Raw genomic sequence first — 41,278 nt, forward strand, 5'->3', positions numbered from 1 at the left:
CGGGTGGTGTCGAGGGTGAGCTCGCGCAGGATCTCGCCGGTGGTGGCGTCGCTGATGGTGATGTGCAGGCCGTGGATGAGGGCGGTGACGGGGCGGCTGTTGTGGTGTCGGCCGAGGCCGATGGAGTTGAACCGCCCTGGGTTTCCCGGAGGGTGCTGATCTAGCAAGGGAGACTGACTCTCATGGCAGCACCGAGGAAGTACGAGCGGGAGTTCCGGGACCGGGCGGTGCGGATGTACCGCGACCGCCTCTCCGAGGGACATGACTCCAAGCTCGGAGCACGCCGGCATGTCGGGTCGATGTTGGACCTGAACCCGGCGACGTTGCGGAACTGGGTCGAGGACGCCGAACGTGCTGAGGGTGTGCGGGCACCGTCGGCGGCCTCGAGGTCGGTGGACTCCGAGGAGGTGCGGGCGCTGAAGAAGCGGGTGGCCGAGCTGGAGCGGGCCAACGACATCCTCACGACCGCGTCAGCGTTTTTCGCCCGGGCGGAGCTCGACCGCCGACTGAAGTGATCGTGGACTATGTCGACTCCGTGAAGGAGCGACACGGCGTCGAGCCGGTCTGTGTCGTGCTGTCTCAGCAGGGCATCACGATCGCGCCGTCCACGTACTACGCCCACAGGGCAGCCCCGGTCTCGGCCGCGGTGCTGCAGGACGCGTACCTGGCCAACGCGCTGTTCACCCTCTGGGCCGAGAACTGGGGCGTGTACGGGGCCCGGAAGCTGTGGCACGCCGCCCACCGCGCCGGGATCGACGTCGGCCGCGACCAGGTCGCCCGGCTCATGCGGGTATGGAGACCTCGAGCGCCCTCGACACCCCTGAGCCGTCCACGACCGACACCCTCCTCCTCACACTGGACGAGGCGGCCAAACAGCTGCGCTGCCCCCGGCGCAGCGTGGAGCGCTACGTCGCGGGCCACCGGCTGCGGGCGGTGCGTCTGGGCCGGTCGGTGCGGCGCAGCGCGGTCTTGGACAGGGCGCGGCGCTTGTACCGTTAGTAGCCCTGCCGGGAGACTCCGAGGACGGCGCAGCTGTTGTCGACGGGGACCCCGGCGTCGGCCAGTCGGTCGATCACCGGGTGAATCCTTTTGGGTGGGGCTTGTCCTCCGCCAGGAATGTCGCTGCTTGTCGGATGATCGCCAGCTCGCGCTCCAGCTCACGGATCCGCTTCCGGGCGGCCCGCAGGTCGGCGGACTCGCTTGCGGGAACGCCCGTGATCTCGCCGCGGTCGACCCGGTCCTGCTTGAGCCACTCGTGCAGGCAGCCGGCGCTGATGCCGAGCTCGTAGGCGGTCTGCTTGACGTGTGTGCCGGATCGGACCAGCGCGACTGCTCGCGCGCGGAACTCCGGAGGGTAGGGACGAGGCACTGTCAGAGCCTTCCAGTCAGGCGCTCGACTCACCACCACCACTGGAACCAAACCGGGGGGCAGGTCAGTGTCGGCCGAACCGTCAGCAGTCGCGAGTGCAGGCGACGGTCCTGAACGGGCCGTCGAGGGGGACGCAGTCGGTCTCGTACAAGCGGAACGGTGGGATCGCACCGCAAGGTGGCCCGGTACGGGCCGTGTTTCGAGGTGACCTTGCGTCAGGTACGGGAGGAGCACTACGTTCGCCTGACTGGACATCAGATGTCTGGAAGTGGGAGGCAGCGTTGCCGCGCACCAGCCTGGTCGAGGACGTCGCAGGACGTCTGTTGGACCGGATCGTCTCCGGCGAGTTCGTCGGGGGATCCCTGCTGCCCTCCGAGTCAGAGCTGGCCGGCCAGTTCGGGGTCTCCCGGCTCACTATGCGCGAAGCCGTGAAGATGCTGGCCGCAGGTCAAGTCGTGCGGTCCGTGCAGGGAGTCGGGACATTCGTGGCCCCCGTCGGCCGGTGGACCTCCGTCGGGGCGGTCATCCGGGTGAGCGAAGGGGATGCTTCGCAAGTCATCGGTCGCCTCGTGGAGGTTCGCGGGATGCTCGAGGTCGGCGCGGCCGAGTTGTTCGCGCCCTTGGCGGCCCCCGCGGATCTCGAGACGCTTGCCGACAACGTTGCCGCGATGCGGTTCGCTCATCGTGAGGACGACGTCGAGTCGTTCGTGGCCGCCGACCTCGCATTCCACACCCGCATCATCGAGGGCTGTGGGAACCCGTTCGTCCGGGTGGCCTTTGCTCCGGTCGCCGAGTCCCTTGTGTACTCCCAACGCCTCACGGCCGCGGTTCACGATATCCGCGAGCATGCGATCGTCCATCACGCCGCGATCCTCGCGGCTTTGCACACCGGCCGTGCCTCGACGACGGCCACGGCGATGCGCGAACACCTGATCCAGACCCGCGACGACGCCCGCAGGTACCTGTCCGGTGTCGGCAAGTCGGCGGTTTCGGCCGCTGGTCTCACCTCTGATGTGTCCTCATCCCTCAATCACCCAGATGGAGACGACGTGACCGACCACGATGCTGCCCGGACCAAGGACGAACTGCTCCGCGACATGCCTCCTCCGCGGAGTGTGACGGCCGAGGAGATCCGCGCATCTCGGGCCCAGCGACCCCGGCGCACGCTGGTCGTCCTCGACGACGATCCGACGGGCACCCAGTCGGTGGCGGACCTCCCGGTACTCACGCGCTGGGACACCGAGGACCTCGCATGGGCCCTGCGCACTGGTGCCGACGCGGTCTACGTGCTCACCAACTCGCGAAGCCTCGACGCGGCAGACGCCGAGCGGGTCAACCGCGAAGTGGCCCGCAACGCCTTGGACGCCGCCGCGCTGCTGGACGTGGAGATCGACTTCGTCTCTCGCTCGGACTCCACGCTGCGCGGCCACTACCCGCTCGAGCCCGACACACTGGTCGCCGCGCTCGAGGAGGCTCGGGCGCAGGTGGACGCCGTCGTGCTGGTGCCTGCCTTCGGTGACGCCGGACGCGTGACCGTTCGATCGGTCCACTACGCCGGGTCAGAAGCGGATGGCTACGTGCCGGCCAGCGAGACCGAGTTCGCTCGCGACGCCACCTTCGGGTACGCGGCGTCGGACCTTCGCGAATGGGTCCAGGAGAAGACCGCGGGTCGGATCGCGGCCTCGGACGTGGCGACAGTTCCGTTAGACATCCTGCGATCCGGCCATGAGGCCGTAACCGATATCTTGCTCGGTCTCCACGACGCTCGACCTGTCGTGGTCGACATCGTCGAGGAGACCGACCTGCGCGTGCTGTCGCTGGCCCTGTTGGCCGCAGAGGACGCCGGGAAGCGCTTCCTGTTCCGGGTGGGACCGCCGTTCGTCAGAGGCTTCATCGGGCAGGACGTGCTGGAACCTCTCAGCAACTCCGATGTCGACCAGATCATCGCAGGCGGAGAGGGCGACGGGTCGAGCTACGGGCTCGTGGTCGTCGGCTCTCACGTGGGGCTCACCACACGGCAGCTGAAACGGCTTCTGGAGGAGCAGGATCCCACTGTCATGACGATCGCGGTCGAGAAGGTGCTGGGCCCGGACCGTGAGGCGCATCTGGACCGGATCGTTCGCGAGACCGTGGAGGGCCTGAGCTCCGGCAACGTCGTCGTCACGACCTCGCGCGAGCTCGTGGTCGGTGAGAACGCCGATGACTCGTTGGACATCGCGCGGCAGGTCTCGAGCGCGGTCGTCGAGGTCGTACGCCAAGTACTCGAGGCCGCGCCGCCGCGGTTCGTCGTGGCCAAGGGAGGAATCACCTCGGCCGAGGTCGCGAGCCGCGGCCTCTCCATCGCGCGTGCGATGGTTCGCGGCCCGATGCTCCCGGGCATCGTCTCACTCTGGGAGCCGACGGACGGTCCGGCCCAGGGCATCCCCTACGTCGTCTTCGCCGGAAACGTCGGGGACGACTCGAGCCTGGCCGAGGTCGTCGCCACCTTGACGGCCTGATCGTTCATCCACTCGTACCACGTCTCATCCCGCCGCTCGAGCGCACGCCCTACGGCGTCACCGACTGTTCAAGGAGGAACAGCATGTCGTCCGAACCCACCATCGCCGTCATCGGACTCGGTGCCATGGGGTTGCCCATGGCGACCCGCCTGGCCGAGAGGTTCACCGTCCGAGGCTACGACCTCGACCCCGAGCGCATCCGAGCGGCGTCCGAGAAGAACGTCGACCCGGCGGACTCAGCGCGGGCCGCCGCCCAGGACGCAGACTGCGTCCTGCTCGCCGTCCGCAATGGTGCCCAGCTGGAAGACGCGCTCTACGGGGACAACGGCGTCGCCGAGGTATTGCGCACCGGCAGCGTCGTCGTCCTCACATCCACCATCGGCATCGGTCCGGTGCGCGAGGTCGCCCAGAAGCTGCAGGCCGACGGTATCCACCTGGTCGACGCACCGATCTCGGGTGGGCCCAAAAGAGCTGGCGTCGGCGACTTGCTCATCGTGGTCGGCGCGAGCGACGAGGCATACTCAGTCGCCGAACCCGTCCTGGAGCACCTGTCCTCCACGCTTCGGCGGATGGGCTCATCTCCTGGTGATGGCCAAGCGATGAAGACGGTGAACCAGCTCCTCTGCGGGGTCCACATCGCGGCCGGGGCGGAGGCGCTCGCTCTCGCCGGTGCTCTGGGTCTGGACCAGCGCCTGGTCCTGGAGACCCTGGGCGCCGGCGCAGCAGCGTCCTTCATGCTCGGCGACCGCGGCCCGAGGATGCTGCAGGCATTCGACGACGGGGGCGCCGAGGTCAACAGCCGCCTCGACATCTTCGTCAAGGACATGGGCATCGTCAGTTCGGCCGCCCGGGCAGCGGGGCTGGCCACCCCGGTTGCCGGAGCGGCCGAACAGATCTTCCTGCTGGGGCAGGCCGCTGGTCTGGCCGCGGCCGACGACTCCTCCGTCATCACCGTCCTGGGCGCGAGGGAGGACTGACATGGGCTCGACGATGTTGTTCGTGACCGCAGCGGTAGCCGTCGCCGTGCTGCTCCTGCTGGTGGTCCGGTTCAAACTTCCGGCTTTCGTCTCCCTGCTGTTGGTGTCCATGGGCGCGGCTCTCCTGGCCGGCATTCCGGTGGAGGAGGTTGTCCCCACCATGATCGCCGGGATGGGCAAGGTGCTCGGCTCGGTCGCGATCGTCGTCGGCCTCGGTTCGGTCCTCGGGCGTCTGATCGAGGTTTCCGGAGGCGCCGATCACCTGGCGCGCCGGTTCACCGAGCGTCTCGGCCCGGCCCGAGTCACCGTGGCGCTCACAGCGGCGGCATTCGTCCTCGGGATTCCTGTCTTCTTCGACGTCGCCTTCATCATCCTGGCCCCGATCGTCTTCGCCTTCGCCAAGATCGCCGGCCTGAACCCCCTCAAGGTCGGACTTCCTGTCGGCGTCGTCCTGCTCGCCCTGCACGTCACCGTCCCACCCCACCCCGGGCCGGTCGCCGCAGCCGCTGTGACTGGCGCCTCCGTGGGGTTGCTCACCCTCCTCGCCTTGGTGGTCGGCGCAGCAGCTGGAGCCGTGGGCTTCTTCGCCGCCAGGATCATCAAGGTCGACGGCATCACCCTCGGCCCGTCGCCCGCCACCGCAAGCACCGAGGACGCGGACGGGGGGACGTCCTTCGCGGACGGGCCCGACACGACCGGGTCCGGAGGGACCGCGACCAAGACCGAGGCGAGGACCGACACCGACAACGCGTCCTCACACAACGGCAGCGCCGGCGTGCCGGGCACCGGTACGGTCGTCGGCCTCATCCTGCTGCCGATCGTCATGATCATGGTGGGGTCGGTCCTCACCACGGTCCTCGGGGAGGACAACGCGCTGGTTCCGTACGCCTCGTTCATCGGCTCGCCGACCACCGCGCTTCTCGTCGGTGTCCTGGTGGCCTACCTGGTCATCGGCTCTCGGGCCGGATGGGATCGCACCCAGCGCAGCATCGTCGCCGACTCCGCCCTGCCGCTGGTCGCCATCATCATCTTCGTCACCGGAGCCGGCGGGGTGTTCGCCAACGTCCTCGTCGAGTCGGGGATCGGCAAAGCCCTCACCGACAGCCTCACCGGACTCGGCCTTCCGCTCATCGTCTCGGGGTTCTTGCTCTCGTCTGCTCTTCGCGCGGCCCAGGGTTCGGCCACCGTCGCCATCCTGACGACGGGAGGCCTCCTTGCCGACGCGATCACCAATGGCGGGTACAGCTCGTTGCAGGTGGCCCTCATCACCCTGGCCATCGGATTCGGCGGCCTCGGTCTGTCGCACATCAACGACTCCGGGTTCTGGATCGTCACCAAGTACTTGGGTCTGTCCGTCGCGGACGGCCTACGGACGTGGACGGTCCTGACGACCGTCACTGGCGTGTCAGGCTTCCTCCTCACCGCCCTGATCTTCGCGCTCGCATGAGCGTGGGGTGGCTTACGCCCTGACGAAATCGACAAGGAGAAGGCTTGTGCAGATGCCGCGTACACCCACGGATTACCCGCTCGACAACGACGGGGGCAACCCCGACGTACCCCCGAAGATGCCGTTCTTGCATCTCTGGACCGACTCGGAGGGGAGCAGTCGAATCACGGACTCCCTGATGGGCGGCTTCGCGATGAAGAGCATCGGAGGTGGCGCCGACCCGCAATGGCTCCGACCGTTCCCGGGTGAGGTTTCGTCGGTCTCCTTCGCGGTACTCCCGGTCGGCTGGGTAGGGCAATGGCACGAGAGCCCCCACCCGCAGTGGGTGGTCCCCGTGCGCGGCCGGTGGTTCATCGAGACCCAAGACGGGGGACGGGTCGAGATGGGTCCTGGTGACATCCACTTCGGCCAAGACCAGGACACCGTCGAGAAGGAGGAGCGGCGGGGCCACCTGTCCGGCTGTGTAGGCAACGAGCCCTGTTTCCAGATGCTTGTGCAGTTCGCGCAGTCTCCGGTGCCTCCGACGCGGCACCCCTTCTGATGGTCACCGGGCCGGTCGTCGTGTCCGGCGCCGGCTCCGCGTCTCCGCTCCGACTGCGAGACCCGGGTGAGCCGGAGATGCTCGAGCTCCCTGGAGTGCGGGTCGATGACGCACGGCTGGCGGAGGTGCTGGACCCGAGCGCTCGGCTCGTGCGCCTCTATGAGCATGCAATCTGGTCCGAGGGGCCAGTGTGGTGGCAGCATGAGCGGACCCTGGTCTTCTCCGACGTCCGAGGGCGTCAGGTCCTTGGTCGGCGGGAGAACGGTGCCGTCGACGTGCTGCTCGACGCCACGCCGTACTGCAACGGCAACGCGGTCACCGCAGACGGCGACCTCGTCCACTGTGAGCACGGCCGGCGCGGAATCAGCCGGACTCGGCGCGACAGCAACGAGCTGCTCGTGGAGCGATCCGCCGACGGACGGCTGAACTCGCCGAACGACATCGTCGTCGCCCGTGACGGCGCCATCTGGTTCACCGACCCCGTCTTCGGTCTCACCCAGCCGGAGGAGGGCTTCATGGGGCGGCAAGAGGTCGATCATGAAGGCGTTTACCGGTTCGTCGAGGGTGCGGCGACCTTGATGGCCACGCTGGACGGACCGAACGGCCTCGGGTTCTCGCCGGATGAGAGAGTGCTCTACGTCTCCCGGACCCCACCGGACGCGGCAGCGGACATCGTCGCGTTCGACTGGGACGGGCGCCGACTGTCGGGGCGGCGCCACTTCGCTCACGTGGAGCAGGGCATTCCGGACGGGTTCGCCGTCGACGATAGGGGCTGGCTGTGGTCGAGCTCGCGCACCGGCATCCAGGTCTTCGACGACCGGGGGGCCACTCTGGGACTGGTCCCGGCACCGCACATCGTCAGCAACTGCACCTTCGACTCGGACCACTCGCGCTTGTTCGTCACCGGCGACGCGGACCTGCTGATGCTGACTCTGGGTCCTGCGTCGCAGCGCTGACGGTTCTGGGCGCAGCCCGAGAGGGTGGGGTGACCATGGTCGGCCGCCCCACCCTCTCGGTGTCGCAGGTTCAGATCTTGTCCAGCGAGACGTTGCGCGTCTCCGTGGCGAACAGGTAGGTGACGCCGCCGATGACGAGCAGCAGAGAGAAGAGCCAGAAGGCGGTCGGCACCGCGTTGAGTGTCACGTTGACGTCGATCATCGAGCCGCCGATGAGAGCCCCCATCAGCGCCGGGCCGAAGATCTTGGCCGTCGAACCGATGCCGTAGCCCAGGCCGAGCCCGGTGGAGCGCGCCTCGTTCGGGAACTGCTCGGCACCGAAAGCATTGAGGATGCCGAACGCCCCGTCACCGAAGGCCATCGCGACGAGGATACCGACGAAGAACATCGTCGCGTTGGCCTGCGTCGCCGCGACGGCGCAGATCCCGGCGCCGACGGCCCCGATGAGCCCGAAGGAGAACATGACCAGCCGTCGTCCGACGATGTCGGCGAGCCAGGCCGAGCCGAGACGACCGGCGACATCAGCCAGCGCCACCCAGGTGAACAGCACCCCGACATAGGCGGCGTCGTAGCCGAAACCGTCCTTGAGCAAGGTCTGCCCCCAGGACTGGATGGTGAAGGACCCGAGGATGAAGCAGAAGGAGCCGATGGTGATGATCGTCAGCTGCTTCTTGTACTTGTCGAAGATCAATCCGTACGAGGAGCGCGCCGGCTTCTCGTACGTCGGGAGCTCACCCACCTCGTCGGGTCGGATCATCATCGCCCAGGCCAGCGACTCGCGGGCCTCCTCCAACCGGCCCTTGGCCTGCAGGTACCGCGGGGACTCGGGCACGAGTCGGAGCCACAGCAGCAACAGGATCGGGATGATGCCGAGAGCGACCATCCCCCGCCAGCCGATCGTGGGCCCGATCCACTTCTGGGCCTGGGCTCCGAGCAGCAGACCGGCCGGGATGAAGACCGATGCAAGCCCGGCAAGGAGCCCTCGCTGCTTGGCCGGCACGAACTCCTGGACGTAGGGGATCGAGCTGATGTTCAGTCCGCCGACACCGATGCCCACGCCGATGCGGCACAAGGCCAGGAACCACCATCCGCGGTCGGGCGTCAGCAGCATCACCGCGGTGAAACCCACGAAGGAGACCACACACCACCAGAAGGTCCGCTTGCGACCGATGACGTCGGCGAGACGGCCCCACATGATCGCACCCAGCACAGTGCCGAGGCCGGAACAGGCCAGGATGACTCCGGCCTCGACGCCCGTCAGGTTCCACGGCTTCGTCAGCAGCGCGACGACGAAACCGATGAGGAACATGTCGAAGAACTCGCTGATGTTGCCGGTGACAACCAGGCCGATGAGGCTCTTCTGGTTGCGGGTCAACGGCCTTCCGTCGATCTGCTCGGTCGCCGTTGGCGTCCGGGGATCTGTCGCGGTCATGGGTGTCACTGCCTTTCGTGTCAGGTTGGGCCGGCGAGTGCTGGCGTTGTCGTGCCGGGCTTGTCGCGCGGTCGTGGGGTTCAGCGCAGGATGTCGGTGCTCTGCGGGTCGGCGCCGAGCTCCTCCGCGGTGACATGGGTGAGGTCACCGTGATGCGTGAGAGCGAACTTCGAGACGTGGAGGCCGTGGCCGATGCCGCCGACGATGTCGCCGCTCAGGAAGCCGTGCAGAGTGCCCGCGACGAAGGCGTCGCCGGCGCCCGGCCGGTCGACGATGGGCACAGTTCGGACCTCGAAGTCCTGCTCACCGTCCGGACCGGCGTAGTAGACGCCGTCCGTGGAGTCCGTGGAGACGACGTGGGTGGCTCCGAACATCTCCCGGAGGGCCAGCGAGGCCTCGGCGCCAGGCGCGTTGATATCGAAGACGACCCGTGCGTCGGTTCGTGAGCAGAAGATGATGCTCGAACGTTCTGCGATCCACCCGAGCCTTCGGCGTGCCTGAGTGGGCGACCACAACAGGCTGCGGTAGTTGACGTCGAGCGCGACGTCGATGCCGCTGTCGTGCGCGAGGCTCACGAAGTGCCGGAGCGTCTCGTAGGTCTGGTCCGTCAAGGCTGCGGTGATGCCGGTGACGAACACCAGACGGGTCGAGAGCAGGACGTCCCAGTCGACCATCTCTGGAGTGATCGTGCGGAACGGGGAGTGGGTGCGGTCGTAGCTGACTCGCGATGGCATCGGGGGCTGTCCCGGCTCCATGAAGTACAGCGCCATCCGACCCTCGTCGGTGCGAAGCATCGCCGACATGTCCACCCCGACGGAGCGGAACTCCGACAGACAGCGTTCGGCCAGATCACCTCGCGGCACTCGTGAGCACCAGGAGGTTCGGTGGCCCAGCTGGGCCAGCAGGCCGGAGACGTTGGCCTCGGAGCAGGCAGCCGAGACTCTCAGGGTGTTGCAGCGGGACAGCCGCTCGCCCTGGGCCACCGTCAGCCGGATCTGTCCTTCGCCGATGGTCGTCAGGTCGAACATTGAGCTTCTCCTTTGAAGACGCAACCCGAGTCGGCGGGTGGCTCTGAACCGTGGTGAGGCGGGACGGATGGTGTGTGAAGAGAATGTCTACCGAAGGTGCTGGCCATCGCCGGCCGGTCCCGGCACATTCGTGCTCCGCCGGAGGAGTGTCCGCGCTCGACGCCTTCCGCGACCTGCTAAATGCTGGCAAAATGCAGGAAGCCGCGCCGCGTCCGTCGGCGCGTCAGGACAGAATCGAGAACGGATGTGCGCCGCACGGGGACCGGTCTCGGACCGGTCACGACTCGATCTCCTGCATCGGGTGGCTCGGATGTACTACCTCGAGGATGCATCCCAGGACGACATCGCCCGGACGGTCGGCTACTCCCGGCCGACCGTCAGCCGAATGTTGACCGAGGCGCGACAGTCCGGCATGGTCCACATCAGCATCAGCGAGCCTGCCGCCGGCTCCATGGACGAGGAACGCCGCCTGCGCGAGGTTTACGGTCTCGAGGTCGCTCTCGTGGCGGCGGTCGAGCCGAGGACACAGCCTGCCGAGGCGGTAGCCCGGCTGGCCTCCCTCGCCGTGGCGGAGCGGGGCAACGAACGGTCGATGATCGCGCTGTCCAACGGCACCTCCCTGCGCGCCTTCGTCCACGCGATGCCGCGCCAGCGATGGAGCTACTCCGGAGTCATTCAGATGGTCGGGTCCATCGGCTCCGGCGACCCTCTGCTGGCTGACAGCCCCGAGCTGTGCCGATCCCTCGCCGCGCGGCTGGGCGGCACCTTCCGCCCACTGCCCGTGCCCCTGGTCCTGGGATCGACGGAGGTGGCGCGCTCGATGCGTCAGGAGGAGGTCGTTCTCACGTCTTTGGAGCTGGCAGCCCGCTCCGACATCGCGTTGCTCGGAGTCGGAGCCATCGATCACCGAGGACACCCTGGCCCGATCCTCGGGCCGTTCATGGGTTCAGCCCAGACCAACGAGCTCCGTAGAGTCGGCGCCGTCGCGCACTTGTGTGGACATTTCTTCGATGCCAAGGGCCGGCACCTGCGTACCTCGCTCTGCGAGCGGACCATGGCGATGGAGCCGGAACGGCTGGCGGGAATCGGACTGGTCATGGCGATGGCGTGGGGCACCGACAAAGTTCCGGCGATCGCCGCCATCCTCAAGGCGGGACTCATCACGGGACTGGCCACCGACCAGTCGACGGCCCGGCTACTTCTGGACTACGCCTGACCTCCATCGCGATGGGGTAGGAATGGGCCGTGAAGACCAACACGGGTCGCCAAGACCACGGGATTCGCGGCCGGTACGGCCCGGTAGTGCTGACCACGTTGCTGGCACTGGTGCCCTACCTGGTGGCCACCTCGGCCCTCCGCCTGTTGGGCGACGGGCTCGCGGCCGACCTGTCTGTCTCGTCGGGCTTCGTGGACGTCACCCAGTCGATGGCGACGGCGATGTACGCCTTCGGAGCGCTGCTGGCCGGAGACCTGGGTCGGCGGTTCCCCCAGCGCCCGACCTACCTTGTTCTCATCGCACTGGCGCTCGTCGGGTGGCTTCTGGCGCTCGGGTTGCTGGGTGCGTGGTCCTTCGCTGTGGGCTTCGTGCTTGTCGGCCTGACGACCGGCCTCCTGCTGATCGTCTCGCTGCCCCCGGCGATCCAGAGATTCCCGGCGGCGAAGGTGCCAATGACAGCGGTGTTTGTCAACGTGGGTCTCTTCGGTGGGGTTGCGGGGGGCCCGCTCGCCGCCGGTATTGTCGACCGGTTCGGCGGCTGGCGCGTCCTCTTCGCTGTCCTGGCGCTGACGACGGCGCTCGCTGTGGTGCTCGGCGCCTCGGTGCTGGAGCGGACACCGGCCATGGCGCCCGACCTGGTGGCCGATCCCCCGGTGGTGGTCCTGGCGCTGGTCGCGACGGTTCTCGCGTTCGGCGCGGTGGCGTTGCTGCCGTCAGTCGGCTTCGTCTCTCCGTGGTTTTTCGCGCCCTTGCTCGTCGGGCTCACTGCTTTTGCGGCGATCTTCATCGTTGAGGACCGCCGCCGCGAACCTCTTGTCGCCGTCGGTCTGCTGATCCGCACCGCTCCGGTGATCGGGACACTCGTGGCGTCCTTCGCCGGAGGCGTCTTTCTGTCGCTGGTGAGTCTCACCCAGCTGCGTATGGTCACTCTCTGGGGTCTTGATCCGGGTCGGGTCGGTCTCGACCTGTGGCCACTCGTACCCGGTGCGCTACTGGCTGCCGTCACCCTCGGGCTGGTGTTCAGGACGCGCTACCTGCCCGTCCTGATCCTCTTCGGGCTGGTGGCGATGATCCTCGCAGGTCTGGTCTTGATGAGCACTGGACTCCCCGAGGACCTCGGCCGAAGTCAGCTGGCTCTCGGTGCTCTGGGGTTCGGTGCGGGAGCCACGGTCAGCCCGGCCCTCTTCCTCGCAGGTCTGTCGACGCCCTCGGCCGCTCTCGGTCGGATCTTCGCGTTCGTCGAGCTCGTCCGGTCGATCGGTGACTTCCTCATCGGTCCCGTGCTGGTGCAGTTCGCCGCCCTGATCTCTGCCGACGGGGCCGCACAGGAGCGGCAGGTCGCCATCACCCTCGGCATCGCGGTCACGATCGGGGTCGGCACACTGTTCGTCTGCACTGTCGCATTCCTTGCCTCCTACCGCCGGCTCCCCGTGCCGGACCTGTCCCGCTGGCTCGACGGTGACGACCCGGCCATCGAGAGCCCGGGAGCGTTCCGGGGCGCTCAGGATCGGGACGACTCGGTGGTCGGGTAGGACGATTTGGCAAAGGCGGGGCGGGGCGAACGAGCCTCACCTCGCCCACCCCGCCCCTTCTCGGCGCGCGTCGGCGTCGAGCCTGACGACGGACGACGTCAGAGGAAGGCGTCGTACGGCAGCTCGTGCTCGCAGCTGAAGACGTCCGAGAAGCCGCGAGGGTAGTGGTACCGCAGGTCGTCCTTGTTCTCGGGGAAGACGAACTTTCCCCCGACCTGCCAGATGTAGGGCTGGAAAACGTACTTCAGCGCGTGTCGCTTCATCTCCCAGAGCGTCACGATCTCCTCAGGGTTGGCCATGAAGTTCGACCAGATGTCGTGGTGGAAGGGAATGACGACCTTGGTCTGCAGGCCCTCGGCCATCCGAAGCATGTCCGCTGCAGTGAGCTTGTCGGTGATCCCGCGGGGGTTCTCGCCGAAGGCACCCATGGCCACGTCGATGTCGTGTTCGTTGCCGTGCTTGGCGTACATGTTCGAGTAGTGCGAGTCGCCGCCGTGGTACAGCGAGCCTCCTGGGGTCTTGATGATCCAGTTGACTGCGAGGTCGTCCATGTCCGCCACCGGCCGGCCCTTGGTTTCGACGTCCTCCGGCTGGGTGATGAGCATGGTGCGGTCGAAGGACTCGACGACGTGGATCTCGGTGTCCTTGACGGGCACCACGTCACCGGGGCGGACGGTGATGCACCGGTCCGCGGGTACCCCCCACTTCTGCCACAGGTCGGTGGCGGACTTCGGCCCTACGAAAGGAACGGTGGGCTCACAGTTCTGCAGAACCGCTGCCGCGACGTTGGCGTCGATGTGGTCGGTGTGGGTGTGCGTGGCCAGGACGGCGTCCACCGTCCGGATCGCGAACGGGTCGATGACGAAGGGGGAGAGGCGAAGGTTCGGCTGCAGCTTGCGGACACCGGACATGCGCGCCATCTGGTGACGAGCGACCATGTCAGCGGTCTTCTGGGTGCGCTTGCCGGAGCCCGCCCAGAGATCGATGAGGATGTTGGCGTCGCCCTCGGACTTCACCCAGATGCCGGTGTTACCCAGCCACCACATGGCGAACGTCCCGGGGGAGACCTGCGCTTCCTCGATCTCCTCGTTCAGCCACGTCCCCCACTGGGGGAACGTCGACAGGATCCATGACTCACGGGTGATGTCGGATACGTTCGTCACTGCACTGTGTCCTCTCGTCGTCGCCGGCCCGCGAGTCGGGTCCTGCTCGGTCCGTACCGTGGCGGCTGCCGCAATCGTCGGGCAATCGGACGAACGCCCGCTCCTCGCTATACGGCGCCGCAGATGCGGCTCCGTGAATGGTGCCGGTCATCCGGGCACGCTCGCCGGATCTGGTGCACTTTCGTGCACGAGGTGTCCTCGCGTACCGGTACGGCGTGAGCAACGCAGAGCCTTTGACGATGTCATCGCACAGATGTGCTGACGGATCCGTCAGTTGGCGCGCCCCCGGGGATGCCGATCGCAAGCCGGTGCCGCCGACGTCGGCCGAGGACGCCCTGATTGAACAGGTGTGAACGTCACACCCCTGTCCGAGGCACCGTCGAGGCGTGCTTCTGGGCTCTGTGGTGCTCGAAGGGCCAGCTCGATCCGACTGTGGGCACACATGTTCATGAGCCGTTCCTGACTGCCGAGTCCTGCTCCTAGGTTCGTCGCCTCACGTCCATTCCTCCCGGTTGGCCCACCGTTCCACGGTTGTGCCACCCGTACCGATGGAGGCGGCAGACGCACCGACACGCAGGAGATTCCGATGACTCACCTCCCCCGGCCACGGCTGCAGCTGGCCCTCGACATGACCGACCTCTCGAGCGCGCTTCGGCCTCTCAACAAGGCGGTGAGCCAGGTGGATGTGATCGAGTGCGGCACCGTCCTGGTCCTCGGCGAAGGACTCCGGGCGGTTCGCGAGGTCCGGGCCCTCTATCCCGACAAGGTCGTTCTCGCCGACGTTCGCATCGTCGAGGCCGGCTCCATCATCGCCAAGCACTGCTTCGATGCGGGGGCCTCCTGGGTCAGCGTGGTCGCCGGCGCCTCCCTGACCACGGTGGAGCAGGTGGTCACCGTGGCCGAAGACCACGGGGGAGAGGTCCAGGTGGAGCTCGGCGAGAGCTACGACGTCGAGCAGGCTCGACGCTGGCGCGACCTTGGCGTGCAGCACGTCATCGTCAAGCGATCGAGGGACAAGGAGGCGGCCGGATCACTCACGTGGGGCGAGCAGGACGTCGATCGGGTCGGAGAGCTCGCCGGCCTGGGTCTGACCGTGACGATCACCGGCGGTGTCACCGTGAAGGACCTCGAGACCTTCCAGGGCGCACCGGTGGGGGTGGTCATCGCCGGTCGGTCGATCGTCGAAGCGGAGGACCCGCTTGCCGCTGCCACCGAGCTGCAGGACGAGCTGGCCCGGGTGTGGGCGTGAGCGTCATCGCTTCCGGTGGCACCGGGACTCCGTGCTGCGAGGTCGTCCTCGGGATCTACGAGAAGGCCTTGCGGTGGACGGGCGACTGGGACCGGCTGTTCCGTCAGGCCAAGGACGCCGGGTTCCGTTTCGTCGACCTGTCGGTGGACGAGTCGACCGAACGGAGGGCCCGCTTGCACTGGCCGCCCCACAAGAGGATCGAAGTCCGTGACGCTGCGGCTCGCAACGGCATCGCCATCGGCGGGGTGTGTCTGTCGGTGCACCGCGCGGTCGGCCCCGGATCGGCGGACCCGGCAGTGGCCGACGAGGCCGACCAGATTTTCGAGCAGGGCATTCGCCTCTGTGCTGACCTCGGGGCACCGGTTCTGCAGGTGGCGGGCTACTACGCCTTCTACGAGTCGCCGGATCCCGGTCAGCGGGACCGCTATGTCGCCTCTCTGCGACGAGCGGTTCCCAAGGCGGCTCGCGCCGGCGTCCTGCTCGGCATCGAGAACGTCGACGGCGCGGACGTCACCTCGCTGACCCGCGCCATGGAGCTGGTACGCGAGATTGACTCGCCCTGGCTGCAGCTGTATCCGGATGTGGGCAACATCGCCGAGCAGCGACTCGACGAGGAGGTTGAACTCCGGGCCGGGGCAGGCCACATGCTGGCCATCCACGTCAAGGACGTCAGGGTGGGTGAACCTCGCCGAGTGCCTATGGGCGACGGCGTGGCTGATTTCGACAAGGCCTTCGCCGAGCTGGCCCGACAGCGGTGGAGCGGCCGGATGATGGTCGAGATGTGGAACGACGACGCGGACGACTCTGTCGAGCGTTGTGTGGCGGCGCGGCTGGTGGTCGAGAAGCACCTCGATGCCGCGGGTATCCGCCACTGAGCTATGTCCCCTGATATCGCCGAGGTCGGTTCGGCCCCCGGCACCCGATCAAGAGAGGGAAGCACCATGTTGGATGACTTGAAGGAGCAGGTGTGCGCAGGGAACCTCGCCCTCGCAGAGGCCGGGTTGGTGGCCTGGACGGGCGGGAACCTGTCGGCGCGGGACGAGGATCGGGAGATGATCGTCATCAAGCCCTCGGGAGTTCTGTATTCCGCCATGACACCCAAGGACATGGTCGTCGTCTCCTACGACGGCCACGTCGTCGAGGGTGACCACGGCCCGTCGTCGGACACTCAGTCCCACCTGGGGATCTATGCCGGCCGAGCCGATGTCCAGTCGGTGGTGCACACCCACTCTCGCTACGCGACAGCGTTCGCTGCGGTCGGCCGGGAGATTCCTTGCTGCCTCACCGCGATCGCCGACGAGTTCGGTGGGCCGGTGCCGTGCGGCGGGTACGCCTCCATCGGAGGCGACCAGATCGGCAAGGAGGTCATTGCGAAGATCGGTCGCTCGCCTGCCATCCTCATGCAACAGCACGGGGTGTTCACTATCGGGCCCTCCATCTCGAAGGCCCTGCAGGCAGCGGTCATGGTCGAGGACGTCGCTCACACGGTGGCGGTGGCGATGGGCCTCGGAGAGGTCACCTCTTTGCCCCAGGAAGAGATCGAGGCGAACTTCGACCGCTACAGCAACCGCTACGGCACAATGTCGGCGAGCCACGGAGTCACCGCCTGACGAGCCCTGCGCGCGCCCTCCTGCAGCCCATCGCCAGAACTCTCTGCGCCGCCCAGCGCGGTGCTATCGAGGGTGCAGCTCTACGGCCACTGAGCATTCCACGGGGCTCGAACACACCAGACGATGGGCCCCGTCGCTCCTGGCGACGGGGCCCATCGTGCCGACGAGGGAGCGGCTATACGTCGAACCGGGAGCGTCAGCCCTTCGTCACGTCGTACCGGTCGGCCATCATGACCTTGTCCCACACGGCGACGAAGTCGCGGACGAAAAGCTCGCCACCGTCACAGCCGGCGTAGACCTCGGAGATCGCCCGCAACTGCGAGTTCGCTCCGAACAGCAGGTCGTTGCGCGAGGCTTCGAACTTCGACTCGCCCGTGGCGCGGTCATCGACCGTGAACGAGGTGCCGGCCTCGTCGACCTTCGTCCACTCGTAGTCCATGGAGGTGACGACGTCGAAGAAGTCGGTCGAGAGCGTGCCAACTCGGTCGGTGAAGATCCCAACCGTCGACCCATCGTGATTGCAGCCGAGCGCGCGTAGCCCACCGGTGAGCGCCACCCACTCGGGGGCGGAAAGATTGAGCAGTGCAGCCCGGTCGAGGAACATCTGCTCGGGAGAGACCTTCGAGACCGACGAGAACTCCGGCATCACGTAGTTACGGAAACCGTCGACGACCGGCTCGAGCCACGCGTGCTGCTCGGGGTCGGTCTGCTCCTGGAGCGCATCGACCCGGCCCGGGGTGAACGGCACCGTCACCGGGTGACCGGCGGATGCGGCGGCCTGCTCGACGGCCACGCAGCCACCAAGGACGATGAGGTCAGCCAGGCTGACGTTGAGCCCGGACGACGCCTTGACCTGCGTAAGCCGGTCCACGACCTCTCCGGTCCGGACGTTGACCTTCCAGTCCTTCTGCGGTTCCAGCGCCAGGCGCGCCCCGTTGGGTCCGCCGCGCTTGTCGGTGTCGCGGTAGGTGGCAGCCGAGGAGAACGCGGTGAACGCCAGGTCCGACACCGACAGCCCAGTGTCCAGGATCGCCTGCTTCAGCGTTCCGATCTCGGACTCACCGACGACCGGACCCTCGTGCGGCGGCAGCGGGTCCTGCCAGAGGAAGTCCTTCTCGGCGACCTCCGGTCCGAGGTAGCGCGACTTCGGCCCCATATCGCGGTGGGTGAGCTTGTACCAGGCTTCCGAGAACGCCTTGGTGAAGTAGTCGAAGTCGTCGAGGAAGCGCAAGCAGATCTCGCGGTAGACCGGATCCACCTTGAGGGCGATGTCCGAGGTCATCATCATCAGGTGGTTCATCTGGCCCTCGACGTGCGCGTCGGGGGTCTTCGGGGCGTCCGGGTCGACCGGCCGCCACTGGGTCGCGCCGGTGTGGGGGTTCTCGTGCTTCTCCCACTCGAACCTGAACAGATTCGTCAGGTAGTCGTTGTCCCACTGCGTGGGGTTCGGCGTCCAGGCACCCTCGATGCCGTTGGTCATCGTGTATTCGGCGAAGCCCTTGCCCTCCGGATTGCTCCAGCCGAGGCCTTGGTCTTCCATCGGCGCGATCTCCGGCGGTGGGCCGATCTTGCCCGCCGCGACCTTCCCGTGGCTCTTGCCGAAAGCGTGCCCGCCCGCGATGAGTGCCACGGTCTCTTCGTCGTTCATCGCCATCCGCGCGAAGGTGATGCGGATGTCGATGGCCGAGTCCCGCGGATTGCCGTTCTCGTTCGGGCCCTCGGGGTTGACGTAGATGAGTGCTTGGTGCGAGGCAGCGAGCGGCTGCTCCAGTTCGTAGTCACTGTCGCCAGGCTGCCCGTTCCAGCGCTGCGAGCGCATCACCATCGCATCGAAGGACTCCGGATGGGAGTTCTCGATCCACTCCGGGCCCCAGTACGTCGCATCGTCGGCCTCCCAGGAGTCGCGGCGGCCGCCGCCGAACCCAGTCGTCGGCAGACCCATGATCTCGAGCGCACAGTTGCCGGTCAGGACCATGAGATCGGCCCAGCTGATCGCGTTCCCGTACTTCTTCTTGATCGGCCACAGCAGGCGTCGTGACTTGTCGGTGTTGCCGTTGTCCCACCACGAGCTGATGGGGGCGAAGCGCTGCATGGCTTGCCCCGCCCCACCGCGACCGTCTGCGATGCGGTAGGTACCGGCGGCGTGCCACGCCATCCGGATCATCTGCGGGCCGTAGTTGCCGTAGTCGCTCGGCCACCAGTCGACCGAGGTCGTGAGGAAGTCCTTGATGTCGGTCTTGAGCTCATCGAGGTCGATCCCGGAGAACGCCGTCTCATAGTCGAAGTCGGCGAGCGGGTCGGCCACGACACCGTCGGAGTGCAGCTGCTCGACCCGCAGTCGGTCCGGGTACCAGTCCGAGAGCGTGGGCTTGGAGGTGAACGCCCCACCCACGGTGTCGCCACCGAACGGGCATTTGCCGCCCAGCACCTCGGAGTATTCAGAATACTCAGGCATGCCATGAAACCTTTCCAGCAGAGTTGGCGCGTGGGGCGTCCGTTGACACCGTACCGGCACCCCGGGCCGAGCACGACGAGCGGTCACAGATTCGTGCCGATGTGTCACTGGCGCTAGCGTCTTGCCGTGGCTCGTCTCCGAATGTGGCGAACCGTCCGCGGGCGGCTCGCGCTCACCGCGGCTGCTGTCAACGTCGTCTTGGTACCCCTGTGCGGCGGGCTCGCCATCGCGACCTTGGACCGGAGGATCGATGCGGACGTCGCAGCCGTCCTCGGCGAACGTCTGTCCAGTGTCGAGACGGTGGTTCGAGTCAGCGGTCCGCGTGGTGTCGAGCGAGTGGGCTCGACCGCTGGCGTGGTTCCGCGCACCTCGATCGTCACCGAGATCTACACCGCGGAAGGGGAGCGGATTCTCTCCCAGCCACGTGCCGGCGCACGCTTGCTCCCCGCCGCGTCGATCCGTGCGTTGTCGGGCCGTACGGTCCAGACGTCGGCGGTCATGTCCGTGGCCGGAGAGCCCACCAAGGTCCTCGCCGTCTCCGTCGTGGGGCCCGACGACGAGCGGTTCGTTGTCGCCGTTGGTGGTTCGCTGACGGGCAATCGTCACGTCATCAGGACAGTTGTCCTCTTCCTGGCCGGTGCCACAGTCCCGTCCGCGCTCGTGGCCGGCGCGGTCGGATGGATCCTCGCCGGAGTCGCGTTACGACCGGTCGAGGAACTGCGTCGGCGCGCCGACTCGGTCACGGTGACCGGTGCGGGCGAAGGCTTGCCGTTTCCCGACACGGGCGACGAGGTCGAGCAGCTTGGCAGGACCTTGGACGATCTGGTCCGGCGGCTGTATGCCGCGCTCGCAGATCGGCATGCCGAGTACGCCGAACTCGCTCACGACATGCGGACCCCGCTGACGGCGTTGAGGCTGGAGCTGGAACTCGTTGAGACAGCCGACCCGCAGGCCTCGAAGGACCTACACACCGCGCGGTGCTCCGTCGAACGCCTGGTCGATCTCGTCGAGCGACATCTTCTGTTGGCCGTCGGAGCCTCCGGGTCGTCGCTCTTAGAGCTGGTGGTGCTGGAGCCGGCCGATCTGCTGAGAGAGAGCAGGTCTGCTCACGAGCGGGCGGCCGAGAGGCAGGGAACACGGCTCATCGTCGTCCAGGGAGATCTCGATGCCTTGTCACCGTTCGTGGGTGATCGGCTGCGCCTGATGCAGGTGCTCGGCAACCTCGTGGACAACTCGCTCCGCGCTCTGGGCCAGGGAGGAAGCATCGAACTGGCGGCGACAGCGGTCGACGCCGAGCGCCTTGCTCTCACGGTGGCCGACGATGGCCCCGGGTTCACCGGGGGCTCGGAGTTTGATCGCGACGTCGTCTTCACACGCTTCGTCCGGGGCGAGCAGGGCGGGAAGGCCACATCGCGTCGGCAGAGTCATGGCCTCGGTCTGGCCATCGCGAAGGCGATCGTCGAGGCTCACGACGGTGAGATCACAGCCTCCAATCGAGACAACGGCGGCGCACTCGTTCGCGTCGTCCTCCCGGTGCGCGGTCCGAAGTCCGTGTCTCCGTTGCACGCGGCCGATCGAAGTCGTGCAGATGCTCGGGACCGAGAGGGCATGCCAGGTCTGGGTGGGGGGTGAGCCTGCGGCTCCCGGGAACAACGCCCCACGCGTGTCAGTCCGGGAGCCGCAGGAGTCATGGAGGAACCGACTGCGATCAGTCGGGCGCCGTGGCCTTGCCCACGAATCGGTCGTACGCGACAGCTGCGAGGACGGCGCCGACGATCGGACCGACGAGGTAGGCCCACCAGGCCGTCATCGTGCCGGCGGCAAGCATCGGGCCGAGCGCTCGCGCGGGGTTGACTCCGGCCCCGGTGAGGGGGGCGGCAATGAAGACAGCCGCCGCCAGCGCGAAGCCGACCGCGAGGGGTGCCGCCGCTCCCGGAGCCCGTTCGTCGGTGGTCGCCGCGATGACGACCATCATGAGCAGGAACGTCACGACCGTCTCGACCAGGAGCACCGTCAGCGACGACACTCCGTCCGCCGGCGCAGTCGCCCCCAGACCCGCATCCGACCGAGCGGCGGAGCCGAACATCGCCCACGTGAGGAGGGCCGCCAGGACTCCGCCGACCATCTGTGCGCCGATGTACGGCGCCACGCTCCCCCAAGGAAACCGCTTGGTCACCGCCAGCGCGACGGTCACCGCTGGGTTGAAATGGGCGCCGCTGACGTGACCGAACGCGACTGCGAGCGCGGCCAGGCTCAAACCGTTGACGAGCGGCATGGACAGCGAGTTGTACGCACCGCCGACCGCCGGGTCTCGCAAGGTGCCTGCGACGGCCGTGGAGGCGATGGCCAGGACGAGAAGGAAGGTCCCGATGAGCTCGGCGCCGGAGGCGGCCGCCATGTTGAGCCCGGGTGAGCTTCCGTACAACCCCGCCATCCGACTCGGCGTTTGTCCGGTGTCGTTGGAGTCGCCGTCCTGCGTGTCGGTGCTGTCAGGTGGGTTCGACGTCATGGCGACTGCCTCCAGGGATAGCCGTGGACGACGAGCCGGTCGGCGCGTCGGCGCCGTTCTATCGACCCTTTATGTCACGACGATGTCAGAGCCGTCGTTCGCCCCGATAGGCGGCCTGACCTGCCCTCGACAGGGGTGACGTCCCCGCGGCTTCGAGATCTGCGACTGCCACTGGCGTGCAGTCGATATCCGACGCCCCGTACCGTCTGGATTTCGTCCAGGCCGAAGGGCAGGTCGATCTTGCGACGGAGGTAGCGAACCGTCTGGTCGACGACGTTGGAGTCGACAGCGTCTGGATCCTCCCAGGCTCGGGTCAGGATGACGCCTCGGGTCAGAACCTGCCCGGGGTGTCGCATCAGGACCTGCAGCACGGCGAACTCCCGTCGGGTCAACTCGATCTCCACGCCACCGCGCCAGCACCGCATCGACGCCGGATCGAGCGTCAGGTCGCCCACGCCGAGAACGACGGGCCGGCTGTCAGGTGGGCGCCGAGTGTGCGCGCGGACGCGGGCGGCGAGCTCGATGAGGGTGAAGGGCTTGGCGATGTAGTCATCTGCTCCCGCGTCGAGACCGAGCACGCGGTCGTGGACGCCGGCTCGCGCCGTGACAATCAAGACAGCACCCCAGAAGCCCCGCTCACGTAACGTGCGGCAGACGTCGACTCCGTCTACCGCGTCCCCGAGGCTGAGGTCGATGATTGCGGCGTCGTAGTCGTCGTGATCGCGCAGTAGAGCATCCGACCCGCCGCTCGAGACATCGACGTGATAGCCCCGCATCTGCAGGCCCCGCGCGACAGCGGCTGCCGTTGCTGCGTCGTCCTCAACGAGCAGAAGTCGCACGTCGTCCCCTTCTCATCCAGGAGTCGGCGTCGCCGGCCACGACCCTAGAACGCGTCGTCGCCTCCAATTTGACGCGGGGGCAAGCGCCGAGGGTGAGGTGGTCGTTAAACTGCGAACCTTTCGCAAACATCGTCCACGTCTCCCCAGTCCGACGACATCTGTGGCTTTCATTCAGCCGCGGGGGAGGCCCGCCTTCTGCTCGGACCCGATGTAACCCGCCTTGCCGGGATCTTCCATGATCTCGAGAAAGTTGCCGTCAGGGTCGAAGAAGTAGGCGAACTTGACTCCATCGAGGTCAGGTTGGTCCTGTGTGAACCAGGTGGGTGTCGACTGGAACTCGATCCCGCGCGACACCAGATCGTCGTACGCGGCTTGGATGTCGTCGGTCTGGAAGCACAGGTGCTTGGCCCCGGCCTGGTGGACGGGTGGCTGGACGAGATCATCGCCTGGCTTGGTCACCTGGATCAGCTCGACCGAGGTGTTGTCGACGTGGTAGAAGGCGATCTTGGCCACTGCGTCGCCGGGCTCCTCACCGACGCCGAACTGCCGCGACAGTCCTGCCGAGTTGTCGACGGTGGTGAGGATGTCCGGTTCTTTGTCGAACAGATCGTTGTCGAAGGCCATCGACCTCTCCAGATCGGTGACGATGAGTCCGACGTGGTGGACTCGAGCCGCTATGAAGGACATCTCTGCTCCCATCATTCCCGTGCGTTTCTGGTTCAGCGTTGCCGGAGGCGTGCATCCGCCCGGCTGGCATCACGTTAGTCATCAGATAACTGCCGGATCAAGAGCCACGGTCCGTCTGTCCAACCTCCTACACCGCCCGTGCTGATCCTTGGTGTCGTAACGCCGGTCATCTGACGAGAGTTGACTTGCAGATGTGGCACAACTGCAAGTACGCCGGCCATCCGCCCGTACGACGACGGGGAGCTCGGAATCGAGCACCGCATACGGCGCCCCGGCCCCGGCGGGTGTGACTGGCCCAGCGGGTGCGGCCTTCACGGTGGCTCCGCAGCGGCCACGAGGACGCAGGGGGATACGGGTCGCCCCGTTCAGCGTCAGGGGGTGTGATCGACGGCCGCGGCGCGCGCCATGCCGGCGAGGAACAGGTCGAGGGCGAGGTCGAGCTCCTGTCCGAGTGAGGACGTGCCGGCGGCGGCGGTCTCGCGCAGCGCCGGGTACCGGTCCGGGTCGGCGGTCCGGAGCCGCTCTCGAGCCTCGGCCTCCGCACGCTCGGCGTCGGGCCCGGAGCGCAGCTGCATCGCGAAACCAATGACCAACCGCGCGAACGACGCCGTAAGGACCCTGGCCGGCTCGGGCTCGAATCCGTGGGCGAGCAGGACGGCGACGCCGCGCTCTCGTAGCGCCATGGCGTTCGGCCCGGTCGGTACCGTCTCGGCGAGCACCGGCGCCACGTGGGGATGGTGGCCGATGGCGTCGAAGAGGCCACGTCCGATGGCGCGGAACGCCACGGTCCAGTCCGCGTCCTCGAGCGCGATCTCCTCGACCTGCACCTCCCCGAGCACACGCTCGACGACGTGCTCCATCAGGTCGGCCCGGTTCTGCACGTGACGGTAGATCGTGGCGGTGCTCGACCCGAGCCGCTGCGCAAGAGCCCGCAATGTGAGGGCGTCCGCACCGTTCTCGTCGATGATCTGCAGCGCTATGGCGACCATGTGTTCGAAGGGCAGCTTTGGTCGCCCCACCCCTCGACGAACGGGGCGAACGGGTTCCTGCGCCGACACGTGAGGACCTCCGGTCTATGGATGCGCGCGTCCATCATCGCGTGTCCCAGCCGTGTCGATGCCGCGGAGGCCGTGGAGATGGCGGATGGTCGCTGCCCGCCTCAGTAACGGCTACGCTGTAGCCGAAAAGGCGGGACGCCGACGCCGACCACCGTGGTGAAAGGAAGAGATGGCCAGGTCCGAACATGCCCCGATGAAGACGACCGGAGTCCGGGCCACCACCCGGGAGTTCCTCGGGCGCCGGCCCGCGGCCGAGGAGTCGTTGAGCGGACTCGGGGCCTCCGACCGGGCGGCGCTGCGTCAGTTCTCCGTCGAGCGACTCTTGGGCTACGGCGTCGGCTCCGCGGACGCCGTGGAGCTGCGCGCGCAGGTGCTCGGCGGGACGCCCTGGCAGCAGGCGGCAGCGGCAACGGCGCGTGTGTGCCTCGACAGCCTCGGTGCGCACTGGCCCGAGCCGTCCCCTCCGACCCATGCGGCGTTGCTGCGGAGAGCGTCGGCCCTGGTGCGGATGAGCCAGATGATGATGCTCGTGGACACCGACGAGCGTCGGGAGATCCACATCCGTGCGGCGGACCTGTACTCGCAGGCGGCCGAGATCACCGGCGACCGGTTCCGCCTCGAGGTGGACTCGCCCGAGGGACGGCTGGTCTCCTGGCACGTCCCCGAGCGCGAACCGGTCGGGGCGGCGCTCGTCGTCGGTGGCGTCGAGGGGTATGCGATGGACTTCGACGTCATGGGACTGGCGCTGGCGGCGCGGGGGATCGACGCCTACCTTGTCGACGGTCCGGGTCAAGGGGAGAGCCGGATGCGATACGGGGTGTACCTCACCCCGAGCTGGCAGGCGGCCTACCGCAGCGTCCTGGCTGCCATCGAGGGCCGCACGCCGGGGGTGCCGGTCGGAATTGTCGGCAACAGCATGGGTGGGTCCTTCGCAATGGCGCTGGCGGCCGCCGACGCGAGGGTGCGGGCGGTCTGTGACAACGGCGGAGTCCCCGCCCCGGGCCAGGTGCCGCCGGAGATCGGGACGTTCTTCGCGAAGATGAAAGCGTTCTGCGACGCCGCCACCGACGAGGAGGCCAGCCGAGACTGGAGCAGCGTCGACCCCACCGCACCCGGCCCGGGCGAGGGCTACCCATTGCTCGTCGTGCACGGCGGGCGGGACCCCTTGGTGTCGGACGAGCTGGTGCAGGCGGTACTGCATGCCGCGCCGACCGCGGAGCGCGAGTTGGTCGTCTTCTCCGACGGCGACCACTGCGTCTACAACCACCGCGAGGACCGGGACGACCTCGTGGCCGACTGGATGCGCGCGCGGCTGGTGCGCGCGGCGCGGACTGAGGAAAGGGCCGATCGAGATGGAGCACGATGTCGAGATCGTCGACGCACAGATCCACCTCTGGCAGGGCGGGGGCGCGCCGCAGCATCATCGCCAGACCCCCTTCCTCGTCGAGGAGGCGCTGGCCGAGATGGATACCGCCGGGGTCGACCGTGCCCTGAACTGCCCCGCCATCTGGGACCCGAGAGCCAACGACTATGCCGCCGAGGTCGCCGCCCAGCAGCCGGACCGTATCGCCTCCTTGGGCTGGTTCCCGCTCGAGGGCGAGCCGGCGCCCCGGGAGGTCGACCGGCTCATGGAACGCCCTGGGATGCTCGGGCTGCGCTTCGTACTGGCCATGCCCGACCTCGCCGAGCGGCTTGCCACCGGGGACCTGGACTGGGTGTGGGAGAGAGCCGACGAGCTCGAGCTGCCCGTCGCCCTCATGGTCCACCCGGCCCAGATCCCACTCGTCGGCGACATCGCCACTCGGTTCCCGGCGACCCGACTGGTCGTCGACCACCTGGGTGTTCTGCCGTTCCTGGGCTTGCCCGAGGCTGCCGCGCACCTCGACACCCTGCTCAAGCTCGCCCAGCGGCCGAACGTGGCCGTCAAGGCGAGCGGCGTCCCGAGCATGGCGACCGATCTTTACCCCTTCGAGAGCACCCACGAGGTGCTGCGTCGCACGCTCGACGCCTTCGGCCCGGAGCGCGTCTTCTGGGGGAGCGACATCACCCGGATGCCCTGTAGCTGGCGTGAGTGCGTCACGGCTTTCGCCGAGGAGCTGCCATGGCTCGCCGGGGACGACCTCGCACTCGTCATGGGTCGGGCCGTGCGGCGCTGGGTCGGCTGGCTCTGAGGCCACGCGCAGCGACCGAGAAACGGTCCGCGACCAGGATATTTCGAACACAAGTTATCTGTGATGACCAGGGCAAAGGGGCGTGCACGATGAACGAGACGATCAATACACGAAGCGGCTCGGGTGGGCAGCCTGTCCCCGAGGCGTCGGACGACGACGCGCACCCCACGGACGTCGAGGTGCTGATCGTCGGTGCGGGCCCGGCCGGACTCGTCTTGGCCTGCGACCTGCAGCGCCGCGACGTACGGCACCGGATCGTGAGCGCCGCCGCCGGAGGTTTCGAGGGCTCGCGGGCCAAAGGAGTTCAGCCGCGGACCTGCGAGGTCCTGGACGACCTGGGCGCGCTCGCTGACATCGAGGCGCACAGCACGCTCTATCCGAAGCTCGGAATCCACCTCGGACCGGTCACCCTCCCCAAGACGATGATCAAGCACCACGCGGCCTCCGAGGACGTTCCTCATCCGAACACCCTGCTCGTCGCGCAGTACGACACCGACGCCGCCCTGCGCCGCCGGCTCGCCGAACTCGGCGGCGGGGTCCATCACGGCGTCCGACTGGTCGGCCACTCGCAAGAGGACCGTGGGGTCCTCGCCGACCTCGAGCACGCCGACGGCCGGCTCGAGAGGGTGCGGGCGCGCTACCTCGTGGGAGCGGACGGGGGCGGCAGCACCGTCCGCTCCGGCGCGGGCATCGAGTTCCCGGGAACGACGGACGAGAGTGACCGGATGGTCGTCGCCGACCTCACCCTGAGCGGGCTGTCCCGGAACCGCTGGCACATCTGGCCCCGGCACGCCGGACGATTCATGGCCCTGTGTCCTCTGCCCGACGGAAGGTTCCAGCTCATGCTCAAGCTGCGCCCCGACGAGAGCGCAGACGTAGATCAGGCCACGGTGCGGCGCATGGTCGAGGACTTCGTGGGGAAGGCCGACATCGCCATCGAGGAGGTGCACTGGTCCTCGGTTTGGCGTCCCAACATCCGTCTTGCGCGGCGCTACCGTCACGGTGACGTCCTCCTCGTCGGGGATGCCGCACATGTCCACCCCCCCACCGGTGCGCAGGGCATGAACACCGGAATCCAGGACGCCTACAACCTCGGCTGGAAGCTGGCCCAGGTGCTCGCGGGAGCTCCCGACGCGTTGCTGGATTCCTACGAGACCGAGCGGCAGCCCGTCGCGGCCCGCGTCCTTGGGCTGTCCAGCGAGATCTACGCGAGCATGAGCAGCCGTCCGCTCGCCGGTGCCTCCCGCGGGGACGAGGAGCGCCAGCTGCGCCTGAGCTACAAGGGTGGCCCGCTGGCGGGGAAGGGAGCGGCCACTGGCCGCCTGGTCGCCGGGGACCGCGCCCCCGACGCCGTCTATGTCGACGACCGAGGACGCCACGGGCGGCTGCACCGGGCATTTCGTGGGCCGCACTTCACCCTTCTCGCTCTGGGCGCGGAGGCCGGTGCGGCGGTCGCCGGGCTGGACTTCCCGCGGGCGGGTGCGCAGGTCGTGACCGTCCTGGTGCCGGAGCCGAGCAGCGCGCTCCGGAGCGTCTACGGCATGCCGGGATCAGGGCTGGTTCTGGTCCGGCCGGACGGCTACATCGGTGTGGTTGCGCCGACGCCGCTCCCGGGCTCGAAGTCCGGCGACGAGGCGTGGACGGCCGTCCAGCACTTTCTCGCTCTGGTCTCGCCCCCTTCCGTTCGATGACGCCACGCGGCCGTAGCCCGGTACGTCGGGAGGCTCTATGTGGCCGCAAACTCGCAGCAGACCTCTGGAGGGCACGGCGATGTCCAAGGTCGCGTGAACGGCCGAGCCGACGGTCGCGCGTCCGGGATCCGGGGAGTTCCTTCACGCTGTCCAAAACGCAGCGGGCGCCCGGCTCAGCCGTGTCGTGCCCCGGTGCGCCCCTCGCGGCCTCGCGGGAAGTGGCAAGGAGTACGCGTCCCGCGGGGAGCTGTGCTTCAAGGTCGTCGTGGTGCCCATCGGTCAGCCCTGGGTGAGGGCGACGAGGTCACCATTGCCGGTCGTGACGATCCTGCTCGCGCATGCCTCGGAGAGATTGCGGCGTTCGTCGGGGGTCCACTCGTCGTGGGTGTCGGCCGGGACATTCCGATGAGGCGGATGACGGCGGCGTCGTTGGGACGGGATCCCGACGACGGAGCGGCGTTGGTTCTCCGGGCCCAGCCGGTCCGGTGGGTTAGCGCACCAGAACGTGCGCCAGTGTTCGCGTGGGGACGATTCGAAGATGAGGACCTCGCCCTTGCCGGCGTCCGTGACCGGGCCGACTGCGGGTCCAAGGATGCGTCGGTGACCGCTGCCGGTTGATCACCCCGGCCACACGGTGCCGCGCCACTGCGGCACCGAGGCGGTGGCACACTTCACATGTCACCACTTCGGTTCAGTGAGAGGCCCGCCATGCCATTGGTCAGGATCGACATCAACGAGGGTCGTAGCGCCGACGAGCTACGTCGCCTCGCGGACACCGTCCAGGACTGTGTCGTCGACGCCTTCGAAGTGCCCGCCGATGACCGCTACCAGATCGTCACGCAGCATGCGTTGGGTCAGATGATCATCCTGGACACCGGTCTCGGGTTCGAGCGCACCGAGCGGGCCGTCGTGGTGCACATCTTCACCAGCCCACGCACTCCCGACATGAAGAAGCGGCTTTACAGCCTTCTGGCCGAACGACTACAGGACCGCACCGGCCTGGACCCCCAAGACCTCTTCGTCTCGATCATGACCAACGGGACGGATGACTGGAGCTTCGGCAACGGCGAAGCCCAGTACCTGGTGGGTCGACTGTGAAGGTCTCGCCCTGATTGCGATGTGATCTGGTCTTCTCCGTCGCAGACGGCTTGGCATCTCGCTGACCCGTCGACACCAACACGACCGTCGATCTCATCAAGGGGACCGTGGCGATCCGGTGTCTGTGCTGACCAAGAACCGGAGCGGAAGCACGAATGGGCGACGCCATCGCCGACCTCATCGGGCCGGACATCCGCAACCCTGCGGCCACGTCCCGGCCGGTCAATGACGACCTCGGTGCGCCACCTGAACGGGTCGGGGACGTGTAAACCGACGAAGACGCGTGATGTTGCCCCTTGACGGACGCTCCGCGATCGCCCACACTCGTCGTCAACGGTTCGGAGTCGAACCGGTTCGACGAAGAACGGGAGGTGCGGCGTGGCGACGATCGAGGACGTTGCCCGGCAGGCGGGCGTCTCCCGGAGCACGGTGTCGTACGCCTTGTCCGGCAAGCGCACCATCTCCTCCGACACCCGGCGTCGGGTGCAGCAGGCGATCAGCGACCTCGGGTTCACCCCGAACGCCGGGGCGCGGGCCCTGGCCACCTCGCAGACCATGGTCCTCGGCCTCCTGCTGCAGTTCCACCAGGACGAGTTCGCACCGGCGATGCTCCAGTACGTCCTCCCCATCTCCATGCAGGCCCGCGAGCTCGGCTACGACATCCTCATGGTCACCGACCCCGACGGCCCGTCGGCGATCCACCGCATCGCCGACTCGCACATGGTCGACGGCATCGTCCTGCTCGACGTCACCGCGGACGACCCGCGGCTCGAGGCGTTGCGAGCGGTCTCCAAGCCCGGTGTCCTGCTGGGCCTGGCCCGCGACACCCGCGGTCTGGACATCGTCGACCTCGACTTCGGCGAGGCCGCCCGGATGCTCGTGGACCACCTGCAGGAGCGCGGCCACCGCGAGCTGCTGCTGATCGCCCCGCCCCAGCACGTCGTCGACCGCGGCGGCTCGTACGCCTGGCGGTTCCGGGACGCCGCCGTGGAGCGGGCGGCCCGGTACGGTCTGCAGATCCACGTGTACCACGGCGAGTCCCGGCAGCCGGCCATCGCCGAGTCCGTGCACGCCGTCCTGGACGCCCACCCCGGCGCCACCGGTCTCATCGTCCACAACGACGCCACCATCGCCGCCCTCCCTCCCATCCTGCGCGAGCGCGGCGTCCGGGTCCCCGACGACCTCAGTGTCGTCAGCCTCTACTCCCGGGACTTCGGCGAGGAGTTCTCCCTGCCGTACACCGCCGTCGAGTCCGCAGCCGACGACCTCGGCCGGCAGGCGGTCTCGCGGCTCATCGCCCGCATCGCTTCAGCGGCCGACGCGGGCCCACCCATCCTCCGGTTCGTGGCACCCGTGTTGCGGGACCGAGGTAGCACCCGGTAGGCCACGGCCGTCGCCCCAGCACGGCTCTCACGACGGCACTGTCGAACCGGTTCAACACCAACGCAATCGCTCTCACAACGACGTGGAAGGACACGCAATGAACACCACCCGCACGGTCCGGCGATCCGCCGCCCTCCTCCTCGTGGCCGCGCTGTCGACGACGGTCGCGGCCTGCGGCTCCGACGACTCCGCGAGCTCCGGCGGTGGCTCGTCCGCAGCCGTGACGAACATCGGCTTCTGGGACCCCTACCCCCAGTACGACGACAGCAGCGACTGGGCGAAGTACGTCCAGGCGTGCGCCCCCGAGGGTGCCACCATCACCCGGACGGCCGCGCCGAACACCGACCTCATCAACAACCTCACGACCGCGGTCAAGGAGGACAACGCGCCCGAGGTCGTGTTCCTGGACAACCCGGCGGTGCCCGAGGCCTCCGCGTCCGGTCTGCTCGTCCCGATCGACGAGGTCGGGATCGCCGCCTCGGACGCGGACCCGAACCTCGCCGGCCCCGGCACCGTCGACGGCAAGACCTACGGCGTGCCCCTCGGCGCGAACACTCTCGGCCTCTACTACAACGAGAAGGTGCTGAAGGACGCGGGCGTCGACCCCTCGGGCATCACCGACTGGGCGAGCCTGAACGCGGCGCTGGAGAAGGTCACCGGCGCCGGCCACAAGGGCATCACCTTCGCCGGCATCCCGGGCGAGGAGGGGACCTTCCAGTTCCTTCCGTGGTTCTGGGGCGCGGGCGCGAACCTCAAGGACATCGGCTCGCCGGAGGCCGTGGCGGCCGGCCAGCTGGTCTCGGACTGGATCGGCAAGGGCTACGCCCCGAAGTCGGCCATCACCGACAACCAGTCGGCCTCCTGGGACCTCTTCCTCACCGGTGACTACGGCTTCGCTGAGAACGGGTCGTGGTTCGCCAAGTCCGCGGCGGATGAGAAGTTCCCGATCGCGATGATGCCGATCCCCGCGAAGGACGGCGGCGCTGCCCCGGTCCCGACCGGTGGCGAGTTCGGTGTGGTGCCGCTGCACAAGGAGAACGCGCAGGCGCACTATGCCGCCGCGAAGGCCGTCATCGACTGCCTGCTCAGCTCGGACAACCAGGTGAAGACCGACAACATGCTCGGCTACTTCACCGCCAACCAGGAGACTCGCACGGAGCAGATCGCCGCCGAGCCGGTCTACACGAGCTGGACCGACGCCATCGACAACGCACAGGGCCGCACGACGGACCTGGGGACCGCGTACCTGCAGACCTCTGCGGCCCTGTCCAAGGCCGAGCAGGCGGCGCTCAACGCCGCCGGCGACGCCGGCCAGGTGAAGTCCGCGTTCGAGGCGGCGGCGCAGGAGACCCAGGGCTGAGGACCGTCCGGGACGGGCGGGCGCCCTGTACCACCAGCCCGTCCCGGACCCCCCACCGAGGAGGTATGGAGCAGTGAGCAGGAACTCCGCAGCAACGCCGACGCTGGAGCGCCGGGCCACGCGCGCGGCCGCGGCCGACCGGGTCGCGGACGCCGCCGGCGACCGGCCACGCCGCCGCCGCCGCCGGTGGGCCGGCGTCGCCTTCGTCGCCCCGCTCGTCGTCTACCTCGTCGTGTTCTACGCCTACCCGCTCGTCGAGAACGTGTCGATGAGCCTGCACCGCTTCACCCGGGCGACGTACATCACCGGTGAGGCCCCCTACGTGGGCACCGAGATCTACCGCGAGGTGCTGACCGCCCCGGCGTTCGTCCCGACCGTGCAGCAGACGGCGGTCTTCGTCGTCGGCTCGCTGGTCTTCCAGTACGTCATCGGGCTCGGCCTGGCGGTGTTCTTCCACCGGCACTTCCCGCTGTCGATCGTCCTGCGCGGCCTCTTCCTCGTCCCGTGGTTGCTGCCGATCATCGTCTCGGCGACGACCTGGCAGTGGATGATGGACGCCGACTCCGGCATCCTCAACCGTTTCTTGGGGCTGTTCGGGCTCGACCCGGTGTGGTGGCTCGGCGCGGACAACTCGCTGTGGGCGGTGACCATCGCGAACATCTGGCTCGGCATCCCGTTCAACCTCGTCATCCTCTACTCCGGCCTGCAGAACATCCCTGCCGATCTGTACGAGGCCGCCGCGCTCGACGGTGCCGGAGCCTGGCGCCGGTTCGTCTCCATCACGCTGCCGCTGCTGCGCCCGGTCAGCGCCATCACGCTGCTCCTCGGGTTCGTCTACACCCTCAAGGTCGTCGACATCATCTGGATCACGACGACGGGCACCGGCACGTCGCAGACGCTCGCCACCTGGGCCTACGGCATGGCCTTCGGGAAGGGCACCTCCGCCGTCATCCGCTACTCGGAGGCCTCCGTGGTCGGCACGATCTTGCTCGTCCTGGCCCTCGTCATGGGGGTCGTCTACCTCGTCGTACAGCGCCGGGACCAGGAGGCATGAGATGACCGACAGCCCCCGCACCTGGTGGAAGACCGGCGTCGGCCTGGTCCTCACCGCGCTCATGCTCTTCCCGCTCTACTGGATGGTCAACGTCTCGCTCACCCGGCGCAGCGCCATTCGCAGCGGTGACCTCTACCCGCGCGCGTTCACGCTCGACAACTACCGCCTGGTGCTCCAGGACCAGCTGCCCTACCTCGGGACCAGCCTCGTGGTCGGCCTCGGGACGGTGCTGCTCACCCTGCTCGTCTCGGCCCCCGCGGGCTACGCCCTGTCCTCGCTGTTCGTCCCCGGACGGCGAGCGCTGAACTTCTGCCTCATCGTCGCCCAGATGATCCCCGCAGTGGTCATGGCCCTTGGCTTCTACACGGTCTACACCGACCTCGGCGTCCTGGACACCCTGCCCGGGCTGGTCGTCGCCGACTCCACGGTCGCCATCCCGTTCGGGGTCATGCTCTTCTCGGCCTTCATGGCCGGCATCCCGCGCGAGCTGCTCAACGCCGCGGCCGTCGACGGCGCGAACACCTGGGTGACCTTCACCCGGGTCGTCCTGCCGATCTCCCGCAACTCGGCTGTCACGGTGGCGCTGTTCGCGTTCCTCTGGGCCTGGTCGGACTTCATATTCGCCTCCACCCTGAACCGCGAGGGCGGGAAGCTGCGCCCGATCACGATGGGTCTCTACGACTACATCGGGTCGCAGAACCAGGAGTGGGGCGCCCTCATGGCGACCGCTGTCGCCGCCTCGATCCCCACCGCCATCCTGCTCGTCGTCGCGCAGCGGTACGTCGCCGCCGGCGTGACCGCGGGCGCCGTCAAGGACTGACCCGAAGGACCCCATGACCATCCCCGACACCACCCTGCTGCCCGGCGACCGCGCCCGCGAGACCGCCGACGACCTCACCTTCGACGTCCGGGAGATCCCGTTCTCGCGGCGCGGCTCCTGGCTGGACCTCTCACCCGTTGTCGCGCTGCACACCCACAGCGACCTCGTGCACCTGGTCTCGCACCGCAACGGCTTCCACGGTGTCCTCGCGCTGGCCCCCGAGCGGGACGGCGTGCCGGTCGAAGCGACATGGTCCGCCGACCCCGGCGTGTTCCGCTGGTCGGACGGCGACGCCACGGTGGAGGCCGCCTTCGACGGGGCCGACGCAGTGCGGCTGCGGGGGTCGGGACTCGGGCTGCGACTCTCGGACGCCGCCGCCGCGCTCACGCCCTTCACCGGGACCTACCTCTTCACCGACCCGGTGGACGACGCCCTCGTCTTCACCAGCTACGAGACCGGGCACCGCTACCGGGTCTCGGTACTGTCCGGGGCCTCCATCGTCGAAGGTAGCGAGGCGCTCGGGCAGGCGACCCGCGCGGTGACCCTGGGCGCCGACGGCGGCTGGTGGGAGGCTGAGGTGCGCGAGTCGACCTCGCAGACAACGATCCCCTCCCCGCTCCGGACCTTCGAGCAGGTCGTCGCGGACTCGCGGGCGGACTTCGCCGCCTACCTCGAGGACCTCGCGCCGTGGCGGGACGCCCGGACCCCGGCCGCCGGCCGCGCGGCCTACGTGCTGTGGTCGGCGACGGTGGCGCCCAGCGGTCTGATGACCCGCGAGTCGGTGCTCATGTCCAAGCACTGGATGGACAAGCTGTGGAGCTGGGACCACTGCTTCAACGCCCTCGCCCTGGCCCCGGGTCGCCCGGACGCCGCGGTCGACCAGCTGCTCGCGCCCTTCGACCATCAGGACGACCGCGGGGCGCTGCCGGACTCGCTGACCCACACCGAGGTCCTCTACAACTACGTCAAGCCGCCGATCCACGGCTGGGCGCTGCGCCGGCTGCGGGCAACCGCGGCGCGCCCCCTGTCCCGCCCCGAGCTCGACCGCATCCACGACGGCCTGGTCCGGTGGACCCGGTTCTGGCTGGACTCACGACGCCGGCCCGGGCACGTGCTGCCGTACTACCAGCACGGCAACGACAGCGGCTGGGACAACTCGACCACCTTCGACCTCGACCGCGTCATCGAGGCCCCGGACCTCGCGGGCTTCCTCGTCGTGCAGCTCGACGTCCTCGCCGACCTCTCCGACGAGCTCGGCCACCCGTCGGCGGCGTGGCGTGAGACCCGGGACGAGGTGCTCGAGGTCATGCTGGAAGGGCTGTGGACCGGCGAGGAGTTCGTCGCCGTCGGTGCGCTGAGCGGGCGGCCCAGCACGGTCACCAGCCTCCTCAACCTGCTGCCGCTCGTCCTCGGCGAGCGCCTGCCGCGTGAGGTCCGCGACCTGCTGGCCACCCGGCTGGAGGGCCACCTCACCGAGTACGGGCCCGCGACGGAGCCGGTGAACTCGCCGCTGTACGAGGACGACGGCTACTGGCGCGGTCCGATCTGGGCCCCGTCGACCGCCCTCATCGAAGACGGCCTGCGCGCGAGCGGGTTCCCCGACCTTGCCGACACGGTGAGCGCGCGGTTCCGGGCCCTGTGCGAGCGGTCCGGCTTCGCCGAGAACTTCGACGCGCGAACCGGCGCCGGGCTACGCGACCGCGCCTACACCTGGACCGCAGCCGTGTACCTGACCCTGGCTGCCGACCACGCACGCCGCACCCCCTAACTGCTACGGCCCGGTCATGGGCCGCCCACCCCGATCCACGGAAGGCGCCGACCCGGCGCACACCGGAGCTGCAAAGGAGCACTCGATGTCATCACCCCCTTCCAGACTTGTCCATCGAACCGGTTCACCACTGGTGGCGGCCGCCGTCGTTGCCCTGCTGGCCACCAGCACCGGTGCTACGCCGGCCTCGGCGGCCCCTACCGCCGTCGACGTGCCTGGCCCGGTCGTGCACTACGCCTTCGACGACGACCCAGCGACGGGCATCATCGCCGACGACTCCGGTAACGGCCTCGATGGCACCCTCGTCAACGGCGCCACCGCCAGCAGGGTCGCCGGTGACGCGGACGGTGACGCCTTGCGTCTGCCCGGCGGCTCGTCGTCCTCGAACGGCGCCTACGTGCGCGTTCCCAAGGGCGTGCTGGACGGCCGGTCCAGCGTCACCGTCACCGCACGGGTCAGCTGGGACGGCACCGGCGGTTCGTGGCAGCGGATCTTCGACCTGGGACGCGGCACGAACCGCTATCTCTTCACCACTCCCTCCAACGGCAGCGTCCTGCGCACCGCCGTGACGACGAACTCTGCGGGTGCCGAGGCGCAGAACTCCGGCTACGCCCCCTTGCCCGCCACGTCTTGGAAGACCGTCGCCGTCACTCTCGACACCGACGCCGACCGTGTCACGACGTACCTCGATGGGGCCGCCGTAGCCTCGGCGACGACCACAGCGACCGCCGCGCAGCTCGTGGAGGGCGCGACCTCGTCCGGGTTCCTCGGCAAGTCGATGTACCCCGACCCGCTGTTCTCGGGAGCACTCGACGACTTCGCGGTCTACGGGTCCGCACTCACGCCGCAGCAGATCGCCGCCGCGACGGGGGTGACCCCGCCCACCGCCGGATCGCCGACCAGGACCGAGTTCGAGGTGCAGACCACCATCGGCACCGCCCCGGCGCTGCCGGCATCGGTCCGCACGTCCTACAGCGACGGTTATGACCGGAACGTGCCGATCGTCTGGGAGTCGGTGGACCCCGCCCGCTACGCCCAGCGCGGCACCTTCACCGTCGCCGGGGACGCCGCGGGCACGGCCGTCACCGCCACCGTCCGGGTGATCCGCGAAGGCGAGATCAGCATCGACCTCGGCACCGACACCGGTCCCTTCAAGGGCGGCGCTGCGGGCGCGCTCTACGGCCTCTACGACGACGGCATGCCCACCGACAACCTCATCGACGGGTTCGGATTGCAGACCAACGCCACCAAGGGCCAGGACGGCGCGCAGCACCCGGGCTCGGACGCCCTCGAGGTGCTGAAGCCGCTCGCCCGCACCACGAACGGCGACATCTACATCCGCCCGACGGACTACTACCGCGGCTTCCCCTACCAGTGGCCGGGCGACACCCCGCAGGCCCGTCTGGACGACTACTTCCGCGTCCTGCAGACCCAGCTGGACCAGGTCAAGGCCGTCATCGAGCAGAACCCGGACCTGGCCGACAACATCGTCATCGAGCCCTTCAACGAGCCCGAGGGCAACATGTTCGGCACCGGCCGGTGGAGCTACAACGGCACCAGCTGGCTCAACAACCCCACCGACTACTTCGCCGCGTGGGACAAGGCCCAGGCCATGATCAAGAAGGAGCTGCCGGACACGCCGGTCGCCGGGCCCAATACCAGCGTTCTCTTCAACCAGGTCAAGGGCTTCCTCCAGCACACGAAGGACGCCGGTACCGCGCCGGACATCATCACTTGGCACGAGCTGAGCAACCCCGCCTCGGTGCGCACATCCGTCGATCGTCTGAGGGGCTGGGAGGACGAGGTCTTCGGCACCGGCACCGACCGTCCCATCAACATCGACGAGTACGCGTTCAACTACCACACCTCCGTCCCGGGCCAGATGATCCAGTGGATCTCTGCCTTCGAGGACAAGAAGGTCGACGGGATGATCGCGTTCTGGAACCTCAACGGGAACCTCAACGACTCGGCCGTTCAGACCAACCGCGGCAACGGCCAGTGGTGGCTGTACAACGCGTACTCCCGGATGACCGGGCACACCGTGAAGGTGACCCCGCCGCAGCCGAACACCAGCTACACGCTGCAGGGTGTCGCGACGCTCGATCCCGACAAGAACCTCGCGCAAGCCATCGTCGGCGGCAAGAGCGGCCCTTCGCTCGTGGCCTTCGACCACGTCGCGGCAGCGATGGGCGAGCAGGTGCGGGTGACCGTCGAGGAGATCCCCTGGACCGGCCAGATCGGCGACTCGCCGGAACCCCGCCACGTCGCTGAGCTCACCGTCCCCGTGACCAACGGCTCGGTGGCGCTGGACTTCGGCGGTGACGCGCTGCCGACCCTCACCGAGTCCTCGGCCTACCGGATCCTCGTGTCACCGGCCGGCGTCGGGACCTCGACCTCGGTCGCACCGATGCTCTGGCAGAAGTCGTACGAGGCCGAGGCCGCGAGCCACACCGGTGGCCCGTACTACCTCAACGGCCCGGAGGGCAGCCCGAGCAACGTCAGCGGCTTCTACACCTCGGGACGACGCGACGTCGGCGCCCTGCGCACCGACTCCGACCTCACCCTCGACTTCTCCGTGGACGCACCGCAGGACGGCACGTACGACCTGCAGGTCTTCTCCAGCACCCTCAACACCTTCGCCTCGGTGCAGGAGCAGGGGCCGACGAACGTCTTCGTGCGGGTCGATGGTGGCCAGGAGCAGGAGATTCACCTGCCGCTGGCCTACAAGTGGGTGGTCTGGGACCACGCCGACACCACCGTCGACCTCACCGAGGGGACCCACACCATCTCGCTGTCGGTCCAGAGCAAGGACGGGACGAGGCACACGACCGGCGACGCCATCGTCGACCGGATCGTCCTCGGTCTGCCGAACCCGGCCGCGGCGGCCTCCGTCTACGAGGGCGAGTACGCCGAGCTCTCCGGCGGTACGACCAGCTGGACGGCCCCCGCAGGGGCGGACGTGTCCGGCCCCGGCGGCGCGACACTCGGGTCCGGCGACACGGCCACCTTCTGGGTGTACGCAGCACATGAGGGCGAGCAGGCATTGGACGTCGACACCGTCGGCACGGCGCGGGGCTCGCTCACCGTCAACGGCCGGGCTGTCCGGTACCTGAAGGACGGCACCGCCCGGGCCTACCTCGAGGGCGGCGTCAACAAGGTCGTCGTCACCGGGACGGCGTGGGTGGACCGGCTGGTCGTCGCCCCCGACGTCAGCTGGCTCCCGCGCAGCTACGAGGCCGAGGATGCGCGCCTGGGCGGCGATGCCCACGTCTCCGACCTCGACCTCGCCAGCGGCGGCCAGGCCGTGGAGGGCGTCGGCGGTGAGCCGGGCAACGACAACACGCTCACCTTCGACGTCACCGCGGACTCCGCGGGGACCTACGCGATGACGCTGCGGTTCTCCAACCCGGAGCAGGTGCCGGCGACGCACTACAACCCCAACCCGGTCGCCCGGCACGCCGACATCTCGGTCAACGGGAAGCTCGTGCTCCCGCAGACGATGTTCGTTCCGACGTTCCACGAGAACAACTTCTGGGAGCGCACTGTCTATCTGCCCCTGAAGGCCGGGAAGAACACCATCTCCTTCCGCTCGGAGGAGGAGCCCAACTGGGACGGCGAGACCTACGCCTCGGACGTCTGGGGGCCGAAATACCCCGGCCTGATCCTGCGCTCGCCGAACGCCCCGATCATCGACCGCATCGAGATCGCGCCGTTCACGCCGCCGCAGTGGGCGACAGCGACCTCGGTCGGTGCGGTGCTCGCTCGGGACGGCTCGGGTCCCGAGAACGGGCAGTCGGTGAACGGAGAGGACTACGACCTGTTCACCTTCGCCAAGAGCTGGGTGCTGAAGCAGAAGAAGGGCTCGACCCTGGCGCTGCTCGACGACCCGGCGACGTCGGCCACGGTGTTCCTCGTCGACGACACCGCCTTCACGAAGGCCCTGTCGCAGCTGACTGGGGAGAGCCTGCCCAACGAGCGGGCCGCGGCTGGCAAGATCCGGGACCTGCCGGTGGGCCAGGTGGAGCAGCTGCTGCTGGACCACGTGCTGCCCGGCACGACCCTGGTCAGCCGCAACCTGCTCGCCGCCGACGGTGACACGCTGACGACCGCGGGCGGCCACCGCCTCACCGTCTCGGTGCAGGACGGGTCGGTCCGGCTGCTCAGCGCCGACGGTGACGTCGTCGCCGTGGTCGACCCGCAGCGGATGGACGTGAACCTCGGCCAGGTCCAGGTAGCGCACGTCGTCGACCGGCTCATCCGCGTGGGCTGACAACGGCACCACCCCGTAGGCGCCGGCCCTCTTCTTGGGGTCGGCGCCTACGGCTGTCCGGAGTCGTCATCGCGACCAAGGACGGTCTGGGGTACGCCGGGGACTGCTGCACCGATCGGTGACAACTGATCTGTGGTGGTGACGGAGGCGGCTCCCACCAAGGGTTCGTCGCTGAGCGAACTGGTCAGCTACAGATCGAGGACGAGGCGGAGGGCTGCCTCCACGCGCCGGAGCTCGTTGTAGGTCAGGTGGCCCGTGCTGTCACCGAGTCGGCTGGGGTCGACGGCGGTCGTCTGCTCGGCGAGCACCAGCGTGCGCCGGCCGGCGATCAGGACCTCGGGTCTGAAGCTGGCCGGGCGTGCCGAGGTGGAGGTGGGGGCGACCAGCCAGGTCGTGAGCGGGAGTGAGTCGGACTGGACGACGACCGCGTACCTGGTGCGTGCCTGCTCGTGTCCGCGGGCGTCTCGGGGCGCCACCAGCCGGAAGACCTCACCACGCACGCAGGGTCTCCATGTCTCTCAGCACTTGTGCGGCTTCGGCCCGGTCGTGCTCGTCGGCGGCCAGCGCCTCGGCCTCGGCGCGCAGTGCCGTGCGGGCACGGTCACGGGCGGCGTCGATCAGTGCGGCCCGGACCGCGGTGGAGACTGATGTGCCGTCTGCGGTCAGCGCGGCGAGTGCTCGAGCGGCGTCCTCGTCGGGGCGAAAGGTGATCGTGTCGGCCATGCCAGCGAATGTAACACGCAGTGTAAGACAGTTTGGATCTTGGGAATCGGCGAGTGCTGGCCCCGGAATGGCCCCAGAACCTCTCCGCGACATCGGCGGTCCGCCCTGGCGCGACCGCATCCGACCGGTTCCGACACCGGGGAGTCCACCCGGCCTGACCTGCTACGTTCGACCGCAGTGGGTGTCGGCCGTGGGCGTGCCGGGTCGGCTCCAGACACCTGGCCGGCGGTCTACGGATCAGAAGGTTAGGGGTTCGAATCCCTTCGGGCGCGCAGGTGTGATGTCTCAGGACATCGCGGACTCCCCGAACCCTCAGGGTTCGGGGAGTTTCTGGTGTTGGGGTTGGTATCGGCGGGTGGTGTCGAGGGTGAGCT

Annotated in this window: 32 protein-coding genes, 3 pseudogenes and 1 other annotated feature; of the genes and pseudogenes, 24 read left to right on the top strand and 11 right to left on the bottom strand. The window is 68.4% G+C overall.

All coding sequences use genetic code 11. The annotated features are described in order from the left end of the window. Positions 1–182 precede the first annotated feature (182 nt). The 3 genes and pseudogenes from EPD83_RS11080 to EPD83_RS21060 all read left to right on the top strand — a co-directional run bounded on the left by EPD83_RS11080 (position 183) and on the right by EPD83_RS21060 (position 999). Positions 183–515, top strand: a complete 333-nt coding sequence (locus EPD83_RS11080; protein WP_128365195.1) for a transposase — start codon at positions 183–185, stop codon at positions 513–515. After that, positions 473–604 (top strand) — a sequence feature (AL1L pseudoknot). Its footprint overlaps the gene before it by 43 nt. 42 nt (positions 605–646) lie before the next feature. Next, positions 647–778: pseudogene (locus EPD83_RS21055) on the top strand (IS3 family transposase); the annotation flags it as partial. A gap of 14 nt (positions 779–792) precedes the next feature. Next, on the top strand, positions 793–999 hold the full coding sequence (locus tag EPD83_RS21060; protein ID WP_128365196.1) for an excisionase family DNA-binding protein: 207 nt from the start codon (positions 793–795) through the stop codon (positions 997–999). Here the strand turns inward: EPD83_RS21060 and EPD83_RS11095 are convergent. Beyond that, positions 999–1,369 (bottom strand): annotated as a pseudogene (locus EPD83_RS11095) (transposase); the annotation flags it as partial. The gene EPD83_RS21060 and the pseudogene EPD83_RS11095 overlap by 1 nt on opposite strands. A 281-nt stretch (positions 1,370–1,650) precedes the next feature. Here EPD83_RS11095 and EPD83_RS20980 point away from each other — a divergent pair. The 5 genes from EPD83_RS20980 to EPD83_RS11120 all read left to right on the top strand — a co-directional run bounded on the left by EPD83_RS20980 (position 1,651) and on the right by EPD83_RS11120 (position 7,788). After that, entirely contained in the window at positions 1,651–3,867 is a 2,217-nt protein-coding gene (locus EPD83_RS20980) for a four-carbon acid sugar kinase family protein (RefSeq protein ID WP_164896060.1), read from the top strand. An 83-nt stretch (positions 3,868–3,950) separates the two neighbouring features. After that, the gene (locus EPD83_RS11105; protein WP_128365198.1) at positions 3,951–4,844 is read left to right on the top strand and encodes an NAD(P)-dependent oxidoreductase; all 894 of its coding nucleotides are present in this window, start codon (positions 3,951–3,953) and stop codon (positions 4,842–4,844) included. Between the two features lies 1 nt (position 4,845). After that, positions 4,846–6,291 carry a GntP family transporter gene (locus EPD83_RS11110; RefSeq protein ID WP_128365199.1) on the top strand — a complete coding sequence of 482 codons (1,446 nt, stop codon included), beginning with the start codon at positions 4,846–4,848 and terminating at the stop codon, positions 6,289–6,291. A 52-nt stretch (positions 6,292–6,343) separates the two neighbouring features. Further along, positions 6,344–6,832, top strand: a complete 489-nt coding sequence (locus EPD83_RS11115; protein WP_128365224.1) for a cupin domain-containing protein — start codon at positions 6,344–6,346, stop codon at positions 6,830–6,832. Positions 6,833–6,909: 77 nt separating this feature from the next. Continuing rightward, positions 6,910–7,788: an SMP-30/gluconolactonase/LRE family protein gene (locus EPD83_RS11120; protein WP_128365200.1), complete on the top strand. Its 879-nt coding sequence runs from the start codon at positions 6,910–6,912 to the stop codon at positions 7,786–7,788. A gap of 70 nt (positions 7,789–7,858) precedes the next feature. Here the strand turns inward: EPD83_RS11120 and EPD83_RS11125 are convergent, their stop codons facing one another. Then, entirely contained in the window at positions 7,859–9,163 is a 1,305-nt protein-coding gene (locus tag EPD83_RS11125; RefSeq protein ID WP_235950525.1) for an MFS transporter, read from the bottom strand. A 137-nt stretch (positions 9,164–9,300) separates the two neighbouring features. Then, positions 9,301–10,248 carry a sugar kinase gene (locus EPD83_RS11130; protein WP_128365202.1) on the bottom strand — a complete coding sequence of 316 codons (948 nt, stop codon included), beginning with the start codon at positions 10,246–10,248 and terminating at the stop codon, positions 9,301–9,303. Positions 10,249–10,558: 310 nt separating this feature from the next. On the opposite strand from EPD83_RS11130, the gene EPD83_RS11135 reads away from it, so the two are divergent. Together EPD83_RS11135 and EPD83_RS11140 are read left to right on the top strand one after the other, a co-directional pair. Beyond that, positions 10,559–11,464 (top strand): sugar-binding transcriptional regulator, encoded by a 906-nt coding sequence (locus tag EPD83_RS11135; RefSeq protein ID WP_164896062.1) that lies wholly within the window; start codon positions 10,559–10,561, stop codon positions 11,462–11,464. A 29-nt stretch (positions 11,465–11,493) separates the two neighbouring features. Next, positions 11,494–12,996 (top strand): MFS transporter, encoded by a 1,503-nt coding sequence (locus tag EPD83_RS11140; RefSeq protein WP_128365204.1) that lies wholly within the window; start codon positions 11,494–11,496, stop codon positions 12,994–12,996. Between the two features lie 98 nt (positions 12,997–13,094). Here the strand turns inward: EPD83_RS11140 and ulaG are convergent, their stop codons facing one another. Then, entirely contained in the window at positions 13,095–14,159 is a 1,065-nt protein-coding gene (gene ulaG / locus EPD83_RS11145; RefSeq protein WP_128365205.1) for an L-ascorbate 6-phosphate lactonase, read from the bottom strand. A gap of 586 nt (positions 14,160–14,745) precedes the next feature. Between ulaG and EPD83_RS11150 the strand changes: the two genes are divergently transcribed. The 3 genes from EPD83_RS11150 to EPD83_RS11160 all read left to right on the top strand — a co-directional run bounded on the left by EPD83_RS11150 (position 14,746) and on the right by EPD83_RS11160 (position 17,018). Beyond that, positions 14,746–15,408 (top strand): orotidine 5'-phosphate decarboxylase / HUMPS family protein, encoded by a 663-nt coding sequence (locus tag EPD83_RS11150; RefSeq protein WP_128365206.1) that lies wholly within the window; start codon positions 14,746–14,748, stop codon positions 15,406–15,408. After that, positions 15,405–16,283, top strand: coding sequence for an L-ribulose-5-phosphate 3-epimerase (locus tag EPD83_RS11155; RefSeq protein ID WP_205859501.1), 879 nt, complete (start codon positions 15,405–15,407; stop codon positions 16,281–16,283). The genes EPD83_RS11150 and EPD83_RS11155 overlap by 4 nt, the downstream gene beginning before the upstream one ends. 66 nt (positions 16,284–16,349) lie before the next feature. Beyond that, positions 16,350–17,018 carry an L-ribulose-5-phosphate 4-epimerase gene (locus EPD83_RS11160; RefSeq protein WP_128365207.1) on the top strand — a complete coding sequence of 223 codons (669 nt, stop codon included), beginning with the start codon at positions 16,350–16,352 and terminating at the stop codon, positions 17,016–17,018. Between the two features lie 196 nt (positions 17,019–17,214). On the opposite strand, the gene katG is transcribed toward EPD83_RS11160, so the two are convergent. Then, complete coding sequence (katG, locus tag EPD83_RS11165; RefSeq protein WP_128365208.1) at positions 17,215–19,473, bottom strand: catalase/peroxidase HPI; 2,259 nt, start codon at positions 19,471–19,473, stop codon at positions 17,215–17,217. Positions 19,474–19,599: 126 nt separating this feature from the next. On the opposite strand from katG, the gene EPD83_RS11170 reads away from it, so the two are divergent. Then, on the top strand, positions 19,600–21,105 hold the full coding sequence (locus EPD83_RS11170) for a sensor histidine kinase (protein ID WP_128365209.1): 1,506 nt from the start codon (positions 19,600–19,602) through the stop codon (positions 21,103–21,105). Positions 21,106–21,181: 76 nt separating this feature from the next. Here the strand turns inward: EPD83_RS11170 and EPD83_RS11175 are convergent, their stop codons facing one another. From EPD83_RS11175 to EPD83_RS11190, 4 genes are all read right to left on the bottom strand, one after another. Continuing rightward, positions 21,182–21,982, bottom strand: a complete 801-nt coding sequence (locus EPD83_RS11175; RefSeq protein WP_205859502.1) for an MIP/aquaporin family protein — start codon at positions 21,980–21,982, stop codon at positions 21,182–21,184. A gap of 74 nt (positions 21,983–22,056) precedes the next feature. Beyond that, positions 22,057–22,821: a response regulator transcription factor gene (locus EPD83_RS11180; RefSeq protein ID WP_128365210.1), complete on the bottom strand. Its 765-nt coding sequence runs from the start codon at positions 22,819–22,821 to the stop codon at positions 22,057–22,059. A 171-nt stretch (positions 22,822–22,992) separates the two neighbouring features. Continuing rightward, positions 22,993–23,508: a VOC family protein gene (locus EPD83_RS11185; protein ID WP_164896064.1), complete on the bottom strand. Its 516-nt coding sequence runs from the start codon at positions 23,506–23,508 to the stop codon at positions 22,993–22,995. A gap of 371 nt (positions 23,509–23,879) precedes the next feature. Continuing rightward, complete coding sequence (locus tag EPD83_RS11190) at positions 23,880–24,497, bottom strand: TetR/AcrR family transcriptional regulator (RefSeq protein WP_128365212.1); 618 nt, start codon at positions 24,495–24,497, stop codon at positions 23,880–23,882. Between the two features lie 592 nt (positions 24,498–25,089). Between EPD83_RS11190 and EPD83_RS21065 the strand changes: the two are divergent. From EPD83_RS21065 to EPD83_RS11240, 10 genes and pseudogenes are all read left to right on the top strand, one after another. Further along, a pseudogene (locus EPD83_RS21065) lies at positions 25,090–25,518 on the top strand (alpha/beta hydrolase); the annotation flags it as partial. Between the two features lie 400 nt (positions 25,519–25,918). Beyond that, positions 25,919–26,737, top strand: coding sequence for an amidohydrolase family protein (locus tag EPD83_RS11200; RefSeq protein WP_164896066.1), 819 nt, complete (start codon positions 25,919–25,921; stop codon positions 26,735–26,737). Between the two features lie 89 nt (positions 26,738–26,826). Then, positions 26,827–28,428 (top strand): FAD-dependent monooxygenase, encoded by a 1,602-nt coding sequence (locus EPD83_RS11205; RefSeq protein WP_128365227.1) that lies wholly within the window; start codon positions 26,827–26,829, stop codon positions 28,426–28,428. Positions 28,429–29,136: 708 nt separating this feature from the next. Further along, positions 29,137–29,526 carry a tautomerase family protein gene (locus tag EPD83_RS11210; protein WP_128365214.1) on the top strand — a complete coding sequence of 130 codons (390 nt, stop codon included), beginning with the start codon at positions 29,137–29,139 and terminating at the stop codon, positions 29,524–29,526. 378 nt (positions 29,527–29,904) lie between these two features. Then, complete coding sequence (locus EPD83_RS11215; protein ID WP_128365215.1) at positions 29,905–30,909, top strand: LacI family DNA-binding transcriptional regulator; 1,005 nt, start codon at positions 29,905–29,907, stop codon at positions 30,907–30,909. Between the two features lie 97 nt (positions 30,910–31,006). After that, positions 31,007–32,269 carry a sugar ABC transporter substrate-binding protein gene (locus tag EPD83_RS11220; protein ID WP_128365216.1) on the top strand — a complete coding sequence of 421 codons (1,263 nt, stop codon included), beginning with the start codon at positions 31,007–31,009 and terminating at the stop codon, positions 32,267–32,269. Positions 32,270–32,342: 73 nt separating this feature from the next. Further along, positions 32,343–33,323 carry a carbohydrate ABC transporter permease gene (locus EPD83_RS11225; protein WP_235950527.1) on the top strand — a complete coding sequence of 327 codons (981 nt, stop codon included), beginning with the start codon at positions 32,343–32,345 and terminating at the stop codon, positions 33,321–33,323. A gap of 1 nt (position 33,324) precedes the next feature. Then, a complete protein-coding gene (locus EPD83_RS11230; protein WP_128365217.1) occupies positions 33,325–34,143 on the top strand; it encodes a carbohydrate ABC transporter permease in 819 nt (272 codons plus the stop codon). A gap of 13 nt (positions 34,144–34,156) precedes the next feature. Further along, a complete protein-coding gene (locus EPD83_RS11235) occupies positions 34,157–35,911 on the top strand; it encodes an amylo-alpha-1,6-glucosidase (protein WP_128365218.1) in 1,755 nt (584 codons plus the stop codon). A gap of 211 nt (positions 35,912–36,122) precedes the next feature. Continuing rightward, entirely contained in the window at positions 36,123–40,181 is a 4,059-nt protein-coding gene (locus EPD83_RS11240; protein ID WP_235950529.1) for a LamG-like jellyroll fold domain-containing protein, read from the top strand. Between the two features lie 188 nt (positions 40,182–40,369). Here EPD83_RS11240 and EPD83_RS11245 read toward each other — a convergent pair whose 3' ends face one another. Next, on the bottom strand, positions 40,370–40,681 hold the full coding sequence (locus tag EPD83_RS11245; RefSeq protein WP_128365220.1) for a type II toxin-antitoxin system PemK/MazF family toxin: 312 nt from the start codon (positions 40,679–40,681) through the stop codon (positions 40,370–40,372). After that, positions 40,671–40,904 carry a hypothetical protein gene (locus EPD83_RS11250; protein WP_128365221.1) on the bottom strand — a complete coding sequence of 78 codons (234 nt, stop codon included), beginning with the start codon at positions 40,902–40,904 and terminating at the stop codon, positions 40,671–40,673. The genes EPD83_RS11245 and EPD83_RS11250 overlap by 11 nt, the downstream gene beginning before the upstream one ends. Positions 40,905–41,278: the final 374 nt, after the last annotated feature.

The organism is Phycicoccus flavus, assembly GCF_004025965.2.
Taxonomy (GTDB): Bacteria; Actinomycetota; Actinomycetes; order Actinomycetales; family Dermatophilaceae; genus Phycicoccus; species Phycicoccus flavus.

What these genes read in the sequence shown, in the direction of transcription:
- EPD83_RS11080 (WP_128365195.1), top strand. Translation starts at nt 183, where the DNA reads ATGGCAGCACCGAGGAAGTACGAGCGGGAGTTCCGGGACCGGGCGGTG.
- EPD83_RS21060 (WP_128365196.1), top strand. Translation starts at nt 793, where the DNA reads ATGGAGACCTCGAGCGCCCTCGACACCCCTGAGCCGTCCACGACCGAC.
- EPD83_RS11105 (WP_128365198.1), top strand. Translation starts at nt 3,951, where the DNA reads ATGTCGTCCGAACCCACCATCGCCGTCATCGGACTCGGTGCCATGGGG.
- EPD83_RS11110 (WP_128365199.1), top strand. Translation starts at nt 4,846, where the DNA reads ATGGGCTCGACGATGTTGTTCGTGACCGCAGCGGTAGCCGTCGCCGTG.
- EPD83_RS11115 (WP_128365224.1), top strand. Translation starts at nt 6,344, where the DNA reads ATGCCGCGTACACCCACGGATTACCCGCTCGACAACGACGGGGGCAAC.
- EPD83_RS11120 (WP_128365200.1), top strand. Translation starts at nt 6,910, where the DNA reads ATGCTCGAGCTCCCTGGAGTGCGGGTCGATGACGCACGGCTGGCGGAG.
- EPD83_RS11130 (WP_128365202.1), bottom strand. Translation starts at nt 10,248, where the DNA reads ATGTTCGACCTGACGACCATCGGCGAAGGACAGATCCGGCTGACGGTG.
- EPD83_RS11135 (WP_164896062.1), top strand. Translation starts at nt 10,559, where the DNA reads ATGTACTACCTCGAGGATGCATCCCAGGACGACATCGCCCGGACGGTC.
- EPD83_RS11150 (WP_128365206.1), top strand. Translation starts at nt 14,746, where the DNA reads ATGACTCACCTCCCCCGGCCACGGCTGCAGCTGGCCCTCGACATGACC.
- EPD83_RS11160 (WP_128365207.1), top strand. Translation starts at nt 16,350, where the DNA reads ATGTTGGATGACTTGAAGGAGCAGGTGTGCGCAGGGAACCTCGCCCTC.
- katG (WP_128365208.1), bottom strand. Translation starts at nt 19,473, where the DNA reads ATGCCTGAGTATTCTGAATACTCCGAGGTGCTGGGCGGCAAATGCCCG.
- EPD83_RS11175 (WP_205859502.1), bottom strand. Translation starts at nt 21,982, where the DNA reads ATGACGTCGAACCCACCTGACAGCACCGACACGCAGGACGGCGACTCC.
- EPD83_RS11185 (WP_164896064.1), bottom strand. Translation starts at nt 23,508, where the DNA reads ATGTCCTTCATAGCGGCTCGAGTCCACCACGTCGGACTCATCGTCACC.
- EPD83_RS11190 (WP_128365212.1), bottom strand. Translation starts at nt 24,497, where the DNA reads ATGGTCGCCATAGCGCTGCAGATCATCGACGAGAACGGTGCGGACGCC.
- EPD83_RS11200 (WP_164896066.1), top strand. Translation starts at nt 25,919, where the DNA reads ATGGAGCACGATGTCGAGATCGTCGACGCACAGATCCACCTCTGGCAG.
- EPD83_RS11205 (WP_128365227.1), top strand. Translation starts at nt 26,827, where the DNA reads ATGAACGAGACGATCAATACACGAAGCGGCTCGGGTGGGCAGCCTGTC.
- EPD83_RS11210 (WP_128365214.1), top strand. Translation starts at nt 29,137, where the DNA reads ATGCCATTGGTCAGGATCGACATCAACGAGGGTCGTAGCGCCGACGAG.
- EPD83_RS11220 (WP_128365216.1), top strand. Translation starts at nt 31,007, where the DNA reads ATGAACACCACCCGCACGGTCCGGCGATCCGCCGCCCTCCTCCTCGTG.
- EPD83_RS11230 (WP_128365217.1), top strand. Translation starts at nt 33,325, where the DNA reads ATGACCGACAGCCCCCGCACCTGGTGGAAGACCGGCGTCGGCCTGGTC.
- EPD83_RS11235 (WP_128365218.1), top strand. Translation starts at nt 34,157, where the DNA reads ATGACCATCCCCGACACCACCCTGCTGCCCGGCGACCGCGCCCGCGAG.
- EPD83_RS11250 (WP_128365221.1), bottom strand. Translation starts at nt 40,904, where the DNA reads ATGGCCGACACGATCACCTTTCGCCCCGACGAGGACGCCGCTCGAGCA.